45 protein-coding genes, 2 tRNA genes and 2 riboswitches (1 of these 49 running past the window's edge) are annotated in these 57,671 nt (G+C 30.7%); of the genes, 11 read left to right on the forward strand and 36 right to left on the reverse strand.

Features of this window, described 5'->3' with window-relative positions:
* Window positions 1–470, forward strand: a 470-nt coding sequence (locus Q0731_RS00005) for an IS982 family transposase (RefSeq protein ID WP_299058454.1), incomplete at its 5' end; no start/stop codon positions are given.
* Between the two features lie 327 nt (window positions 471–797).
* Here the strand turns inward: Q0731_RS00005 and Q0731_RS00010 are convergent.
* From Q0731_RS00010 to Q0731_RS00120, 23 genes are all read right to left on the reverse strand, one after another.
* A complete protein-coding gene (locus Q0731_RS00010; RefSeq protein ID WP_299058456.1) occupies window positions 798–3,395 on the reverse strand; it encodes a T9SS type A sorting domain-containing protein in 2,598 nt (865 codons plus the stop codon).
* A 422-nt stretch (window positions 3,396–3,817) separates the two neighbouring features.
* Window positions 3,818–3,891 (reverse strand) — tRNA-Asp (locus tag Q0731_RS00015).
* A 65-nt stretch (window positions 3,892–3,956) separates the two neighbouring features.
* Complete coding sequence (locus Q0731_RS00020) at window positions 3,957–4,877, reverse strand: DUF58 domain-containing protein (RefSeq protein WP_299058458.1); 921 nt, start codon at window positions 4,875–4,877, stop codon at window positions 3,957–3,959.
* A 329-nt stretch (window positions 4,878–5,206) separates the two neighbouring features.
* Window positions 5,207–5,524: a thioredoxin gene (trxA, locus tag Q0731_RS00025; RefSeq protein ID WP_299058459.1), complete on the reverse strand. Its 318-nt coding sequence runs from the start codon at window positions 5,522–5,524 to the stop codon at window positions 5,207–5,209.
* A 271-nt stretch (window positions 5,525–5,795) separates the two neighbouring features.
* Window positions 5,796–6,752 carry a methylenetetrahydrofolate reductase [NAD(P)H] gene (metF, locus tag Q0731_RS00030; protein ID WP_299058460.1) on the reverse strand — a complete coding sequence of 319 codons (957 nt, stop codon included), beginning with the start codon at window positions 6,750–6,752 and terminating at the stop codon, window positions 5,796–5,798.
* 129 nt (window positions 6,753–6,881) lie between these two features.
* Window positions 6,882–7,124 (reverse strand): hypothetical protein, encoded by a 243-nt coding sequence (locus Q0731_RS00035; protein ID WP_299058461.1) that lies wholly within the window; start codon window positions 7,122–7,124, stop codon window positions 6,882–6,884.
* Window positions 7,125–7,127: 3 nt separating this feature from the next.
* On the reverse strand, window positions 7,128–9,803 hold the full coding sequence (gene metH / locus Q0731_RS00040; RefSeq protein ID WP_299058463.1) for a methionine synthase: 2,676 nt from the start codon (window positions 9,801–9,803) through the stop codon (window positions 7,128–7,130).
* A 123-nt stretch (window positions 9,804–9,926) separates the two neighbouring features.
* Complete coding sequence (locus Q0731_RS00045; RefSeq protein ID WP_299058465.1) at window positions 9,927–10,922, reverse strand: homocysteine S-methyltransferase family protein; 996 nt, start codon at window positions 10,920–10,922, stop codon at window positions 9,927–9,929.
* A 47-nt stretch (window positions 10,923–10,969) separates the two neighbouring features.
* A riboswitch (SAM riboswitch) is annotated at window positions 10,970–11,098 on the reverse strand.
* Window positions 11,099–11,162: 64 nt separating this feature from the next.
* Complete coding sequence (cysM, locus tag Q0731_RS00050; protein WP_299058467.1) at window positions 11,163–12,050, reverse strand: cysteine synthase CysM; 888 nt, start codon at window positions 12,048–12,050, stop codon at window positions 11,163–11,165.
* Between the two features lie 4 nt (window positions 12,051–12,054).
* On the reverse strand, window positions 12,055–12,810 hold the full coding sequence (gene epsC / locus Q0731_RS00055; protein ID WP_299058469.1) for a serine O-acetyltransferase EpsC: 756 nt from the start codon (window positions 12,808–12,810) through the stop codon (window positions 12,055–12,057).
* Window positions 12,811–12,817: 7 nt separating this feature from the next.
* Window positions 12,818–13,147 carry a 2Fe-2S iron-sulfur cluster-binding protein gene (locus tag Q0731_RS00060; protein WP_299058471.1) on the reverse strand — a complete coding sequence of 110 codons (330 nt, stop codon included), beginning with the start codon at window positions 13,145–13,147 and terminating at the stop codon, window positions 12,818–12,820.
* Between the two features lie 130 nt (window positions 13,148–13,277).
* Window positions 13,278–14,333, reverse strand: coding sequence for an NAD(P)/FAD-dependent oxidoreductase (locus Q0731_RS00065; RefSeq protein WP_299058473.1), 1,056 nt, complete (start codon window positions 14,331–14,333; stop codon window positions 13,278–13,280).
* A gap of 80 nt (window positions 14,334–14,413) precedes the next feature.
* Window positions 14,414–14,989 (reverse strand): bifunctional precorrin-2 dehydrogenase/sirohydrochlorin ferrochelatase, encoded by a 576-nt coding sequence (locus Q0731_RS00070; protein WP_299058475.1) that lies wholly within the window; start codon window positions 14,987–14,989, stop codon window positions 14,414–14,416.
* A 68-nt stretch (window positions 14,990–15,057) separates the two neighbouring features.
* Window positions 15,058–15,828, reverse strand: a complete 771-nt coding sequence (gene cobA / locus Q0731_RS00075; protein ID WP_299058477.1) for a uroporphyrinogen-III C-methyltransferase — start codon at window positions 15,826–15,828, stop codon at window positions 15,058–15,060.
* Window positions 15,829–15,838: 10 nt separating this feature from the next.
* Window positions 15,839–17,932 (reverse strand): HEPN domain-containing protein, encoded by a 2,094-nt coding sequence (locus tag Q0731_RS00080; protein ID WP_299058479.1) that lies wholly within the window; start codon window positions 17,930–17,932, stop codon window positions 15,839–15,841.
* Window positions 17,933–17,958: 26 nt separating this feature from the next.
* A complete protein-coding gene (locus tag Q0731_RS00085; RefSeq protein WP_299058481.1) occupies window positions 17,959–19,206 on the reverse strand; it encodes a GTP-binding protein in 1,248 nt (415 codons plus the stop codon).
* Between the two features lie 100 nt (window positions 19,207–19,306).
* Window positions 19,307–20,212 carry a sulfate adenylyltransferase subunit CysD gene (gene cysD / locus Q0731_RS00090; RefSeq protein WP_299058483.1) on the reverse strand — a complete coding sequence of 302 codons (906 nt, stop codon included), beginning with the start codon at window positions 20,210–20,212 and terminating at the stop codon, window positions 19,307–19,309.
* Window positions 20,213–20,221: 9 nt separating this feature from the next.
* On the reverse strand, window positions 20,222–20,836 hold the full coding sequence (locus tag Q0731_RS00095; RefSeq protein WP_299058485.1) for a phosphoadenosine phosphosulfate reductase family protein: 615 nt from the start codon (window positions 20,834–20,836) through the stop codon (window positions 20,222–20,224).
* Entirely contained in the window at window positions 20,836–21,099 is a 264-nt protein-coding gene (locus Q0731_RS00100) for a DUF2061 domain-containing protein (protein ID WP_299058487.1), read from the reverse strand. Before Q0731_RS00100 ends, Q0731_RS00095 begins: the two co-directional genes overlap by 1 nt.
* A gap of 253 nt (window positions 21,100–21,352) precedes the next feature.
* Window positions 21,353–21,766, reverse strand: coding sequence for an Rrf2 family transcriptional regulator (locus tag Q0731_RS00105; protein ID WP_299058489.1), 414 nt, complete (start codon window positions 21,764–21,766; stop codon window positions 21,353–21,355).
* Between the two features lie 100 nt (window positions 21,767–21,866).
* Window positions 21,867–23,039: an aminotransferase class I/II-fold pyridoxal phosphate-dependent enzyme gene (locus Q0731_RS00110; RefSeq protein ID WP_299058491.1), complete on the reverse strand. Its 1,173-nt coding sequence runs from the start codon at window positions 23,037–23,039 to the stop codon at window positions 21,867–21,869.
* Window positions 23,040–23,263: 224 nt separating this feature from the next.
* Window positions 23,264–26,665 carry a bifunctional aspartate kinase/homoserine dehydrogenase I gene (thrA, locus tag Q0731_RS00115; protein WP_299058493.1) on the reverse strand — a complete coding sequence of 1,134 codons (3,402 nt, stop codon included), beginning with the start codon at window positions 26,663–26,665 and terminating at the stop codon, window positions 23,264–23,266.
* Between the two features lie 70 nt (window positions 26,666–26,735).
* Window positions 26,736–28,010, reverse strand: coding sequence for an O-acetylhomoserine aminocarboxypropyltransferase/cysteine synthase family protein (locus Q0731_RS00120; protein WP_299058495.1), 1,275 nt, complete (start codon window positions 28,008–28,010; stop codon window positions 26,736–26,738).
* Between the two features lie 131 nt (window positions 28,011–28,141).
* A riboswitch (SAM riboswitch) is annotated at window positions 28,142–28,265 on the reverse strand.
* A gap of 382 nt (window positions 28,266–28,647) precedes the next feature.
* Here Q0731_RS00120 and metK point away from each other — a divergent pair.
* Complete coding sequence (metK, locus tag Q0731_RS00125) at window positions 28,648–29,904, forward strand: methionine adenosyltransferase (RefSeq protein WP_299058497.1); 1,257 nt, start codon at window positions 28,648–28,650, stop codon at window positions 29,902–29,904.
* 333 nt (window positions 29,905–30,237) lie between these two features.
* Here the strand turns inward: metK and Q0731_RS00130 are convergent, their stop codons facing one another.
* Complete coding sequence (locus tag Q0731_RS00130; RefSeq protein WP_299058499.1) at window positions 30,238–30,810, reverse strand: sigma-70 family RNA polymerase sigma factor; 573 nt, start codon at window positions 30,808–30,810, stop codon at window positions 30,238–30,240.
* 202 nt (window positions 30,811–31,012) lie between these two features.
* On the opposite strand from Q0731_RS00130, the gene Q0731_RS00135 reads away from it, so the two are divergent.
* The 5 genes from Q0731_RS00135 to Q0731_RS00155 all read left to right on the forward strand — a co-directional run bounded on the left by Q0731_RS00135 (window position 31,013) and on the right by Q0731_RS00155 (window position 42,038).
* On the forward strand, window positions 31,013–31,876 hold the full coding sequence (locus tag Q0731_RS00135; RefSeq protein WP_018942691.1) for an RNA polymerase sigma factor RpoD/SigA: 864 nt from the start codon (window positions 31,013–31,015) through the stop codon (window positions 31,874–31,876).
* A gap of 254 nt (window positions 31,877–32,130) precedes the next feature.
* Window positions 32,131–32,787 carry a ribulose-phosphate 3-epimerase gene (gene rpe, locus Q0731_RS00140; RefSeq protein ID WP_299058501.1) on the forward strand — a complete coding sequence of 219 codons (657 nt, stop codon included), beginning with the start codon at window positions 32,131–32,133 and terminating at the stop codon, window positions 32,785–32,787.
* On the forward strand, window positions 32,788–34,173 hold the full coding sequence (locus Q0731_RS00145; RefSeq protein ID WP_299058503.1) for an exonuclease domain-containing protein: 1,386 nt from the start codon (window positions 32,788–32,790) through the stop codon (window positions 34,171–34,173). It abuts the gene before it with no gap.
* Entirely contained in the window at window positions 34,154–35,434 is a 1,281-nt protein-coding gene (locus tag Q0731_RS00150; RefSeq protein WP_299058504.1) for an FAD-dependent oxidoreductase, read from the forward strand. The genes Q0731_RS00145 and Q0731_RS00150 overlap by 20 nt, the downstream gene beginning before the upstream one ends.
* A gap of 355 nt (window positions 35,435–35,789) precedes the next feature.
* Complete coding sequence (locus tag Q0731_RS00155) at window positions 35,790–42,038, forward strand: T9SS type A sorting domain-containing protein (protein WP_299058506.1); 6,249 nt, start codon at window positions 35,790–35,792, stop codon at window positions 42,036–42,038.
* A 129-nt stretch (window positions 42,039–42,167) separates the two neighbouring features.
* On the opposite strand, the gene Q0731_RS00160 is transcribed toward Q0731_RS00155, so the two are convergent.
* The 4 genes from Q0731_RS00160 to Q0731_RS00175 all read right to left on the reverse strand — a co-directional run bounded on the left by Q0731_RS00160 (window position 42,168) and on the right by Q0731_RS00175 (window position 43,874).
* A tRNA-Arg gene (locus tag Q0731_RS00160) sits at window positions 42,168–42,241 on the reverse strand.
* Between the two features lie 21 nt (window positions 42,242–42,262).
* The gene (locus tag Q0731_RS00165) at window positions 42,263–42,712 is read right to left on the reverse strand and encodes a GatB/YqeY domain-containing protein (protein ID WP_299058508.1); all 450 of its coding nucleotides are present in this window, start codon (window positions 42,710–42,712) and stop codon (window positions 42,263–42,265) included.
* Between the two features lie 69 nt (window positions 42,713–42,781).
* Window positions 42,782–43,225, reverse strand: coding sequence for a retropepsin-like aspartic protease (locus tag Q0731_RS00170; protein WP_299058510.1), 444 nt, complete (start codon window positions 43,223–43,225; stop codon window positions 42,782–42,784).
* Between the two features lie 43 nt (window positions 43,226–43,268).
* Window positions 43,269–43,874, reverse strand: coding sequence for an alpha/beta hydrolase (locus tag Q0731_RS00175; protein WP_299058511.1), 606 nt, complete (start codon window positions 43,872–43,874; stop codon window positions 43,269–43,271).
* 315 nt (window positions 43,875–44,189) lie between these two features.
* Between Q0731_RS00175 and Q0731_RS00180 the strand changes: the two genes are divergently transcribed.
* Complete coding sequence (locus Q0731_RS00180) at window positions 44,190–44,651, forward strand: Na(+)-translocating NADH-quinone reductase subunit F (RefSeq protein ID WP_299058513.1); 462 nt, start codon at window positions 44,190–44,192, stop codon at window positions 44,649–44,651.
* Between the two features lie 208 nt (window positions 44,652–44,859).
* Here Q0731_RS00180 and nqrF read toward each other — a convergent pair whose 3' ends face one another.
* The 6 genes from nqrF to Q0731_RS00210 form a co-directional block, all read right to left on the reverse strand.
* Window positions 44,860–46,170: an NADH:ubiquinone reductase (Na(+)-transporting) subunit F gene (nqrF, locus tag Q0731_RS00185; protein ID WP_299058514.1), complete on the reverse strand. Its 1,311-nt coding sequence runs from the start codon at window positions 46,168–46,170 to the stop codon at window positions 44,860–44,862.
* Between the two features lie 5 nt (window positions 46,171–46,175).
* Window positions 46,176–46,904, reverse strand: coding sequence for an NADH:ubiquinone reductase (Na(+)-transporting) subunit E (nqrE, locus tag Q0731_RS00190; protein ID WP_299058515.1), 729 nt, complete (start codon window positions 46,902–46,904; stop codon window positions 46,176–46,178).
* 77 nt (window positions 46,905–46,981) lie between these two features.
* Entirely contained in the window at window positions 46,982–47,629 is a 648-nt protein-coding gene (locus tag Q0731_RS00195; protein ID WP_299058516.1) for an NADH:ubiquinone reductase (Na(+)-transporting) subunit D, read from the reverse strand.
* Between the two features lie 3 nt (window positions 47,630–47,632).
* Window positions 47,633–48,379: a Na(+)-translocating NADH-quinone reductase subunit C gene (locus Q0731_RS00200; RefSeq protein ID WP_299058518.1), complete on the reverse strand. Its 747-nt coding sequence runs from the start codon at window positions 48,377–48,379 to the stop codon at window positions 47,633–47,635.
* A 2-nt stretch (window positions 48,380–48,381) separates the two neighbouring features.
* The gene (locus Q0731_RS00205; RefSeq protein ID WP_299058520.1) at window positions 48,382–49,581 is read right to left on the reverse strand and encodes an NADH:ubiquinone reductase (Na(+)-transporting) subunit B; all 1,200 of its coding nucleotides are present in this window, start codon (window positions 49,579–49,581) and stop codon (window positions 48,382–48,384) included.
* Window positions 49,582–49,585: 4 nt separating this feature from the next.
* Window positions 49,586–50,935, reverse strand: a complete 1,350-nt coding sequence (locus Q0731_RS00210; RefSeq protein WP_299058522.1) for a Na(+)-translocating NADH-quinone reductase subunit A — start codon at window positions 50,933–50,935, stop codon at window positions 49,586–49,588.
* Window positions 50,936–51,116: 181 nt separating this feature from the next.
* Between Q0731_RS00210 and Q0731_RS00215 the strand changes: the two genes are divergently transcribed.
* Both Q0731_RS00215 and apaG read left to right on the forward strand, forming a co-directional pair.
* Window positions 51,117–52,355, forward strand: a complete 1,239-nt coding sequence (locus tag Q0731_RS00215; RefSeq protein WP_299058524.1) for a DUF5103 domain-containing protein — start codon at window positions 51,117–51,119, stop codon at window positions 52,353–52,355.
* A 73-nt stretch (window positions 52,356–52,428) separates the two neighbouring features.
* Window positions 52,429–52,815 (forward strand): Co2+/Mg2+ efflux protein ApaG, encoded by a 387-nt coding sequence (apaG, locus tag Q0731_RS00220; protein ID WP_299058525.1) that lies wholly within the window; start codon window positions 52,429–52,431, stop codon window positions 52,813–52,815.
* A 22-nt stretch (window positions 52,816–52,837) separates the two neighbouring features.
* Here the strand turns inward: apaG and Q0731_RS00225 are convergent, their stop codons facing one another.
* Both Q0731_RS00225 and Q0731_RS00230 read right to left on the reverse strand, forming a co-directional pair.
* Window positions 52,838–53,524: an NRDE family protein gene (locus Q0731_RS00225; RefSeq protein WP_299058526.1), complete on the reverse strand. Its 687-nt coding sequence runs from the start codon at window positions 53,522–53,524 to the stop codon at window positions 52,838–52,840.
* Window positions 53,525–53,632: 108 nt separating this feature from the next.
* Window positions 53,633–56,716, reverse strand: coding sequence for a reprolysin-like metallopeptidase (locus Q0731_RS00230; RefSeq protein ID WP_299058528.1), 3,084 nt, complete (start codon window positions 56,714–56,716; stop codon window positions 53,633–53,635).
* Between the two features lie 290 nt (window positions 56,717–57,006).
* On the opposite strand from Q0731_RS00230, the gene lipB reads away from it, so the two are divergent.
* On the forward strand, window positions 57,007–57,671 hold the 5' portion of the coding sequence (gene lipB / locus Q0731_RS00235) for a lipoyl(octanoyl) transferase LipB (RefSeq protein ID WP_299058530.1). The gene runs 46 nt beyond the window's last position; only the first 665 of its 711 coding nucleotides appear in the window; its start codon is at window positions 57,007–57,009; the stop codon falls past the right edge of the window.

Consider the following 57,671-nt stretch of genomic DNA (forward strand, 5'->3'; position numbering starts at 1 on the left):
ACGGAACTTTAGGTTGGTTTTATGGCTTTAAATTACATCTTGTATGCAATGATAAAGGAGAAATAGTTGAGTTTATGCTTACTCCAGGCAATGTAGATGATAGAAAACCACTTCGAAATAAATCTTTTAATGATAAAATATTTGGTAAAATTTACGGAGATAAGGGGTATCTTGGAAAAGATTTATTCGATAAATTATTTGTAGATGGTATTCACCTTATAACAAAGGTTAGAAAAAATATGAAGAAAAAAGCTATGGATTTTATGGATCGTATTTACTTGCGAAAAAGAGCTATCATAGAATCTGTAAACGATGTCTTAAAAAATGTATGTTATATTGAACATACTAGACATAGGTCAGTTGATAATTTTATTTCAAATTTAATCTCTGGTTTAATTGCATATTCTTTTTTACCTAAGAAACCTTCTATAAAAATTGATAATATGTTACCTAATAAAAGTATAAGTTAAGTCGAACTCACGTAAGTTTAATAAAAATGTTCTTTATTTATCTGTAAAATTTTTATGAATAAAGACAACAAGCTATTAAAGAGAATAATTAATAGAGCTTTTTTGAAACCATATTTGAAATGTAAAAATAGAGTTTATAGATTATTTTCCTTTAAAAGCCTAGTTAGTTTTAGTTAAGCCTTTCTTTACAAAGATTGTTTATACCTAGTTTTATATTAAAAAAAACGCATAAAAGTTATAGCTACAAGTTTTATGCGTTTTTTTTAAACACTATACATTTTTTTTTCGCAAACATAAATCTGTTTGAAATAAGATCGATTTTATAGCTTATTTTTTTACTATTTTAATCATTAATGGTTTTTCTAAAAATATTTTGGTAATATAAATACCAGCGTTCTCATTTTCTAAACTTAAATTAATTTTACCATTTTTAACCTTATGTTTTTTATTAGAAATAAGCTTACCTGTTATGGAATATATATGAACCAATACATCAACCTTAGAACTTGATATCTTAATTTCAAATTGATCACTAGTTGGGTTAGGAAAGGCTTTGATACTATTTAGGCTTTGTAATAAATTGTCATTAATAGAAAGTGATTCATTATTAATAGTAAAATCTAAAATACCACTACCATAAGTTGAAAACCTTACAATATCTTTAGACTTAATATATTGAGCATCTGTAAAAGCAGTAAGACTAGGCACGTCATCTCCATCCATTTTATACCATCGATCTTCTTCAGCAGAGTACACCCAAGCTCCACTAAAATTACAGGCAGCAAAAATATATTTACCAGTTGGATCTACAGTAAAGTCCATAATTCCACTTACATTAAGTCCTGTATTATGATTTGTAAATGTTATACCACCATCATTAGAAATTAAAAAATTATTTCCTCTTCCTGCATAGTAAACTACATTTTCATCTTTCGGGCTTGCCACGATAACTTGCCTTTGTTTGGTATGCCTATCAAGTTGCCCTGGCATAGTTCCTGAATAACTTGTTTGAGTAAAAGTAGCCCCTCCATCTGTAGAGTAAAAGAATTCTCCAGTTTTTAATCCTACATACCATCTACTTTTATTAAAGGATGAATAATTAAAACTTACAACACTACCTGGAAAAGTATATGGATGAATTGTTCTTAGTAATGTACTACCAGTGTAAGTAATTTTTTCTAATCGATTTTGACCTGTAGGAATATAAATTGCATCTTCAGTTTCGTCAGGTGAAGGAATCATACTTGTTGCCCACCAACTATCATAAAAATCTTTTCTAGTTACTGTACCGTAATTACCACCATTTGTTGTACTTGCTCTACCAATAGTACCAAACCAATACCAAAACCAAACTGACGATTCATTTTTAGAGAAGGCAACTCTAAAAACATCTGTATTAGCCTCTCTATCTGCATTATAATAGCCATTTACAGAAGGGGTGTCTAAAAAACTTTGTGATCCTCTGTCTTGATTTGCAGTATATATTCTGTCATGAACTTCACTTGTAATAGCATCATAAGCAAGAATATTAGGACTTCCTCTATTAACACTTTTCCAAGAACTCCAATCAGCTGGATCTGATGTGTAATAGCTCCCAAAATGCATCCCTGCAAAAGTAAAACTACCTCCACCTTCTTTATCTGATATTCTTAAATGTTCTAAATCCCAAACATAAGTAGTTGGACTTAATCGATGGCGATTTGCTGCAAAAGTAGCCCCAAAATCTTGAGACATAAATAAGTCTACAAATCCTTTAAAAACAATATTTGGTCTTGTAGGGTGAACACCTACTATATTCCTATCATTATTCGTATTGGTATGTTGCCAGGTTTCTCCTTCATCATTTGAGTAATAAATATTTCTATTCCCATCACTAACATAAAAATAAAAACGTCCACCAACTAAGGTTCCATGCAAAGTATCTAAGCCAGGGAAGGTTTGTGTTGGTTGTTTTATTAAAGAAAAATCTGTGTCATCTGCACCTAATTTAAAAATAAATATTTTAGAGTCGCTAATTCTTCTTACAAAGGCATAAATACTATTGTCATTATGAGGCTTGGTTGTATTTACCTCAAAAGAACTTCTAGCAAATTTAAAACTAGACTCTCTATAATTTAAACCATAATCATCTGAAATGAAGAGTTTATCAAAACCAGCACCCCCTTCAAGGTTTCCACCATGAGCAACCACTCTTCTTCCTGTTGGTGTTTTTACAACATGAGTTTTAAAGTTTAAAGAACTTTGAAACAAAGCCCCATTTGCTGTTGTCCAAGTTCTTCCCTCATCATCAGAAAATTCCATACCTCCATCTGGCTGCTGAAATACAAGACGAAAACTATTGTCTGGTAAATTAACACCGTTTAAAACTAAGCCTCTAAAATTTAAACTCGTACTTCCTAAAAAATTACGTTTATGATTTCTAAGTGACCATTTTATGCTTTTTGATTCATCAATTTTATAAATATGACCTGGTCTAGACAATATAAACATTTCATCGTTTACAGGATCATAAACGGAACCTAGAGCATCAGAACCTCCTTCATTGTATCCTGGCCCATTAGCAGAAGTCATGTGTACATATTTCTGACTCCAACTTCCAGTAACTCTATTATTGGCATAAGAATAACTTGGTAAATCAGAAAAATATTCTACTTTTCTATTTGGTTGTTTTGTACTATAGTCTGTAAACTGATAACCTGAAGCTTCTATATCTGATCTCCACTTTGTGTAATCAATTAATTCTTTTTCTTCTAATTTAGAAGGATCAAAAGGAGCTGGCTCAGGATTTTTAATTTTAGGTCTTCCTTTCTTTTCTTTAAATTCATCTCCTACTTTTTTAGGAATTTCGTTTTGAAAGAAACTGTAGTAGACAAAAGAGGCTATTAAAATTGATAAAATAGCTAGAAGTAAGTTGCTTTTTTTCATAATATACTATTTAAAAGATATAACTTATCAGGTATCTAATAATAAAGTTACACATCAAAATTAAAGCTTAGATTTTATAATACCATAGACGTTAAAACTTTAAAAATAGATAATATCACTTAAGTAGATTAAAGTGCTCTTAAAACACACTTTTAGATTAAGTAAAAACTGAGAATTTTATAAAATTTATTATAAATATTGATCCTCCATAGTATTTTTAGACTTTATCCACTTGATGCATAAAAACGTTTAGAGTACAATTTAGAGGTGTAAGAAATATTGAGTTTTTCCTTTTTATACTAACGAATATTTATGCGTAAAATGTGAATCTCACAACTTTTGGACTTGATCCTCTTAATTCCTAAATTTTCTAAAAAGTGTATAAAACAAAAAAGCATCTCAAAAAAATGAGATGCTTTTTGCGGTCTGGACGGGACTCGAACCCGCGACCCCCTGCGTGACAGGCAGGTATTCTAACCAGCTGAACTACCAGACCGTTGCTTTTAGCGGTTGCAAATATACAATGTATTTTTATATCTGCAAACATAAAATGAAAAAAAATTATTTATTTTTTTTTCTACTGATTAAATAAGCTGTCAAAATTTTATTGTACCCTTTTTGGATGTCTACTTGCACATAATCAATTTTATATTGTAAACACTTACTTTTCAGTTCTTTAAAATAATTATTTACAAATTGGGTATATTTTTCTTGAATATTTTCTGCATATACATTTATTTCTTCTCCTGTTTCTAAATCTACAAATTTTTTGGGAGCATTGTCAAAATTGAAATTAAATTCTGTTTCTGAGTCATAAGTATGAAATAAAACAACCTCATGTTTATTGTATTTTAAATGCCTTAAAGCTGCAAACAAGGCTTCGTTATCTTTAGATGGCTGAAACATATCTGTAAATAAAAAAATTAAAGAACGTCTATGAATTTTATCCGCAATTTCATGCAAATATTTATAGGTTTCTGTTTTAGCTGTTGAATTAGAAACTAATAACTTTTCTAATTGCCCTAATAACATACTTCTATGACGATTACTTCCCTTTTCTGGTGCATAATATTCATAAGTATCTGAATAAATACTTAAACCAACAGCATCACTTTGGCGTTTTAAAATTTCCATTAAAGAAGCAGCTGCAACAGATGAAAAACCCACTTTATTTAGATTGTTTAAAGTTTGTGTTTTTACCACAGGATAATGCATGGAGGCAGAATTATCTATAATAATATGACATCGTAAATTGGTTTCTTCTTCATACTTTTTAGTGTATAATTTTTCTGTTTTTGCAAACAATTTCCAATCTATATGACGTGTACTCTCTCCTTTATTATATAATTTATGCTCAGAAAACTCTACAGAAAACCCATGAAAGGGACTTTTATGCATACCTGTTATAAAGCCTTCTACTACTTGTTTTGCAAGTATGCCTAAGTTTTTTATTTCTGCTGATTTTACTTCGGATAAGTTCATACTATTTTTAAAGCTTTGTTTTGTTCTTATATTTTTAAAACTACAACTAAAAACTAAAGGTTATTCTAATAAAATACAAAAAAAAACTCTGACACCAAGCTTTTAGAGTGATTTGTTCAATTTATAATTTTTAATATGTTGCTTTACAACCTTATATTAACACCTAAAAATTTTAGAATAAATAATTTGAGATCACACTAAATAGCGTGGTTAGTTCAACTTACAGTTTTTAATGTGTTGCTTTGCAACTTTTAAAAATTGAGTTTCACTAAAATAAAAAAAGGTTTGACGTTAGCCAAACCTTTTGAATATAATAAAAAATAAATGTACTATATAGCTGCATCTATTTTACCTGTATATACGTTTTTAGGTGCAACACCTACTTGTTTATCTACAACTTCACCGTTTTTAAATATCAAAACAGTTGGTATATTTCTAACACCATATTTAGCTGCAAACTCTTGATTAGCATCAACATCTATTTTACCAACTACTGCTTTGCCATCATATTCTGTATGAATTTCGTCTACAATTGGTCCTACCATTCTACAAGGTCCACACCAAGCTGCCCAAAAATCTACCAATACTGGTTTGTCTGATTTTAATACTAATTCGTCAAAATTTGCGTCTGTGATTTCTAATGCCATCTTATATTTTTTTTAAAATTGTTGTTGTTGTTTACAATTTCAAAAGTAAACATTTTTTTTAGTTCTTTATTTTTAAAAAATTGCTTTTTACTATTTGTGTATCAATTGTTTTTATTAGCAAAATTTAATATTACTTTTTTAGTTGTTACTAAAATTAGTTTTAAATGTAATTAATTGCGTTAGGGATTGAAGCATTTGTTTGAGCTCTCACGCTTTTTAGCGTGAAGCGAGTGCGAAAAGCCCGCCCTTTTTAGGAACGCCCAAAAAAAAATTAAAACAATTCTTTTGCAATTGCCTTTATATTATCACTCTTACCCATAGAATAATAATGTAAAAACGGCACACCAGCCTCTTTTAGTTCTTTAGATTGTTGTATAGCAAACTCAATACCAACTTGTCTTACAGCCTTATTATCTTTACAAGATTCTACTGCTTCAATTAAATTTTCTGGTAGATCAATTTTAAAAACTTGTGGTAAAACCTGTAAATGTCTTTTTACTGCTATTGGTTTAATTCCTGGAATAATTGGCACTGTAATACCTATTGCTCTTGCTTTTTTAACAAAATCGAAATATTTTTTATTATCAAAAAACATTTGCGTTACCACATAATCTGCACCAGCATCAACCTTTTGTTTTAAACGTTTTAAATCGGTATTTAAAGATGGAGATTCCATGTGTTTTTCTGGATAGCCTGCAACACCTACACAAAAATCGTAATTATGCTCTACTTTTATATCATCATGCAGATACTTTCCGCTGTTTAAATCAGAAATTTGTTGCACCAAATCACTTGCAAAAGCATTACCTCCTTCTGTAGCTTTAAAATAAGATTCATCTTTTCTAGCATCTCCTCTTAACGCAACCACATTATCTAAACCTAAATAATGGCAATCTACCAAAACATATTCTGTTTCTTCTTTTGTAAAACCTCCACATAATAAATGTGGAATTGCATCTACTTGATATTTGTGCATAATAGAGGCACAAATACCCACAGTTCCTGGACGCATTCTGGTAATTCTCTTGTTTAAAAGTCCGTTTCCTTTATCTACATAAACATACTCTTCTCTAGAGGTTGTAACGTCTATAAAAGGTGGATTAAACTCCATTAAAGGATCTATATTATTGTATAAATCTTGAATATTTTTTCCTTTTTGTGGTGGTATTACTTCAAAAGAAAATAACGTTTTACCGTTGGCGTTTTTTATATGATCTGTAACTTTCATTAGCCTCCCTTAATCCCTCCAAAGGAGGGAAAATGTTGCGGGTTATTTTATGTTAATATTTTATACTTTTTAAATCTATTTCTTTTAACTAATAGTTTTCAATCGAGTTTTCCTTCCCTTTGGGGAAGGTTAGGATGGGTTTTTTAGTAACTTTTTTACGTCTTCAAAGTCTTCTTTGTATTCCCAGTAAATCCATCTTCCATCTACATAATCTGTTAAAACATATTTTTCACTTAAAGATTTAATTCTTGAAACTGCTATTAATTTCTTTCCAAATTTATCTGCAGGAATTTGTACAATGATTTCTTTATTATTTTGATCATAACCATGAGAAATTACATAACTGCCTAGTGTTAATTCTATAAACTCCATATTTTATTCTTCTGCTAAAGCAGGATGTAACCACTTTTCTGCTTTTTGTTTTGTAATTCCTTTTCTTGTAGCATAATCTGTTACTTGATCATCTGTAATTTTACCCAAACCAAAATATTTTGCTTCTTTATTGGCAAAATAATATCCAGAAACTGCTGCTGCAGGCCACATTGCCATGCTTTCTGTTAGTTGGACTCCTATTTGGTTTTCTACATCTAATAATTCCCAAATGGTTTCTTTTTCTAAATGATCTGGACACGCAGGATAACCAGGAGCAGGACGAATACCTTTATAGGTTTCTTTTATTAAATCATCATTAGACAAGGTTTCATTTGCTGCATAGCCCCAATGTTTTGTTCTAATTTGTTTGTGTAAATATTCTGCAAAAGCTTCTGCAAATCTATCTGCAATTGCTTGTGCCATAATACCATTATAATCGTCTTCTTGAGCCCTGTAGCTATCTGCTAATTCTTGAGCACCAAAAATACCTACACAAAAAGCCCCCATATAATCTGTAAGACCAGAATCTTTTGGAGCAATAAAATCTGCCAAAGCATGATTGGGTATTCCTTCTCTTTTCTGTAATTGTTGTCTTAAAGTTCTAAAAACAGCAACTTCTTCTCCTTTCTTATGAACAGAAATATCATCTTCGTTGACTGTATTTGCTTCAAACAACCCAAAAATTGCTTTTGGTTTTAACAGTTGCTTTGCTATAATTTCATCAATCATAACTTTTGCTTCTTCATACATTATAGTAGCCTGCTCACCAACTACTTTGTCTGTTAAAATATCTGGAAATTTACCATGTAAATCCCAACTTCTAAAAAACGGACTCCAATCTATAAAAGGGACTAATTCTTTTAAACTCAATTGTTCTAAAGTTTGTATCCCCAGTTCTTTAGGTTTTACAATTTCAGAAGTTTTCCAATCAATTTTATATTTACGTTTGCGAGCTTCATTAATAGAAATATAACTTTTTTCTTTACCACGCTTTAAAAACTTGGTTCTAAATTCGTCGTAATTTTTCTTTAAATCAGCTACATATTTGTGAGACGTTTTCTTGTTTAATAAATCACCTACAACAGTTACTGCTCTTGAAGCATCATTTACATGAACCACAGCGTTTTTGTATTGTGTATCAATTTTAACTGCAGTATGTGCTTTTGAGGTTGTTGCACCACCAATTAATAAAGGAACTTCAAAATTTTGACGTTGCATTTCTTTGGCTAAATACACCATTTCGTCTAATGAAGGTGTAATTAAACCTGATAAACCAATTGCATCTACACGTTCATTAATTGCAGCTTCTATAATTTTTTCTGGAGGAACCATTACTCCTAAATCTACAATTTCGTAGTTATTACAAGCTAAAACAACACTTACAATATTTTTACCAATATCATGCACATCGCCTTTTACAGTTGCCATTAATATTTTACCTACAGGTTCTTGTTTGTCACCTTTTTCGGCTTCAATAAATGGGTTTAAGTAACCTACTGCTTTTTTCATTACACGGGCAGATTTTACTACTTGTGGTAAAAACATTTTTCCTGCTCCAAACAAATCTCCAACTACATTCATACCCATCATTAAATGCCCTTCTATTACCTCTATTGGCGCTACGGCTTCTTGCCTTGCCTGCTCAACATCTTCTATAATAAAAGCATCAATACCTTTTACTAAAGCGTGGGTAATTCTTTCTTGCAGGGAGTTTTCTCTCCAAGTTAAATCGACTCCTTTTTCTTTTTTAGAACCTTTTACAGTTTCTGCAAAATCTAATAAACGTTCTGTAGCGTCTTCTCTTCTATCTAAAATAACATCTTCTACATGCTCTAATAAATCTTTAGGAATATCATCATAAACCTCTAACAAAGCAGGGTTTACAATTCCCATATTCATTCCATTTTGAATGGCATAATATAAAAACACAGAGTGCATTGCTTCTCTAACACCATTGTTTCCTCTAAATGAAAAAGACACATTACTTACACCACCACTTACAGAAACATTTTCTAAATTTTCTCTAACCCATTTTGTTGCTTCTATAAAATCAACAGCATTTCTTCTATGCTCATCCATTCCTGTAGCAACAGGAAATATATTTAAATCGAAAATAATATCTTCTGATGGAAAACCTACTTTGTTTACTAAAACATCATAAGAACGTTTTGCAATTTCTATTCTGCGTTCGTAGTTATCTGCTTGCCCAACTTCATCAAAAGCCATTACAATTACAGCTGCTCCATAACGTTTAATTTGGGTTGCTTCCCAAATAAATTTTTCTTCTCCTTCTTTTAATGAAATAGAATTTACAACACATTTACCTTGTACAACTTGTAAACCAGCTTCTATAATTTCCCATTTAGAGCTATCAATCATCATTGGTACTCTACAAATATCTGGCTCTGCTGCAATTAAGTTTAAAAAACGAACCATTGATTCTTTTCCGTCAATTAAACCATCATCCATATTAATGTCGATAATTTGTGCACCTCCATCTACTTGATGTCTTGCAACATCTAAGGCTTCATCAAATTTTTCTTCTTTGATTAAGCGTAGAAATTTTTTAGAACCAGCTACGTTTGTGCGTTCTCCAACATTTATAAAATTACTGTTTTCGTTTAGAACTAGTGGTTCTAAACCAGACAATTGCATGTATTTTGTTTGTTTTATCTTCATTATTTATAATGTTCTACAATTGGAAAAGGTTTATAAACTTTATTTAGTTTATAGTTATTGAGTTGACGCTTTAATGAATATCTTTTATTTTTTTATGTTGATGAAAACCACCAACTAAAACTATTAACCAACAACTACTCTTGGTTTATATTTAGCAGCAATATCTGCAATTACCTTAATATGTTCTGGACTTGTACCACAACAACCACCAATAATATTGATTAAATCTTTCTTAAGATACTCTTCAATTTGCTCTCCCATTTCTTCTGGAGTTTCATCATACTCACCAAATGCATTTGGCAAACCTGCATTTGGGTGTGCAGAAACGCCAAAATTAGTTTTATTTGCAATCGCCTCTAAGTGAGGTTGCAATAAATTGGCTCCTAAAGCACAATTAAAACCTACTGTTAATAATGGAATATGAGAAACAGAGATTAAAAAAGCTTCTGCAGTTTGGCCAGATAAAGTTCTACCAGAAGCATCTGTAATTGTACCACTTAACATGGTAGGTATTTCAATATTTCTTTCGTCTTTTACTTCTTCAATAGCAAATAAAGCTGCTTTTGCATTTAAGGTATCAAACACCGTTTCTACTAAAAGTAAATCTACACCACCATCAATTAAAGCTTCTATTTGTTGTTTGTAAGCAATACGCAAATCATCAAAAGTAACAGCTCTGTAACCAGGATCGTTAACATCTGGAGACATGCTTGCTGTTCTGTTTGTTGGTCCTATTGATCCTGCAACAAAACGAGGCTTGTGTGGTTCTTTCTCTGTGAACTCTACAGCAACTTCTTTGGCAATTTTTGCCGATTGATAATTTAGTTCATAGACTAAATCTTCCATCTGATAATCTGCCATGGCAATGGTAGTTCCAGAAAAAGTATTGGTTTCTATAATATCTGCTCCAGCTTCAAAATATTTACCATGAATGGTTTTTATAGCTTCTGGTTGTGTTATTGAAAGCAAATCATTATTCCCTTGTAAAGGAGTTGGGTAGTCTTTAAAACGTTCTCCTCTAAAATCTTCTTCCGTAAATTTATAAGCTTGTAGCATAGTACCCATTGCACCATCTAAAACTAAAATTCGTTCTTGTAAAGCTTTGTAAATATTTGACATTTTTTGATGTTTTTATCAATATGTCATCAGGAAAAGTGAAGTTTTCGCTGTTATCTGTCTTTTTTAGTTCAAATAAATTTGATATAAAAAGTAGAATGTAGCACCTTTCTTAGAAAAAAAACAAGAGGTTGCCAAGGTTTCAACGGGTCTAATCCCTCAACCTTTCATGATAACATATCAATAAGTTTATGAACTTAAATTCGGTACAAAAGTAACGAACTTTTTTTTGTATTTTACAATTTAATCGTAAATATCTGATGATAAATAACGGTCTCCTCTATCACAAATAATAGCAACGACTACCCCTTTATCTATTGAGTTGGCAACTTTTATGGCAGTAGCAACAGAGCCACCACTACTCATTCCAGAAAAAATTCCTTCTTCCCTTGCCAAACGTATTGTCATTGCTTTGGCTTCATCTTCTCCAACTTCAAATACTTGGTCTATTTTATTCGGTTTAAAAATGGCTGGCATATATTCATCAGACCATTTTCTAATCCCTGGTATTTTTGCCCCATCTTTTGGTTGTGCACCAACAATAATAATGTCTTTATTTTTACCTTTTAAATAATCTGAAACACCTGTTATTGTACCTGTTGTTCCCATTGCAGAAACAAAGTGCGTAACTTCCCCTTCAGTATCTCTCCAAATTTCTGGTCCTGTAGTATTAAAATGTGCTTTGGGGTTGTCTAAATTATCAAACTGATTTAAACGAAAATAACCTTTTTTATACTTTAATTTTAATGCATGATCAATTGCACCTTCCATCCCTTTTTCTGCAGATGTTAAGATTACTTCTGCACCATAAGCACGCATTGTTTTTACTCTTTCTATGGTTGAATTTTCTGGCATTGTAAGCACCATATTTACACCTAAAACCTTTGCCATTAAAGCTAAAGCAATACCTGTGTTACCACTTGTTGCTTCTACTAAAGTATCTCCTTTTCTTATATTTTTTCTTTTGATAGCCTCAGAAATCATATAATAAGCAGCTCTATCTTTTACGCTTCCTCCAGGATTATTACCTTCTAACTTTAAAAGTAATGTTACTCCTTCCTTTTTAAATATATGCTGCGCTTCTACTAGAGGTGTATTTCCTACAAAATCTATGATACTTTTAGTCTTCATCTTATTATTTTTTTTGAAAAATATTATTTTCTGCTTGAACAGTTACAACAGAATTTTCTGGAACAGATTCTGTAATACAAACATTGGCTCCAATTACAGAATTTTTTCCGATTACAACATCCCCTCCTAAAATAGTAGCATTCGCATAAATTACAACGCCACTCTCTATAGTTGGGTGTCTTTTTGTAGATGCTAAACTCTTTTTAACTTTAATACCTCCTAAAGTAACACCTTGAAAAATTTGTACCTCATCTTTAATAATAGCAGATTCTCCTATAACAATTCCTGTTCCATGATCTATATGAAATGACGCTCCTATTTCTGCTCCTGGATGAATTTCTACACCTGTTACACCATGTGCAAATTCACTAATCATTCTAGGTAAAATAGGGATTTCTTGTTTTAATAATTGATGACTTAGACGATACACAGCAATTGCATAAAAACCTGGATATGCTAAATAAATTTCTTCTAAACTTTTAGCTGCTGGATCATTTTTTTCTGCTGCAATAGCATCTAAATCTAATTTACCTCTAATAGTTATAAAAGATGCTTCAAAAACATTCCATAAATCCTCTCCATTTTCAACGGATAATCTTTCTAAGATCTTTAAAAATTTAGCTTTTGTTTCTTGACCACTTTCTGTACAATGATTTACATCAAACAAATTATTAATTAATTGTTTTGTAAAATCACCTACAGCATCTCTTAAGCACATGCTGTAATTTTTAAAACCTATTATTCGTGTTGTTTCTTTCATTTTAGCCCTAAGATTCTGGTGCTAATGTTACTTCTAAACCTTCCATTGCTGGTGTCATTTGTATTTGACACCCCAATCTACTATTATCTTCTACATCAAATGCTTCTGCTAACATTGCATCTTCATCATCTGACATTTCTGGTAACTCATTATCTGAATTCACATAACATTGACAAGAAGCACACATTGCCATTCCTCCACAAATACCAATAGTACCTTCTTCAGCTAACTCGTAAGAACGAACAACTTCCATTAAGTTCATTGCCATATCTGTTGGTGCAACTACATCATGCGTTACTCCGTTTCTGTCTGTAATTTTTATATTGATGTCTTGCATCTTTATTTCTTTTATTCTGTATGTCTGCAAATTTACACAAACCTAACAATTATATTATCAACTAAGGTATAAAAAAAATCCTGCAAAGACTATAAAGTCCTCACAGGATATTATAACCAAATTTCTTAAATTAATCTATCGCTTTTACAACTGCTTTTGGTGCTTCTTTCTTAGTTCCATCAAAACCTTCTACACCACCAACTGTTGTGTATTTCATCACATATTTTTTATCTGGAAAAATTCTTTTATAAGCACTCTGACACATTAATGTTGCTTCGTGAAATCCACATAAAATCAATTTTAATTTACCAGGATATGTATTTACATCACCTATTGCATAAATTCCTGGTATATTTGTTTGGTAATCTAAAGCATTGTTTACTTTAATGGCATTTTTTTCAATTTCTAAGCCCCAATTTGCAATAGGTCCTAATTTAGGTGATAACCCAAATAAAGGAATAAAATGATCTGTTTCTAATGTAAAAGGTTCTTCTCCTTTTTTCTCTACAACAACACCTGTAACTTTATCCTCACCAACAATCCCTTTTACTTCTGCAGGAGTTATCATTGTAATTTTACCTAAATTTTTTAATTCTTGTACTTTTTCAACAGAATCTAAAGCTCCTCTAAATTCATTTCTTCTATGAATTAATGTTACTTCAGACGCTACATCAGATAAAAATATTGCCCAATCTAAGGCAGAATCTCCACCACCAGAAATTACTACTTTTTTATCTCTGTAAAATTCGGGTTCTTTAATAATGTATTCTACTCCATTATCTTCAAACTTTTCTAAACTTTCAATTTTTGGTTTTCTTGGCTCAAAAGATCCTAATCCACCAGCAATTGCTACAATTTTAGCATGGTGTTTTGTACCTTTATTTGTTGTAACAATAAAAGTACCATCGTCTTGCTTATCAATTGTTTCTGCTCTTTCTCCTAAAGTAAAACCAGGCTCAAACTGTTTTGTTTGCTCAATTAACTTATCTGTTAAATCACCTGCTAAAATTTCTGGATACGCAGGAATATCATAAATTGGTTTCTTCGGATAAATCTCTGAACATTGTCCTCCTGGTTGTGGCAAAGCATCAATTAAATGACATTTTAATTTTAATAAACCTGCTTCAAAAATTGTAAATAACCCTGTTGGCCCTGCACCAATAATTAAGATATCTGTTGTAATCATTTTTTAATATTTGCTTTTAGCTATTTGCTTTTAGCCGTTCGCTAATTGCTAACTGCAAAAAGCTAAAGGCTAATAACCTTTTATTTTTCTACTAAACTCTTTGTAAATTCGTTTAGCTGTTCTACTTTTTCCTCAAAGTTACCTTTGATGGTCTTTCTATACTCGTTTAAATTTTTTACTAAATCATCTACATTTTCTGGAATAACATCTTCAAAAAACTGACGTAATCTCTTAGCTGTTGTTGGCGATTTTCCATTAGTAGAAATGGCTACTTTTACATTTCCTTTGGTAACAATACCACCCATATAAAAATCACAATAAGGAGGATTATCTGCAACATTTACCAATTTTGCTTGTGCTCTACAATCTTTCCAAACTTGCACATTTACTTCTGGAAACTCAGTGGTAGCAACTACCATATGTCTTCCTTGTAAATATTTTTGTTGATACACATCTTTTACCAAAGTAACACAGCCTTTTTTTGCAAGCTCAATTGTTCCTTCTCTAAACATTGGTGAAACCATTAAAACTTTAGCATCTGGACTCGATTTTAACAAGAAAGTTAATTTTTCTTCAGCCACATTTCCTCCTCCAACAATGAGTACATTTAAACTTTTTGCTTTTAAAAAAATAGGATATAAATTATTTCTTTCCATTATTACGTTCTCAAAATGATATCTATTTAGACTTTTTATGTTTTAAAATATAAATTGACTAAAATTTATTACTTTTTTAATTCTACTAAATATTGTTGCTGAATATTTAAAATTGCTTGACGATGTTTTACAACTTCTCCTAAAACAATAATGGCTGGGTTTTTCAACTCCTTTTCTGCAACAATTTTCTCTATGGTATCAACTGTACCAATGCCTATTTTTTCATTATTTCTTGTTCCATTTTGAATAATTGCAACTGGTAAATTATTTTTACCTTCTGCTTGAAACAACTGTACTATTTGAGGCAATTTACTCATCCCCATTAAAACAACAACAGTAGCATTAGATTTTGCTGCTAACTCAATATCATTTGATATTTTGTGCTCTTTTGTAGTTCCTGTAATTACCCAAAAACTTTCTGCAAACCCACGTTTTGTAACCGGTATATTTTGACTTGCAGCAACTGCCATTGATGATGAAATACCTGGAACCATTGCTACTTCTAATCCAAATTTTGCAGCATATTCCATTTCTTCTGTACCTCTACCAAAAATAAATGGATCTCCACCTTTTAAACGAACTACATGTCCGTTTGACTTTGCCTTTACAACAATTAACTCGTTAATTTGCTCTTGTTGATATTTATAACAACCTCTTCGTTTTCCTACAAAAATTTGTTCTGCTTCTGGTTTTATATAATCTAACAATTCTTCGTTTACCAAAGCATCAAACAAAACAACATCCGCAGTTTTTAAAGCTTTAATAGCTTTTATAGTTATTAAATCTACATCTCCAGGACCCGCTCCTACAACTGTTAACTTTGGTGTTTTTAAGCTCATTTATTTTATACTAATTTGATTTTACAACCTCAGATTCTCTATAAGCTCTTACTTTTTGTAAAAACGTATTTGCATCTTTTATATATTTTTCTGCAAATTCTTTTGTTGGTGCAAATTTATTAATTTGATAGATTAAATCTGCAAAAGAAGACCCTAAATCTATTTTTTCTGATACAATAAATAACTCATCAAACTGAGAAATAATACCAGCATGTGTATTTGTTTTCTTATTTTCTGCCAATAAGGATGCTTTTGCCGAATTTACAATAGATTGATATGCATAATAAATAGCTCCAGAATACACTCTGTTTTCTAAAGCTTCATTTGCATTATCAATTTTTTCATCACTTTCTAAAAATAGTGTAGCTATTAAATCGATAACAACACCTGCACATTCTCCAATCCCTATTTCTTTAACGTATTTATCTTCTTCTCCCCAATCAATAAAATCTTCTTGAGTTAAATTAGTTACGTCTTGTAAATCGTTTAATAAATCGTAAAAATAACGATCACCAGTAACTTTATAATATTCTACAAAAGATTTTCCTTTGGCGTTTGCTTCAAAATCATTTAAAATTCTTCTTAAAGCTTCAGGACCTCTTTTACTTGGTACTTTAACTACTTTATCTGCAAAAAGAGCATTCCCGTTTCCTAAATTACCACCACCTAACAAAACTTGTAATGCTGGTGCTACTAATTTATCTGGCGTTCTTACCGTCATTCCTTGAAAACCAATGTTTGCCATGTTGTGTTGTCCACAAGCATTCATACAACCACTAATTTTAATTACTAAATCTTCATTTTTTAAATACTGAGGATATTCTGCTGCAATTACTTTTTCTAATTCTACAGAAATACCTGTACTACTTGCAATACCTAAATTACAAGTATCTGTTCCAGGACACGCTGTAATATCTACTGCTTTGTTGTAACCTGCTTCTACAAAACCTAATTTTTCTAATTCTTGATAAAAGAAAGGCACTAAATCTTCTTTTACAAAAGGAATTACAATATTCTGACGCAATGTTAAACGAATTTCTCCTGCACCATAAGCATCAACTAAATCTGCTAATAAACGAGCTTTGTCTGTATAAAAATCTCCTAATAAAACTTTAATTCCGATTGCAACAAAACCTGTTTGTTTTTGCGGAATGATGTTTGTCGATTTCCATAAATCAAAAGCTGCTTGGTCTTTTATTTCTACTTTTGGCGCATCTACAGAAACTGGAGTTGAAGCCACATAAGCATCAGCATCAATTGCCACTGTTTTTAATTCGATCGCATTTTGCTCTTCTTCAATTAATTTTTTAAAAGCATCTAAACCAATGTCTTTTAATAAGAATTTCATACGTGCTTTGGCTCTACTTTTACGTTCACCATAACGATCAAAAACTCTTAAAACTCCTTCCATTACTGGAATAATTTTATCTGTAGGTAAAAACTCATATAAAGTTTCTGCATGTCTTGGTTGAGAACCTAAACCTCCTGCAACCATCACTTTAAAGCCTCTAACACCATCTTGAATTTTAGCAATATATCCTAAATCATGCAGATAAGACAAGCCAGTATCTTCATCCGTAGAAGAAAAAGAAACTTTAAATTTACGTCCCATTTCTTGACAGATTGGGTTTCGTAAAAAGAATTTATACAGTGCATCTGCATAAGGAGAAACATCAAAAGGTTCATCTACATCAATCCCTGCTGTTTCTGATGCAGTTACATTTCTAACCACGTTTCCACAAGCTTCTCTTAAGGTAACATCATCACGTTCTAATTCTGCCCACAATTCTGGTGTTCTCTGTAAATCTACATAGTGAATTTGAATATCTTGACGTGTTGTAATATGTAATCTACCTCTAGAATATTCATCTGAAACTGCTGCAATTCTACGTAATTGGTTTGTTTTTACTTTACCATAAGGTATTTTGATACGAATCATTTGTACGCCTTCTTGACGCTGACCATAAACTCCTCTTGCTAAACGTAAACTTCTAAATTTTTCTTCATCTATTTGTAGATTATTAAATGCAGCAATTTTATCTGCTAACTCAATAATATCTCTTTCTACAACTGGATTTTCTATTTCTGTTTCAAAACTTTTCATTCTATTCTTATTTTAATTAAATAGGTTTATTTTATAAAACCTACACCAACTGTACTATTTGTTTTTGAATCAATTAAAATAAAGGATCCGTTAGATTTATTGTCACTATATGAATCTACCAATAATGGTTTGCTCAATTTTAATTGTATGTCTCCTATTTGATTCAATACTAATTCTGATGGATTTTCTTCTATCCCAGAAAAATCAGTATTAATAATGCTAGACAATTTTGTTATTTTAGCTTGGGCATCATTTACACCATGCTTAATGTAATATTTTTGTGATGCTTTTAAAGGCTCTTTATCCATCCAACAGATAGTTGCATCTAATTGCTTTGCAATGGTTGGTTCTTCATTTACCTTTACTAACATATCTCCTCTGCTTACATTTACATTATCTTCTAAAGTAATTGTCACAGAACTTCCTCTTTTTGCAGTTTCAAACTCTTTATCAAAGAAATTAATCGTTTTAATTTTAGATTTTGTTTGGGATGGTAATACAGCAACTTCATCTCCTACAGATAAATCTCCTCCATAAATTTTACCAGCATATCCTCTAAAATCATGATACTGCTCAGTTTTAGGTCTGATTACTGTTTGTACAGGGAAACGAGCTTGTGAAATTTCGGAAATGTCTTCTGGCTCTAATTTCTCTAAGTGATGCATTAACGTTTCTCCTTTATACCAAGGTGTATTTTCAGATTTATGTACAACATTATCTCCTTGTAAAGCAGACATTGGTATAAATGTTAAATTCTGACCTCTATACCCACTCTTACTTGCTATAAATTCAATTTCCTTTTTGATTGCATTGAATTTTTCTTCAGAAAAATCTACCAAATCCATTTTATTTACAGCGATAACTACATCTTTTATTCTTAATAAATTATTGATAAAAAAGTGTCTGTATGTTTGTTCTATCACTCCGTTTCTTGCATCAATTAATACGATTGAAGCTTGAGCTGTAGAAGCACCTGTTACCATATTTCTTGTATACTCTATATGACCTGGAGTATCTGCAATAATGAAACTTTTACTTGGTGTAGAAAAATATATGTGTGCTACATCAATTGTAATACCTTGTTCTCGTTCTGCAACTAAACCATCGGTTGCTAAAGAAAAATCTAAATAGTCAAAACCACGTTGCCTACTTTTTTCTTCTATTGCTTCTAACTTATCATCAGTTAGTGATTTTGTATCGTATAAAATACGACCAATTAAGGTACTTTTACCATCATCTACACTACCTGCTGTTGCTATTTTTAATACTTTCATTTTTATAAGCTGTTCGCTATTAGCCATTGGCTTTTAGCTGTATTTGTATTCTGTTTAAATTTTTGCTAAAGACTAAAAGCCAATAGCTAAAGGCAAATTTTTAAAAATACCCTTGTTGTTTTCTTTTTTCCATTGCTGCTTCAGAACGTTTATCATCTATTCTTGCACCTCTTTCTGATATGGAAGAATCTCTAATTTCTTCAACCACTTTTGCAATGTCTACTGCATCAGACAATACAGCTGCTGTACAACTCATATCTCCTACAGTTCTAAAACGAACCATTTTTTCTAAGACTTCTTCTTCTTTATCTCTAAAAACAACTTCATCATCTGCAGACCAAATCATTCCATCTCTTACAAATACTTTTCTTTTATGTGCAAAATAGATAGATGGAATTTCAATATCTTCTTGTTCTATATAAGACCAAACGTCTAATTCAGTCCAATTTGAAATTGGAAAAACACGTACATTCTGACCTAAATCTATCTTACCATTTAACATATCAAAAACTTCTGGACGTTGGTTTTTTTCATCCCATTGACCAAAATCGTCTCTTACAGAAAAGATACGTTCTTTAGCTCTTGCTTTTTCCTCATCTCTTCTTGCTCCACCAATACAAGCATCAAAGCCAAACTCTTCAATAGCATCTAACAAGGTTTCTGTTTGCAACATATTTCTACTTGCATATCTACCTGTTTCTTCTTTTACGCGTCCAGAATCGATATTATCTTGTACATTTCTAACAATTAATTCAACACCTAATTCTTTTGCTAAACGATCTCTAAATTCAATTGTTTCAGGGAAATTATGCCCTGTATCAATATGCATTAAAGGAAAAGGAATTTTTGCAGGATAAAATGCTTTTTGTGCCAAACGCACTAAAGTGATGCTATCTTTTCCTCCAGAAAAAAGTAAAACAGGTTTTTCAAACTGTGCTACTACTTCTCTAAAAATGTAAATTGCTTCACTTTCTAAGGCATCTACTTGTATTGTTTTATTACTCATAATTCTGTTTTAGATGTGTAAACCACATTCTCTATTACTTTCTACTTTTGTTGGATCGAAATATGTAAACTCATTTGGCAAATTCTTTTCTGCTAAGTAAGCGTCTAATTGTTTATCTGTGCTATTGTAAAAAGGACTCACTTTTATAATACCGTCTTTGCTTACAGAAACAATATCAATACTATCTCTAAATGCTGTTTGTCCTTTTCTTAAATTTGTAAACCAAACATCTGGCTGATGCTCTTTCATTGCCCTTGCAAAAGGCTCTAACTTAACCTGCTCTGTGAAAAGAACGTGTTTTGGATCATCTACAGAAGGAACTCCTAAAACAACATTTCTATGAGCAGCTGTTTGTTTAGGTGTATATAAATGAATATTTAAATTCAATCTTTTGATAATATCTTCTGCATGTTTATAGGTTTGCACAGTATTGTAACCTGTGTCACACCAAATCACTTTAATATCTTTTTTAACCTCTGTTACTGCATTTAAAATTGCAACTTCATAAGGTCTAAAGTTGGTTGTAATTACCGCATTTTTAGCAGAAGAAATAGCCCAAGCTATAATTTCTTTAGGACTTTTATCCTTTAATTCGTTATTTATTTTATCTATATCTAGACTCATTATTTACCCCATTTTATTTTGTTCCAAATTCTTTCATGAAAAAAGTACAAAATTAGTTTTGTTAAAAAATCTACGGATGCAATTGAGGCTGCTAATTCAATTTTACCAGTAACCATATAAGATACCAATAAAGTATCTAATGTACCAACAACTCTCCAACTTATTGCTTTTACAATACTCCTTACTGGCTTTTCTGAAGCAACATCATCTTCATAACGTTGTTTTGCTATTTTTTTACTAAAAATCATTTGATCTACAATCATAATAATTTGACAATTTTAATACCCTATTTACTTGGTAGGGTATGCAAACATACTTTAATTCTTTCTATTATGTCGAAAAAAAATACTAATAATTTCACAAACCCTACAAAATTAGTAGATTAATAAGAAAAGTATGGAAAATTTGCGAATATGCTATTCATAAACAAGTTTGTTTCATGTAAAAATTTGCAAAAAAACTTGAAATTACTGCCTTTTTTAAAGGTTGATGTAAATAGCTAATGTTTAAAAAAACTTAACACTTACACAAGTCAGATAAAGTTGTATTTCTAAAAATCTTTAAGGTGTTATCCCTAACTTGTTCCATTAAGTTATGAACAGCACAAGCATTTTCATCAGGACAATCTTTACATTTCTCGTAAAAATTTAAACTAACACAAGGAATCATTGAAATAGGTCCTTCTAAAACCCTCATAACAGCAGTCATTTGAATTTCACTAGGTTCTTTCAGCAGATAATAACCACCACCTTTTCCTTTTTTAGAAGCTAAAATTTCATTTTTACGAAGTGTTAGAAGAATACTTTCTAAAAATTTTAAAGAGATATTTTCACTTTTAGAAATCGTAGCAATAGCAACTGGTGTTTTATTCTCTTGTCTTGCCAAATAGGTAAGTGCTTTAATTCCGTATTTTGTCTTTTTAGATAACATACTACAAAATTACACAATTTAATGCAATTACCATACTAAAACAGTAGGATAAACTTGTAATCTATAATTTTGGAATTTATAAATGATTTTTTTAGTAGAATTATTTGCTATTATTTAAGGCTTGTTTTACATCTACAATAATATCATTGGCATTTTCTAAGCCAACAGATATTCTTACCAAACCATCTGTAATACCAACTTGCAAACGATCTTCTGCAGACAACCTACCATGAGTTGTAGATGAAGGATGAGTTACAATTGTTCTTGTATCTCCTAAATTTGCAGATAAAGAACACATTTTTATAGCATCTAAAAATCTTCGTCCTGCATTAATTCCTCCCTTGATTTCAAAAGCAACAATATTACCTCCTAAACTCATTTGTTTTTTTGCAATTTCATACTGAGGATGTGATTTTAAAAACGGATATTTTACAAATTCTACATTTTCGTTCTCTTCTAAAAACTCAGCTACTTTTAAAGCGTTTTCACAATGTTTTTCTACTCTAATAGATAAAGTTTCTAGACTTTTAGATAAAACCCAAGCGTTAAAAGGCGACATTGCTGGCCCAGTATTTCTTGCAAATAAATAAATTTCTCGCATTAAATCTGCTCTACCAACTGTTACTCCGCCTAAAACACGACCTTGACCATCAATTAATTTTGTGGCAGAATGGATAACCAAATCTGCACCAAATTTTATAGGTTGCTGAATGTAAGGTGTTGCAAAACAATTATCTACAATATAAATTAAATTATGTTTTTTACAGATCTTACCAATCAACTCTAGGTCTAAGATATCAACCCCAGGATTTGTAGGTGTTTCTATGTACAAAACCTTTGTGTTAGGCTGAATTAAACGCTCTATTAAATCTACTTCATCAACTTTAAAATAAGAAGTTTCTATGTTCCATTTTGGTAAATATTTGGTAAACATACTATGTGTTGAGCCAAAGACAGAACGACAAGAAACAATATGATCTCCAGCATTTAATAAAGCTGCAAATGATGAAAAAATAGCAGACATACCTGTTGCAAAAGCATAACCAGCTTCTGCACCTTCCATTTGCACAATTTTATCTACAAATTCTGTGGTATTAGGGTTTGTAAAACGGCTGTATAAGTTGCGTTCTTTTTCTTCTGCGAAGGATGCACGCATGTCTTCTGCATCATCAAATACAAAACTAGATGTTAAATATAAAGGCGTAGAATGTTCAGAAAATTGTGTTCTTTCTGTTTGGTTTCTTATTGCCTCTGTTTCGAAATGCTTACTCATTATTATATTCTATATTTATTCTGCAAGGTCTTTTTTTTGACTTTGTAGGTATTTGTAAATTTGTAATATTTTTTAATATTTACAACATTAATGTAAATTTGCAATTTGCGTTAGGGATTGAAACGGCATCCTTTTTTTGTTTTTCTCAAAAAAAGATATAGTGGAAAGCCCGTTAAAACGCCCAAAATATTTTTAAAATATTACAGGAAAAACCTAGTTGCTTTTTAATTATTATGTTTTGCCAATCTTAAAATATCTCCAAAAACACCTCTTGCAGTTACACTTGCTCCTGCTCCTGCACCTTGAATTACAATAGGTTGTTGCCCATAAGATTCTGTGTAAATTTCAAAAATTGCATCAGAACCTTTTAAAGAACCTAAAGGTGTACTTTTTTCTGTGGAAACTAATTTAACTTCTAGTTTTCCTTTATTTTGCGATAAATCACCACTTAATTCGCCAATATAACGCAAAACATGATTTGGTTCCTGGGCTTCTTTTAAGGTTTGATATTCATCGTTTAACAACTCTAAATTACTTAAGAAATCATCTACAGAACCATCTCTTAAATTTTCTGGAATTAAATTTTTAATTTCAACTTCATCAAATTCATTTTCTAGTTCTAATTCTCTTGCTAAAATGAGTAATTTTCTGGCAACATCATTTCCACCTAAATCTTCTCTTGGATCTGGCTCTGTAAATCCTTTATCAATCGCTTCTTTTAATATTTCTGAGAAAGAAACATCTTTCGCCGAAAAATTATTGAATAAATAACTTAAACTTCCTGAAAAAACACCTCTAATTTTGGTGATATTTTCTCCAGATTCATGTAATAAACGAAGTGTATCAATTAAAGGCAAACCTGCACCAACATTAGTTTCGTACAAATATTGTTTTTTATATTTTTTTAAATTAGCTCTTACTTCTTTGTAAAAATCAAACGATAAAGTATTTGCAATTTTATTACAAGAAACCAAATCGAAGCCTGCTTCTATTAAAGGAATATAATTTGCAACAAAATTTACACTCGCTGTATTATCTACCGCTATTAAATTTTCGAAATGATTTTCTTTTGCAAAGGCAATTATGTCATTTACAGAAGTATTTGTATCTCCATTTTCTAATAAATTTTTCTTCCAATTTTTAGAAACACCATCTTTATTTAACAACACTTTTTTAGAGTTGGCAACTGCAAAAACATTTAGTTGTAATTTCCTTCTCTCTAAAACAGATTGTGTATTTTCAATAATTTGGTCTATTAAAGTACCTCCAACCAATCCTTTGCCAAAAACGGCTATATTTATTTTTTTATTGATTCCAAAAACTTGACCATGAATTACATTGACCGCCTTAAAAAGTTGTTCTTTTTTTACAACCAAACTCACGTTTCTACCTGTAATTGTATTATTAAATAATAATGGAACAATCTGATTTTTAATTAATGCGTTAAAAGGATTGTGAAATTCACTTAAATCTTGACCCACAATTGAAATTACAGAAACATCATTAAAAACTTCAATTCGATTGACATCTTGTGCCTGAAAATCGTTTTCAAATTCTTGCTCTAATGCTTTTACAGCATTTTCTGTGTTTTCTGCTTTAAAAACCAATCCAACTCCACGTTCAGAAGAACCTTGTGCAATAATATTTACACTAATATTAGCTTTACTCAACGCATTAAAAATACGAGCATCTACACCAACTTTACCCAGTAATCCTCTACCCTCAAAGTTAATCATTGCCATATTTTCTATGGTAGATATCGTTTTAATTCCTTTAGATTTAGAAGTTGCTGAAATTAAAGTTCCTTTATCTTGAAGATTAAAGGTGTTTAAAATTCGTAAATTAATATTCTTTTCAATTAAAGGAATAATTGTTTTAGCATGCAACAAGTTTGTACCAAATGTAGCCAACTCATTTGCTTCATTAAAAGATAGTTGATCTATTTTTTTTGCATCTGCAACTAACTTTGGATCTGCAGTAAAAATACCACTTACATGTGTGTAATTTTGCAACTCATCTGCATCTAAATAATTAGCTAACAAAGCAGCACTGTAATTACTTCCATTTCTACCTAAAGTAGTGGTTTCTCCTTTTTTGGTGGATGCAATAAAACCAGTAACTACATTTATTGGCTGACTATTTTGTTTGAAATAAGAAACAACATTTTCTTTAGAAATAGCAGTAATAGGTTGTGCATTTCCAAAATTATCATCGGTAATAATTAAAGATCTAGCATCAACAGCGTTGGCAAAAACACCTTCCTTTTCTAATAAGCTTGCTAGTAGTTTTACAGACAATAATTCTCCTTGTGCTAAAACTTCGTCTTTTATTTTTTGGCTGTAATCTCCTAATAAAGATACACCCTCAAAAATGGTTTCTAACTTTAAAAATTCTTCAGAAAAATCAATACCAACATTTGGTTCTTGTTGATATTCTTTAAATTTTTCAAACTTAGTTTTATAGTCTTTTTTTGATTTTGCTTTTTCTAAAATAGATTCTAAATCATTGGTTGCATTTCCTCTTGCAGAAGCAACGATTGTAATTTTTTCTCCGTCTTTATATTTATTTTTAATAATTTCAACAGCATTTTCTAACCCTTTCCCATTTGCCAAAGATTTTCCACCAAATTTTAAAACTTTAAGCTTTTTTTCTTTAAAATTTTCATCAAAAATAGGTGCAATAATTTTATGCAATTGGTCATATTCCATCAAAAAAGCATCATGACCATGCACAGAATTTATTTCATTATACGTAACATTATCTTTTGTTAAAGCTAATTTTTTATGGGTTTCTCTGTTTTCTTCCGCAGTAAAAAACAAATCTGAATTTACACCAATAATATGAATATTGGCATCTATCTTATCTAAAATTTCAACATCTTTTTCTCCTCCTACAGTTACATCAATGGTTTTTAAAAGTTGATTCATTAGTTTGTAAGAAGATAATTGATAGCGTTCTTGCAACGATTTTCCATGATGCAACAACCAACTTTCTACATCAAAAATATCGGAATCATTTTTTTTAGATCGATGAAAACGTTCTTTAAAACTTTCTGGTGTTCTATAACACAACATTGCATGCATTCTAGCATCATGCACAGGATTGCTAGAATTTACCAAAAACTGTTCTTGAATTTGACAATTGGCAATTAACCAATCTGTAGATTTCCAATCAGTTGCAATAGGTAAAAAACGTTGGGTAATTTGGGTGTTTAAAACAACCATTTCCCAAGCAATACCACCTCCTAAAGAACCACCAATTAATGCAAATAAGCGATCTATTTTTAAAATGGATAAACCTTCTAAAAATATTCTAGCAACATCTCTTGCTATAAAATCTTTGTAATTGTCTATTAAAAATCCATCAAAACCATTTCCTGGAATGTTGAAAGATAAAATAGTGTAAACTGCTGTATTTATAGCTTTTTGAACTCCAACAATATCTTGCCACCAACCATTTTTGCCAGCAACCTCAGAGTTACCAGTCAATGCATGGTTTACTAAAATTATAGGTGCAGTACCTAAATCTTGACCAAAAACTTGGTAACTTAAATTCAATTCTGAAATTAAAGCACCCAATTCTGTGGTAAAATTATTTATTTTGATATGTTGTAGTTTGTTTTTCATGATAAAACAAGGGGTTAAACCCCTTGTATTTTGCTATTTTAAACAAGGGACTGAAGTCCCTTGAATATATTTATATTTTTGAAAAAGCTGCTGTTAAATCTGCTTTTAAATCTTCTAAATCTTCAATACCAACAGACAATCTAATTAAATCTTGACTTACACCAGCACTTGCTTGTTCTGCCTCATCTAATTGTTGATGTGTTGTACTTGCAGGGTGAATAATTAATGATTTTGTGTCACCAATATTTGCCAATAAAGAAAATAATTTTGTAGTATCTGCAATTACTTTTGCTGCTTCATACCCTTTTTTAGCTCCAAAAGTAACAATACCACTTTGACCATTTGGCAAGTATTTATCTGACAAAGCTTTGTATTTACTACTTTCTAAACCAGGATAATTTACCCATGCAACTTCATCTTGCTCCTCTAACCATTTTGCCAATGCCAATGCATTTTCTGAGTGTTGTTTGATACGAACTGGTAAAGTTTCTAAACCTTGAATAATATTAAATGCGTTTGTAGGACTTAAAGCACCACCAAAATCTCTTAGACCTTCTAAAATTAATTTAAAGATAAAAGACGCTGCACCTAAAGTTTCATAATATTTTAAACCATGATAACCAGCAGAAGGTTCTGTAAATTCTGGGAATTTTCCATTTGCCCAGTTAAAAGTACCTGCATCTATAATTGCTCCTCCTAAAGAGGTTCCTTGACCACTAATGTATTTTGTTAAAGAGTGAATTACTAAATCTGCTCCATGTTTTATAGGGTTTAATAAAGATGGTGTAGCTACAGTGTTATCAACAATAAAAGGAATTTCTGCTTTTTTAGCTTGTGCAGAAATTGCTTCTAAATCTAACACATCTAATTTAGGGTTTCCTAAAGATTCTATAAAAATTGCTCTTGTATTTTCTTTTACTGCTTTTCCAAAATTTTCTGGATCAGATGCATCAACAAAAGTTGTTGTAATACCAAATCTTGGTAACGTTACACTTAATAAGTTGTATGTTCCACCATATAAACTACTAGAAGCTACAATATGGTCTCCTGCTTTTAAAAGTGTCATTAAACCTGTTGCAATTGCTGCTGTTCCAGAAGCAAAAACTACAGCTCCTATCCCTCCTTCTACAGCCGTTAAACGATCTTGTAAAATTTGGTTTGTAGGGTTGTTTAAACGTGTGTAAATAAACCCTAATTCTTTTAGTGAAAAAAGGTTTGCTGCATGTTCTGAATTGTTAAAAACATACGCTGTAGATTGGTAAATAGGCACAGCTCTTGTTCCTCCATTTGCTGCTACATCATGCCCTGCATGTAATGCGTTTGTTGCTAATTTTAATGTACTCATTTTTCTGTTTTTTTGTTAACAAAAGATTATCTTCCCTTGCTGGGAAATACTATTCCATTGTTGGGTTTAAACTTTACTAACTAGAAAAATGTTATTAAGAAAACTATAAATACAAAGAGATGTATTTTTTAAGGTTATCTATCCAATTTCTGATAAATGAATCACAAATTAAGTAGAATTTAGCACCTTCTTTTCCTCGTGAAAAGGGTTGCTAAGGCTTCATTGGGTCTATCCCTCTGCCTTTCTTGATAACATTTCAATAAGTTATTGAACTTTCTGTATGCAAATATATGGTTAGAAAAATTTAATATCCAAATAAAAAGCATTTTATTTTTCTAAAAGTGTTCATTTTAAATTTTAAAAAATACTGTTTTTATGATTCCGTAAAAATCTGATTTTTAAAATACTTAAAATTGTTTTACTTATAATTACATCATAAATAATTATTACAAAAAACTTTGCAGTTTCATATAATCATGTAAATTTGTAAATAATTAAGAGGAAAAATTTGAACTGATTGCAACCTCTGAAGCTAATTTATTAGCCGAAACAAAAAATGCTAAAGCAGTAATTCCATACTACTTTTAGCGAACTTGCAATCTAATTTTATTTTAAATAGTAATAAAACAAGATTTATATGTCGTATTTATTTACCTCAGAAAGTGTTTCTGAAGGACACCCAGATAAAGTTGCAGATCAAATTTCTGATGCTTTAATTGATAATTTCTTAGCGTTTGATAAAAATAGTAAAGTAGCTTGTGAAACAATGGTTACAACTGGTCAAGTATTTTTAGCCGGAGAAGTAAAATCTAAAACCTATTTAGATGTTCAAAAAATTGCAAGAGATGTAATTAATAAAATTGGCTATACTAAAGGAGCTTATATGTTTGACGGAAACTCTTGTGGAGTTTTGTCTGCAATTCATGAACAGTCTCCAGACATTAACCAAGGTGTTGATAGAAAAACACCAGAAGAACAAGGAGCTGGTGACCAAGGAATGATGTTTGGTTATGCTACTGATGAAACTGAGAACTACATGCCTTTGGCTTTAGAATTATCTCATAGATTATTGATAGAATTAGCAGCTTTACGTAGAGAAAACAAAGACATTCCCTACTTAAGACCTGATGCAAAGAGCCAAGTTACCATTGAGTATTCTGATGATAACGTACCACAAAGAATCGATGCCATTGTAATTTCTACACAGCATGATGATTTTGACAAGTCTGATGAAGTAATGCTAGCAAAAATTAAAAAAGATATTGTTGAAATTTTAATTCCAAGAGTGGTTGCTAAATTACCTGCTCATATTCAAAAATTATTTACAGATAATATTACTTATCACATAAACCCAACAGGTGTTTTTGTTATTGGTGGACCTCATGGAGATACTGGTTTAACTGGTAGAAAAATTATTGTAGATACTTATGGAGGTAAAGGAGCTCATGGAGGTGGTGCTTTTTCTGGGAAAGACCCAAGTAAAGTAGATAGATCTGGAGCGTATGCAACAAGGCATATTGCTAAAAATTTAGTTGCAGCAGGACTTTGTAAAGAAGTTTTAGTACAAGTTTCTTATGCAATTGGGGTTGCAAAACCTACAAGTATTAATGTTGAAACGTATGGAACTGCTACTATTAATTTAACCGATGGAGAAATTAGTAAAAAGGTAGAAGAAATTTTTGATATGCGTCCATATTTTATAGAAAAACGTTTAAAATTAAGAACACCTATTTACTCTGAAACTGCTGCTTATGGTCACATGGGAAGAACTCCAGAAATAAAAACAGTAACTTTTACAAATCCAATGGGTGAAAAAACTTCTGAAGAAGTAGAAACGTTTACTTGGGAAAAATTAGATTATGTTGATGCTATAAAGGATGCTTTTAAGTTGTAAAATACTTAATCATATTTTGTGAAAATTAATAAAAAAAGGGAGCAATCATTTACGATTACTCCTTTTTTTATCCTCAAATTTAATTACTTAAATTTAATTTACATCTTTTTTTAATGCATTGTCCCCCAACAATTTATTAAAGTTAAAGATGTTTATTATTTATTTTTTCTTGCTGTATAAAAAAATCTGAAAGTGTATTTGGATATTTCATCAAAAATAAATCTGAAATATAAAAAGTACGTCTTATCATTTTAATATCATCAAAAATTTTATTCTTAAGATTCTCTGGAACCTCATGTTTTGTAAGAATTTTCTTAAATGAGTTTTTCATAATTATGAAAGTGCATAGTACATTTTTACAACTTTATTTTTTGCCCTTTTAAGCCTCATTTTAACAGCACTCTCACCAATTTGTAATGCATTCATAATTTCTTTAATAGTCATATCATCTTGATATTTCATTAATAAAATCATTTTTTCTGCAGGTTCAATTAAGGTTAAAACCTTTACTAATTTATCTGATTTTAATTGAAACAAAGCATCGTCAACATCTTCATCAAAAATAGTTTCATCTTTTATTTGATCTGTTACAACCGTAATTTTTTCTTTTTTCTTGTAACTATTTCTTTGAACATAATTAACACAAAAATTATAAGTAAAAGAATACAACCATGTAGAAAATTTAGAATTTCCTTTAAAAGTTCTTAGTTTTACAAATAACTTTATAAAAATATCATGTGTTAAATCTTGTGCCTCTTCTTTACTTTTAGAAAAACCATAACATTTATTATAAACAGTATTTGAAAACCGATCATACAATTCAGCAAATAATTGCGAACTATTTGTTTCTATAATTTTAAATACTAATTCTTCGTCAGTTACTCTATTTACTACAAGTGTTTTCAATTTATTTCTATTTTTATGACACGAATTTACAAATCAAGTCACACGTTAAATAAATAAAAAGTTAAGTGGTTATTTTTTATCGATAAGTGGTGAAAAATCAACTTTAATTAAAAAAAAACTTTTTTTTGTAACATTTAATTGAGTTGTTACGTATAATAAAATGTAGCAATACATTAATCCTTTAAAAGAAATAGAGAATTAGATGAGACAACTAAAAATTACCAAGCAGGTTACTAACAGAGAAACTGCATCGCTAGATAAATATTTACAAGAAATAGGTAAAGTAGACCTAATTACTGCTGATGAGGAAGTAGAATTGGCACAGCTTATTAAAGCTGGTGATCAAAGAGCATTAGAAAAACTAACCAAAGCCAATTTACGTTTTGTGGTATCTGTTGCAAAACAATACCAAAACCAAGGTTTAACCTTACCAGATTTAATTAATGAAGGTAATTTAGGATTAATTAAAGCTGCAAAACGTTTTGATGAAACACGTGGTTTTAAATTTATATCTTATGCTGTTTGGTGGATTCGTCAATCTATTTTACAAGCCTTAGCAGAACAATCTAGAATTGTACGTTTGCCGTTAAATAAAATTGGTTCTATCAATAAAATTAACAAAATGTACGCTTTCTTAGAACAAGAAAACGAACGACCTCCTTCTGCAGAAGAAATTGCTAAGAAATTAGACATGACTGTCAATGACGTAAAAGAATCTATGAAAAATTCTGGACGTCATGTATCTATGGATGCACCTTTAATTGAAGGAGAAGATTCTAATTTATACGATGTATTAAACTCTGGTGAATCTCCAAACCCAGATAGAGTTTTATTACACGAATCTTTACGTATAGAAATCAACAGAGCACTAGAAACGCTTACGCCAAGAGAAGCAGATGTTGTAAAATTATACTTTGGTTTGGGTGAGCACCAACCAATGACTTTAGAAGAAATTGGAGAAACTTTCGATTTAACTCGTGAGCGTGTTCGTCAAATTAAAGAAAAAGCAATTAGAAGATTAAAACATACTTCTAGATCTAAAATTTTAATGACTTATCTTGGATAATCATTAACTTATATAAAACTTAAAACTCTCAAATTCATTTTTTGGGAGTTTTTTTTGAAGCTATTTCCAGCTTTCACTACTCGCTTTTTTTACCTGAAAAAGGTAAAAAAGAGCTCAAACAATTAGCCTACCTTGAGCGAAATCGAAAGGTTCAATCTGGGCAAAGCTTGTCTATAAAATATATTACTTCTTCCAATTCATTCTAACTCACTAATTAATTACCTTTGCAAAATAAAAAACACAACAATAAATAAATGAGTAACTTAATTGCACCTTCAGTTTTAGCGGCAGATTTTGCCAATTTACAAAGAGACATCGAAATGGTAAACAACAGTGAAGCAGATTGGTTTCATATTGACATTATGGATGGCGTTTTTGTACCAAATATTTCTTTTGGTATGCCAGTTTTAAAAGCAATTGCAAAACACGCTAAAAAAACAATTGATGTCCATTTAATGATTGTAAATCCAGATCAATACATACAAACTTTTGCAGATTTAGGTGCAGATGTTTTAACTGTACATTATGAAGCTTGTACACATTTACACAGAACAATACAGGCAATAAAAGCAGCAGGAATGAAAGCTGGGGTTGCTTTAAACCCTCATACACCAATTGCAGTTTTAGAAGATATAATTACAGAATTAGATGTAGTTTGTATTATGAGCGTAAATCCTGGTTTTGGCGGACAATCATTTATAGAAAACACCTATAAAAAAGTAAGTCAATTAAAACATTTAATAGATTTTACAGAGTCTAATTGCCAAATAGAAATTGATGGTGGTGTAACCAATTTAAATGCAAATAAATTAATAGAAGCTGGTGCAAATGTATTAGTTGCTGGTAGTTATGTTTTTGGTGCAGAAAACCCAACAGAAACAATTGCCGATTTAAAAAATATAATTGCATAATTGTATGCAGTTGTAGACATAGAAACCACAGGAAATGGGCATAAAGGTCAGAAAATAACAGAAATTTCTGTACTAGTTTTTGATGGAAAGAACATTGTAAATGAATTTACATCTTTAGTAAATCCAGAACAAAACATCCCTCCATTTATTACCAATCTAACTGGTATAACAAATGCAATGGTAAGGAATGCTCCTAAATTTCATGAAATTGCTAAAAAAGTAGAAGAAATTACTAGTAATTTAATTTTTGTAGCTCATAATGTAAATTTCGATTATAATATTATTAGAGACGAGTTTAAAAGTTTGGGGTTCGATTGGAAACGTAAAAAATTATGTACCGTTCGTTTAACAAGAAAAATAGTTCCTGGTTTGCCTTCTTATAGTTTGGGCAATATTTGCTCTGGCGAAAATATTGCTATCAATGGCAGACACAGAGCAAAAGGAGATGCAGAAGCAACTGTAGAATTATTGAGAAGATTAATAGAAAGAGATACAAACTTTACCATCAATTCTTTTTTAAATCCAAAATCTAGACAAGCCACTTTACCACCACTTTTAGAAAAAAAAACCATAGAAGCATTGCCTGAAACTTTTGGAGTTTATTATTTTAAAAACGCAAAAAAAGAGGTTATTTATGTGGGTAAAGCCAATAATATCAAACAAAGAGTAATTAGTCATTTTTATGATAAAAAGAAAAAGGAGCAACAAATGTGTTTGGAAACTGCTTATATTTCTCATACAAAAACAGGTAGTGAACTTTTAGCGTTGCTGTTAGAATCATCAGAAATAAAAAAAATATACCCCAAATATAATCAAGCACAAAAAAACAAAAGAGAAGCGATTGGGTTGTTCTCTTATGAAGACCAAAAAGGAATTATTCATTTGGCTTTTAATCAATTAAAGCTAGTACCTAACCCATTAATAAGTTTCTTTTCTAATACAGCTTGTAGAAAATTTGTAGAAACACTTTGTGAAGAGTTTACACTTTGCCCTAAATATTGTCACTTACAAACCAATGTTACCAGATGTTTTCATCATCAATTAAAAACCTGTAAAGGTGTTTGTTGTAATCAAGAAACACCAGAAAACTATAATACAAGAGTAAAAAAAGCAATTGCTTCTATTGGTGTTGGGGCAGAAAATTTAGTCATTAAAGAAACAGGTAGAACCAAAAACGAATTTGGTTTTGCACTCGTTTTAGAAGGTACCTATAAAGGTTTTGGTTATATTGATGTTACTCAAGATAAAAACTTAGAAAACCCAGAAGATTATCAATTTTTTGTGGAGCCAAAAAGAGATAACAGAGACATTCAAAAAATATTGGGTGCTTATTTAAGGAAAAAGAAAGCATTAAAAGAAGAGAAAAATGGAAAAATCAGCATATAAAATTCATATTATTGGTGCAGGAATTAGTGGTTTAATTGCTGCTCAAATCTTAGAAAATCATGGGTATTACCCAACTGTTATTGAGGCTTCTGATTCTTTTGGTGGTCGTGTAAAATCTGATATTGTTGAGGGCTATACTTTAGATCATGGATTTCAAGTTTTATTAACTTCATATCCTGCTGCAAAAAAGTATTTAAATTATAATGCTTTAGAATTGCAAGAATTTCTACCTGGAGCAACTATTTTTAAAAATAGCAAACAACAAACTATTGGAGATCCTTTAAGAAAAATGTCACTGCTTTTACCAACCCTACTTTCTTCCATTGGCAACTTTTCTGATAAAATAAAAATTTTAAAACTAAATTCACTTTTAAAGAAAAAGAAAATTGCTGCTATTTTTAAATCCGAAGAAAAAACAACACTTCAATATTTAAGTGATTTTGGTTTTTCATCAGAAATAATTAATGATTTTTTCAAACCATTTTTTAGTGGTATTTTCTTAGAAACCAAATTAGAAACGTCTAGCAGAATGTTTGAGTTTGTCTATAAAATGTTTGGCGATGGTTTGGCTGTTTTACCGAAAAACGGAATTCAAGAAATACCAAATCAGCTAAAATCTAACTTAAAAAACACCACTTTTAAGTTTAACAGCAGCGTTAAAGAAGTTAAAGACAAAAGCATCATTCTAGAAAATAACAGTGAACTGCAAAGTCATATTACTATTATTGCTACAGATGCCAGTCCTTTAATTTCTAACTTAAAAAACCAGGAAACAGATTGGAAAAGCTGTGATACTTTATATTTTAAAACCAATACAAGAGCTATAAAAAAACCTTTAATTGGTTTAATTGCAGATGAAGATGCATTGGTAAATAATATTTTTTATCATACAAGTGTTGCAACATCAACTTTAAATACTAAAGAATTATTATCTGTAACAATAGTTAAAGACCATCATTTTAATGAGTTAGAATTGATTGAAAAAGTTAAGGAAGATTTAAGTACTAAGTGTAATATTTCTGATATCACTTTCTTAAAAAGATATCAAATTAAAAAAGCCTTACCTAAATTAACCAACCTTCAATATGAGATTTCGAGCACAGAAACTAAGCTAAAAGCTACTATATTTTTAGCTGGAGACCAATTACTAAATGGTTCTTTAAATGCTGCTATGATTTCTGGAGAAAGAGCTGCAATGGGTGTTATTCAAACCTTAGAAGATGGTTTAATTGTTGATGAACTTACTTCTGAGTATCAATAAAAAACTGATTATCATAAGATACATTATATAATTAATTATTACAAAAACTTGTTTAAAGGAATTATGGTAAAAATAAGATGTTATAAGGAAATTTTATTCTCTGTTACATGAGAATAATTACCATTTTTACATCAATCTAATTTATCATAATCATCTCAAAAACAGCATCATTTCTGCACCTAAGTAATACTTTTGAGTTTGATAAAATTTTAGTTAAAAGTATTTTTTTATATAAAGGCAAGTAACTATTGTTAATAATAACAATAATGTTGATACTATGTTATTTACAAAAGCGATATTAAAATTATAATTCTCTATTATTATTGTTATATTTGTTACTTAATACCCCTATAAAATGATAAATAAGCTATTTCGTTTAGTCCGTTCTTTATTCTCTATTTTTTTTTTACTTTTCATATTAAATAGTACCGCCCAAACACCTGGTGTGATATTTGAAGGCCTACCTAATAGTGTTTTAGACCCAAATGGAGATGGGTATGTATCCTTACCACCATCAGAAACACCTAGCCAATATGTAAATACCGGTTTTCCTGCAAACGTGAATGCTACCGATAATTTTGATGTTTTATATAGTGAAATAAACTATGTAGGAATTACAGAGGTAATTCCTGAACCTACAGGAGATTTAACCAAAGGGCCAGATTGTGGTTTCACAGACTTAGTACAAGATGCAGATAGTAGGTCTACTTATTATTATACTGATGGTACAAATATGCTATTTAGATTTAGATTAGGGGATGCCAAATCAAACTCTAAAGGATACAGTATACTTATAGATACCGATGAGAAATTTGGTTTTAGCGGCCCTAATGCAGACCCTAATGCTGTAGTAGGAAACCCAGGTTTTGAAATAGAAATAGTATTAAGAACTAATTTTGAGGTGAATGCCTTTAATATAGATGGAACGACAGAACCAGGAACTGCTATAGCAACAAGGCCTTATGCAACACACGCTATTAAATCTTTAGCTTTAACTACAGTTTGTAATGATCCAGATTATTTTTATGACTTTTACCTTCCTTTTACAGACATAGCAGGCATAGATAGTACCACTAAATTAAGAATGGTTAGTATGACTTCTATTGCTCCTAAATCTGCAACAGGAACTAATGGAGTTTCAGATATTGCAGGAATCGATGATTCTACAGGAACCATTGATTCTTTAGTTGAAGAAATAATAGCTATTCAAACCCCAACAAATGGTGCTCCTATAGAAAGAACAGATTGCCCATTAATTACAGGTGGTAACTCTTTGGGTTTTATATTAGATGGGGATACTCAGGTAACTGGTACGTTAACTGGTGAGGCAGTTGGAAGTATCATACAAGTTTTTATTAATGGAATTGCTCATGGTTCTACTACAGTAACTTTAACAGGTGGTGCTTGGACACAAACTGGGTTAACTTTAAGTGATACCGATGTTATTACTGCAACTGCTACCGCAACTGAAAAAGGTACGTCAGAAGGTAATTGCGATACAGAAATTGTTGTACTTAGTGCATGTATACCATTAGCAACACCTTCATTTGCTTCTTTTGATAACGGAGGTAAAACATTAAGTCTTACCTATGCAGCAGGAACTCCTGCTGGAACAAATTTTATTGTTAATTTTTATGATGCATCTACTGGTTCTCAAATTACAACAATACAGGGTGTAAATGTTATAGATTATGCAACTACGTCAGCAACTGCAATTGGCTTAGGAGGAGGTAATAAATTTACAAATGAAACCCTAAATTTTATTGTAACCATAGATACGAATCCAAGTACTTGTGAGTCTTTATCAAGTGAACCTATAAGTACGTGTACAACTGGTTCAGCATCTGTAACACCTTTTTTAGATCCTATTGAAACTGGAGACACAAGCATTACTGGAAATTTTGGAGGAATTCCACCAACAGATGCAACATTAAGATTAATTATTAATGGAAGTTCTACAAGTTTAACAACATCAACTACAGGTAGTTCAAATTTATTTTCATTTGACATTACAAATTTAACCATAGCAGATACAGATGTAATTACCGTTTCAAATAGAGATTTTGGTACTGCTTGTATTAGTACACTTTCTGCAGCAGCAATAATATTGTCACCAACATTAAAACCCTCATTAAATGGAGATTATTGTGCAGATGGTAACTTAACTAGTGTTTCTGGTGTTTCTAGTGAAATAGGAGGCTCTATTAGATTGTATACTAACGTAAGTACTGGTGTCAATGCTATTCCTGGTAATTTAGAAACACCCACAGCAATAGTCTCTGCAAATGGAAACTGGACAATTACAGGTCTTAACATAGCTCCAGATACATTTATGGTGGCAACTGCACAAGGTATTGGAAAAACAGAGAGTGTAATCTCTGATGAAGTGCAAATAACTGCTAAAACTACTGGCATAACTTTAGCTATTACCTCAGACCCAATTAGAGAGGGAGACTTAAGTATTACTGGTACCAGTACTGGATTACCTACCGGTTCAACCATACAACTATATTTAGATAATGCTATTATTGATGGATATACAGCTACTACAGATGCCTCTGGAAATTGGACAATTACTGGTTTAGATACGCCTTTTAATATTCTTTATACAGATGCTGTAGTAACAGTAACTGGTACAGAAACACTAAAATGTGAAAGTGATCAATCTGCTTCAAAAGTAGTTGCATGTTTACCTCCTGCAACACCAAGCATAACTGCTTCTACCTTAAATCTATGTGAAAAAAGTACCTTTATAGTTACAATTGATACTGCATTACCTGGAGTTGCTTATCAATTATATGATCAAAATAACAATATAGTAGGTCCTACAATTATTGGCCCTTCTGTGGCTGCATCTGTAGATATAGAAACAGATCCTATTGTATTTGGTACTACTTCTGTAACAGTAAAAGCCTTTAAATTTGGTGTTAATTGTACAGTAGTTGAATCTAATTCTATTGCCCTTACTGTAGATCAAACACCAACTATTACTTTTGATACAAACCCATCTGCAACATTTAGCGTTGGTGCACAAACAGCAAATTTATCCTATTCTGCTACTACAAATTCTCCAGATCAATACAAAATAGACTTTGATGATGTTAGTTTTACAGACATCCCTTTTACTTCACTGCCTGCATCTCCAATAATCATAGATATTCCAGCTGGTTTAGCTGTTGGTGTATATACAGCTACTGTTACAATACAAGAGCCAGTAATAGATTGTCAAAACAGCTACCCAATTACCATTACTATCGTAGACGCAACTACGCCTACTATTACATTTACAAACACTAATGATAATCTTTGTGCGGGCACAACCAGTGCTAATTTTATATATTCCGCCACTACAAATTCGCCAACACTTTACAGTATAAACTTTAATGATACTGCAAATTTACAAGGTTTCACAGATATAGTAAATGCAACTTTACCAGCCTCTCCAATAACAATTACTGTGCCTACGAACCCAAATGGAGATATTTATAATGGTGTCATTAGTATTTCAGATGGTACAAAAGTAAGCGTAGAATATCCAATCACAATAAACATTAGAAAACCAAATCCAGGCATAATTTCAGGAAACCAAGTAGTTAATTCAGGTATCGATGTTGCAGCATTTATATCTGTTGAAGATGGCACAGAAAATCTGGCAACAATTACTTATCAATGGCAAAGTAGTACAACAAGTGCTACAACAGGTTTTTCTGATATTTTGGGTGCTACAAGCTCAACTTACGATGAAGGAACTTTAACACAAACTACTTATTATAAAAGAATAGTAAATAGCGATATTGCTGGAGATATTTGTTCATCAGAAAGTGAAGTTATAACTGTAAATGTAACGAATTTAGGTGGTATACCTATGATTACTCAAATATATCAAGTTGGTACTGAAAAATGGATTGAAATTACGAATATTAGTAGTACTACTGCAATTAGTCCTAACCTTATAAATATTCAGTTATACACAGATAAAACAGTTTTAGACCAAACAGATGTATTACCAGATGAGACATATACAGTCACATCAGCTCTTGCTGCTGGTCAATCAATATTAATAAGAAATACTGCTAATAATATTACCAACTTTGATAATTCAATACCAGCTAACGTTATTGATAATGATGCACTTACTTCATTTAATGGTGGTAATGATATTATTACTTTATCAACAACTACGGATATTACTTCTTGGGCTAATAGATATGACGTAATTACATCAATAGAAAACAATTCTTCTTACGTAAGAAAAGATGAAATTTTAACTTCAAACACAACATACACTCCAAGTGAATGGGTTATTTTTATTGATAATAGTTTGTCTACAGAATTTAATAATTTTGCACGTCATCCACATGCACCTTTAATTTCTGAAATTGCTAACTCCAATACAAATTCAAATACGAAATTAGGATTACATAATATTGGATCCACCAAAACAACAGGCATTAATACTTGGGGTAATGGTTTTCCTGATAGATCTAGGTACGCTATTGTAGATCAAAACTACACGCATGAAAACGTAAGATTAAGTGCTCGTAAATTAGAAGTTCAAGGCACTAGTATTTTATCCTTAGATAGCCAATTATTAGTGGTTACAAACAATGTAAATATTGCAGATAATGCAGAAATTCGTTTACTTGGCTCAAGCCAGTTGATGCAATCACATACAGGAACTGCAGATATAAGTGGCAATGGTAAAATTTATATTGATCAAGATTCTGATATAGCAAGTGTTTATAGATATAACTATATCAGTTCTCCTGTAACAACAGTAGGGACTAGTACATACACTATTGGTAGCATTTTTAAAGACGGTACAACTCCTATAACTTCAAATGGTATTGTTGGTCAAAATGCTGGAAATATAGCTAAGAACATAAACTTTATTACTGGCTTAGACGGTAGTGTAGGCACACCTCTAAACATATCTACACGTTGGCTTTACACGTTTGCAAGTAATGACGGTATAAACTCTAGTTGGATTAAACAAGGAGAAAACACTCCAATTCCTACTACAGATGGTTTTATTTTTAAAGGTCCAGGAGTAGCACAAAATTATACTTTTGTAGGAAATCCTAATGATGGTCAATTTACTACAACTATTGGAGCTAATGATGCTTACTTAGTAGGGAATCCCTTTCCATCCGCTCTGAATGCCTTAAAGTTTATTAACGATAATTTAGCATCTATTGATGGTACCCTCTATTTTTGGGATCATGTTAATGAAGAAGATACTACTAGTATTACTTCTGGTCATAATTATGCTGGCTATATAGGAGGTTATGCTACCATTAATCTTTCTATGGGAGTTGCTGCTTTAAAACCAGTACCTAATGGTGCATATAGTATAACTTCTCAAGCTGAAAACAGTACTACTAATGGAACACAATTAAATGACGATGGTATTCTTGCTATTGAACTCAATCAAATTGGAGAATTTATAGAATTTGATCCACTATCTGAACCTTCAGATATTATTACAATTAGATATAGATCATCAGCTGTAAATTCTTTACTATTAAAAAAAGATGGAAATATTATTGGAACTTACCAGCTACCAGCTACTGGAATTAGTTATAATAATTTTGTAGTAAATGAATGTTTTGAAAATGGTGAAGTTGTAAGATTAGAAACCACAGGTTCCGCAACTATTTTTATTGACAATATAAACATTTCAGATAATGATGGAAACGTTAGTTGTTCTCCTGGTGCAGGAATAGGAGAGTCTTATAAAACTCCAGGAACTCATGTTCCTGTTGGACAAGGTTTCTTTATAAGTGGTTCTGAAACTGGTGGAAGCATCATATTTAACAATAGCCAAAGAGAATTTATTACTAAAGGAGTAAATTCTGTTTTCTTTAAAACAAATAAAGCTAAATCAACTAAAGCTAAATCAGATAATAAACCTTTACTTAAATTAGGAATGACTTATCTAAACAATAATGACGGAGTTAATTATAATAGACAAATTGGAATTTCATTTAGTGATGCATATTCATTCAAATTCGACAAAGGGTTTGATAGCAAAATAAATGATCTTTCGGAAACAGATATTTATTGGAAATTTCCTAATAACGAATCTCTTTATGTAATTTCTGCAATACAAGCCATTACAGATGATTTAGAGGTGCCTTTAGAAATTACGATGGGGCATTCTGGAGATATTGGTATTAAAATAGACGAAATAAAAAATATTACTAGAAACGTTTTTATTACAGACAAATTAACAGGTATTTCTTATGATATCATAAATGAGTCAGCAATTTTAACTTTAGACCAGGGATTATATACCGATAGATTTGTATTAACCTTTAAACCAAAGGTATCATTATCTTTAGAAAATGAGATTTCCAAAGGATTTACGAATATATATGTTGATAATAAAAACAAAGAATTGGTAATTTCTAAAGAACCAGAAATTACAATTAACGAAATTCAACTCTTTTCTATATTAGGAACAAAAGTGGAAACTTGGAAAATTAAAGATCAAAAGGATAAACTAGGACTTACTATAGATAGTAAAATTAATACTGGCTTTTATATTGTAAAATTAAATTCTAATAAAGGAGTAATTACTAAAAAAGTAATTATAGAATAACAATTATTAAGTATCTAATTTTAAACAAAGAAACAAAAGTTTAAAATTAATACAGAATTAAAATTAAAGAATCCTAATTTAAAACTTTTATTGTGATAAAGGTTTTAAATTAGGACTCTTTTTTCATTGTGACCCTAGCAGGATTCGAACCTGCAACCATCAGAGCCGAAATCTGATATTCTATCCAGTTGAACTATAGAGCCTTTTATAATTGCTGTTTCTAATTATATTAAATTCTTTTTTACCAAAGTAGCAATTAGTTTTCCATCTGCTTGTCCTGCTAATTGACTAGAAACAACACCCATCACTTTTCCCATATCTTTCATTCCTGAGGCTCCTAAATTTTGAATAGCTGCAACTACAACTTCTTCTACTTTTTCTTCAGACAACGCTTCTGGTAAAAATTGTTCTAACACAGCAAGTTCAGCCAATTCTGGATCTGCTAAATCTTGTCTGTTTTGTTTGATAAAAATAGCAGCACTATCTTTACGTTGTTTTACTTGCTTCTGAATAATTTTAGTCTCTTGTTCTTCCGTTAATTCAGCCTGAACACCCGCTTCTGTTTTTGCTAATAAAAATGCAGATTTCACTGCTCTTAAAGCCTGTAAAGCAACTGTATCTTTTGCCTTCATTGCTTCTTTCATTTTATCCATTACTTGTTTTTGCAAACTCATATTTTTAGTTTTTGGTTATTACTTCTTGTTTCTTATTTCTTATTTCAAAAAAAACTTATTAATTATTTCTTAGTTTTTTTTCAGATACAAAACGTGTTTATTGTAATCTATAAATGCTTTCCCTTTTTGTAAAATATCAGCACCTATAATTCCATGTACTTCTTTTGCATTGTGTTGTGTTAAAGCAGAATTTACATGTTCTAAATTAAAAAGCACTAGATTACTTTTCTTAGTGTGCCAACCTCCTATTTTTAAAGAATTGTTTTCAGATTTTTTTGTTTCCATATCAGTTGCACCTGCTCCTGCTGCTTTGGTTTCACTTTCTTGTGCATCTAAATTAAAATAGGCTATTAAATCTAATCCTACACAAGAGTTTGATGCACCAGTATCTAAAATAAAACGACCTTTTATACCATTGATTTTTGCTTTTAATTCTAAATGATTCGTAGCAATTTTCTTTAGTTTAATTTTGATATATTTTTCTTTCTTTAAAATTTTATCTAAACGTTTCATGCAATAATTATTTCCAAATATCAAAAATACAATTTATAACAACTCAAATAGAAGAACGCTCTAAAATTTGTTTTAAAGTTTCTTTATATATCGAAAATTCCTTGAGGTTATGATGTGATCCTTTATCAATTTCTATAAACTTATTTTTAGTTGATGTGTTTAGTGTTAACAACTTTTTAGAGTCCTTAAAAAGAGTTGTTTTATCTTCATTTCCATGAAAAATTGTAATTGGTGCAGTAACTTTAGTAATATCTCTATCTGTTCTAAATTGATACTTCAACAAAAAAGTTGGAGTCCATATTGATTTGTATTGTGCTGCTTTTTTAAAATTGTAAAAAGGTGCTTCTAAAATTAATTCTTTTGGTTTATTTTTAGAAGCTATTCTTGTTGCAAACGTTGCTCCTAAAGAAAATCCATAGACAACAATATTTTGTTCTTTAAACCCCCTTTTTAAATATTTGTAGACAGACACTGCATCATTATACATATTTTCTTCATGAAAAACACCTGTACTTTTTCCATAATTACGATAATCAAAAACCAAAACCTCATAATTGTATTCTAAAAAGTACGCAACTCTATCGCCCCAGTTAGATAAATTCCCTTTATTACCGTGACAAAATAAAACAATTCCTTTAGGGTTTTTCAACTTAAAATGAAGGGCATTTATTACGCTATTACAATCAGTTTTAATAAATAATTCTTCAAATTTATTTGAAAAATTAAATTGATTATTTTTGGGTATTTGCTCTCCATTTAAAAAAATAATTCTTTCTTGGAAAAAATATAAGATGACAAAAATAATTGCTGTAATTGAAATTAAAAAAAATATGAAATACATCATTTTACAAATTAATTCACAAAATTACTCTTTTCTAAAGATTCTAAATTAGAACTTTAACATTATTACACTTGACTTTTTTTGAAATAGTTCTTATTTTTAAAGATATTAATAAATAATACTATGCAAACAAAGAAAAGATTAGAAAATGCATTGGTAAAACTGTATAATGCTTTTCATAATAATAGGTTAAATCCAGAGGACTGTTGTGCTTGTGCTGTTGGAAACATTTTAGACAATCATGATAGTTGGAAGCATCTTTCTGATTCACATGGTTCTTTAAAACTAAGTTATGTTGGTAGGGTTCATCAAAATTTAGGTAGAAAATTTAATGGTTACTCACCATTAGAAATACTAAAAATTGAGAAATTATTTTTAGAAACTTGTGGTTTTAAGACTCCTTTATGTCACTACAACGCCAAACCACAGAACCCAAGAGATAAAGAAATATTATTTAATGGTTTGTGTAAGGTTGTTGCTTATTTATGCAAATTGGATAACGTAGAAAATGTGATGGATTATTCTAAAATCTTTGAATATGAAAATAATGATGCTGTTTATAAATTAGAGAGTATTTTAGTTTAAATTGACTAAATCCTTACTAATAAATAATCTAGGTTTCTTTTGTTATAACAAATTCAATCTGTTTTATATAATTATATATTACGTCTTATAAAATTTTACAAAAAGTTTTATTTCCTTTTTCAACTTATAATATATCTTATTACATAGTAAAATTAAACAAAAAAACCGACTCATTACTGAATCGGTTTCTTAATTTATAAACTAAAGGCTATCCTCCAAAATCATCAAAACGGATGTTTTCATCAGCAAGACCAAAATCTTCTCCCATTTTTTGAACAGCATTGTTCATTAATGGAGGCCCACAGAAATACAACTCTAAATCTTCTGGTGACTCATGGTCATTTAAATAGTTTTCAATTACACAATTGTGTATAAAACCTACGAAACCATCTCCTTCTTGGTCATTAATATCTTTTTTCTTTTTCCAATTATCTTCCTCTGTAGGATCTGATAAAGCAATGTAAAATTTAAAGTTCGGAAAATCTTTTTCTAAAGCTCTAAAGTGATCTATATAAAATAATTCAGCTTTAGAACGTCCTCCATACCAATATGTTACTTTTCTACCTGTTTTTAAAGTTCTGAATAAATGATATAAATGAGAACGCATTGGTGCCATACCTGCACCACCACCAACATATAACATTTCTGCATCAGATTCGTTGATAAAAAATTCTCCATAAGGTCCAGAAATAACACATTTATCTCCTTTTTTTAAGTTAAATATATAAGAAGATGCAATCCCTGGGTTTACGTCCATCCATCCACCTTTTGCTCTATCAAAAGGAGGTGTGGCAATACGTACATTTAACATAATTTCTCTTCCTTCTGCTGGGTAAGAAGCCATAGAATATGCTCTTTCTATAGTTTCAGTATTTTTCATTACCAATGGTCTTAAGTTAAACTTATCCCATTCTGCCTCAAACTTATCTGCAACATCGTGTTCTTCTGGATGTGCTGTAATATCCATATCAGCATAATTTACCTCACAAGCAGGAATTTCAATCTGTATATATCCTCCTGCTTTATATCCCATATCTTCAGGAATTTCAACAACAAACTCTTTAATAAAAGTTGCTACATTGTAATTTCTTACAACAACTGCATCCCATTTCTTGATTCCAAAAATTTCTTCAGGAATAGAAATATCCATATCTTGTTTTACTTTTACTTGACAAGCTAAACGAACTCCGTGTTTAAGTTCTTTTCTAGTAAAATGAGGTGTTTCTGTTGGTAAAGCTTCGCCTCCACCAGAATTAACATGGCATTCACATTGTACACATGAACCTCCACCACCACAAGCAGAAGGTAAAAATATTTTTTCGTTTCCTAATGTTGTTAAAAGTGTGCTACCAGATGCAACTTCAATTTTTCTTTCTCCATTAATGGTTAATGTTACTGGACCAGAAGGAGATAATTTCTGTTTTACAAACAACAATAAAGTAACTAATAATAAGGTTACTAATAAAAAAGCCGCTACTGTTGCAATTACGGTTCCTGATGTACCTGCTGCTAATATCATATTTTCTATTGGTTTATATTTGTGTTATCTGCTATAATTTCTTTAGCAGTTTCTACATTTAATTCTTTTTTATCAAGTTTTGCTTCTACTGTTGGTTGTTCTTTCTTTTCTTCATCACCACCTGTTAACATTCCACCAAAACTCATAAAACCAATTGCCATTAAACCTGTAATAATAAAAGTAATACCTAATCCTCTTAAAGCAGGAGGCACACTTGAGTATCTAATTTTTTCACGAATTGCTGCAATGGCTAAAATTGCTAAAAACCATCCAATACCAGAACCAACTCCATAAGTTAATGATAAACCTAGTGTTGGAATTTCACGAGATTGCATGAATAAACTTCCTCCTAAAATAGCACAGTTTACTGCAATTAATGGCAAGAAAATACCTAATGAGTTGTATAGTGAAGGAGAAAATTTTTCAACAATTATTTCTACCAATTGTACCATGGTTGCAATAGTTGCAATGAACATGATGAAAGATAAGAAACTTAAATCATATTCTGCATATTCTTCTCCTAACCAAACTAATGCTCCATCTTTTAAAATATACTGATCTAACAACCAGTTTAAAGGCACAGTTACTGCTAATACAAAGATTACTGCAGCTCCTAAACCTACAGCAGTTGCTACTTTTTTAGATACAGCAAGGTAAGAACACATTCCTAAGAATGTGGCAAACACCATGTTATCTATAAATATCGATTTGAAAAATAATTCTAAATGTTCCATTTTTTTTAGTATAAAGTGTGCAGTTTTCAGTTTGAGCATTTACTGCCAACTGAGTACTGATGTACTGCCAACTATTTTTAATTCTCTTCTATTAATGCTGTATTCTTTGTACGTTGTATCCAAATAATAATACCAACTACTATTAATGCCATTGGTGATAATAACATAAATCCGTTATTTTCATATCCTATAGCATACAAACCTGTTTTTTCAATAGGATCTCCCAAAACTTTAAATCCTAGTAAAGTACCAGAACCTAATAATTCTCTAAAGAAACCTACTGCAATTAAAATAACACCATAACCAACAGCGTTACCAATTCCATCTAGAAAAGAACGCCAAGGGCCATTACCTAAAGCAAAGGCTTCAAAACGTCCCATAATAATACAGTTTGTGATAATTAAGCCAACAAATACAGAAAGTGTTTTACTTAGTTCATAAGCAAATGCTTTTAAAACTAAATCAACAATAATTACTAAAGTTGCTACTACAATTAGCTGAACAATAATTCTAATTTTTGAAGGTATAATGTTTCTCATTAAAGAGATGACAACGTTTCCTAAACCTAGAACAAACATTACAGAAATAGCCATTACAATGGAAGCTTTTAATTCTGCTGTAATTGCTAAAGCAGAACAAATACCTAATACTTGAATAGTAATTGGGTTATTATCTGCTAATGGGTCTGTAAGTAGTAGTGTGTCTTTTTTTGATAAAAGTCCCATAAATTATTTTTTTAATGAATTAAAATAAGGTACATAAAGTGCTAAATCTTTTTTAATCATGGCAGAAACTCCATCACCAGTAATTGTTGCACCAGCAATTGCGTCTACTTCATAATCTGTTTTCTCGTCGTTTTTAGGATCATTATTTCCTTTCGCGACTGTAATTCCTTTGAAAACTCCATTTTCTGTCATTAAATGTTCTCCAATAAAATCATCCATAAAATAACGTTGTTTGATGTTGGCACCCAAACCAGGAGTTTCTCCTTTATGATCAAAATAAGCTCCTTGTACAACCATATTTTCATCCATAGAAATATACCCCCAAATAGCATCCCAAAGTCCTTTTCCTCTAATTGGAGCAACATAAAATGTTTTCCCGTCTTTTTCACCAACAAATAAAGGTAACTTTCTTACTTTACCAGCTTTGGCGTTTGCTTGTTGTTTTTTTACATCAATTAAATATGCATCTTCGCTTTCAGAAATTTTATCTCCTTCTAAAACCAACTGTTTTTTAACATATTTTTTAAACTCTTGTCCTGCAATGCTAGTAGAAACAAAGTTTGCACTAGACTCATCATTCTCATTGATACCCATTGCATACAGAATATTCTGTTGTTTTTCTATCCTTTCATTTTCTTTGATTGATGGCTTTAAAGACGATGCTAAAAAGGCTAACAAAGAACCAACAATTAATACCATTACGATGGCAAAAATCATTGTATAACCATTACTATCTGTTCTCTTACTCATAATTAGGCAGTTTTAACTTTAGCTCGTTTTAATCTTTTTTGTACATTACCCTGTACTACATAATGATCTATTGTTGGAGCAAAAACATTCATCAATAAAATTGCTAAAAATACTCCTTCTGGATATGCAGGATTAAATACACGTATCATAATAGATATAAAACCAATTAAGAAACCATAAATCCATTTTCCTTTATTGGTTTGTGAACCAGTAACAGGATCTGTTGCCATAAATACAGCTCCAAATGCCAAACCACCAATTGTTAAGTGTTCCCACCAAACTGTGTTCATTAATCCATAAAACTTGCTTGATTCTGTAATAATGTCTGCTGCAACAACTTGATTAAAGATGATTCCCATAACTGCTGCTCCTACAAATGCTGATAGTATAATTCTCCAACTACCAATCTTTGTAAAAATTAAGATTGCAGCTCCTATCAATATTAAAAAAGTAGATGTTTCTCCAACTGAACCTGGAATGAATCCCATAAATTTATCAAATGTAGAATACACTACTTCTTGGTTTTGAGCATAGCTTCCTAAAATGGTTTCTCCAGAAATAGCATCTGGTGTTCCTGTTCTATTAACAGCATCATACACCCAAACTTTGTCTCCAGACATCCAAGTTGGATATGCAAAAAACAAGAATGCTCTAATGGTTAAAGCAGGATTTAGAATATTCATTCCAGTACCTCCAAAAACTTCTTTACCAATTACAACTCCAAAAATAACTGCAACTGCTAACATCCATAAAGGAGTATCAATTGGTACAATTAAAGGAACTAGCATACCTGTAACTAAATAACCCTCTTCTACTTCATGCCCTTTAATTACTGCAAAAATAAATTCAACAATAAGACCAACTCCGTAAGAAACAATTACTAGTGGTAATACTTTAATAATTCCTATCCAAAAGTTATCAAACGTAAAAAAATTAGCCAACACATCTGCTCTTAAAGAGCTATCTATAGCTGCATAATGTTGATAACCTGCATTAAACATTCCAAACAACAAACAAGGCACCATTGCTAAAATAACAATATTCATAGTACGTTTTAAATCATCTGCTGCTTTTACATGAGTACCTCCATGAGTTACTTCATTTGGTAAATATAAAAAGGTATGGATTGCATTAAATGCAGGAGCCATTTTTGTGCCTTTATACTTTTCTTTTAAATTATGTAAATTTTGTTTTAAGCTCATAATCTTATCCTAATTCTTCTCTCATTAAATCTAAACCTTCACGAATTATTTTTTGGTGTGGCTGTTTAGATACACAAATAAATTCTGTTAGTGCAAAATCTTCTGGTGCTATTTCATAACCACCCAAAGCTTCCATTTCATCTAAATCTTTGTACATAAATGCTTTTAACAATTGCATTGGATACATATCTAAAGGAAATACTTCTTCATAAGAACCTGTAACTACAAAGGCTCTATGCTCACCATTTGTATTGGTATTTAAATCGTATTTTTTCTTTGGTGTTAACCAAGAAAAAGTCAATGCTCTAGAAGTAGATATTTTATTGAAAATTGGCTTATTCCATCCAAAAAACTCATAATCATTACCTTCTGGGATTGCTGTAATTTGATTGTCGTAAAAACCTAAAAAACCAGATTCTTTTACTTGTTTTCCAGAAAGCACGTTTCCACTAATAATTCTTGTATTATCAGTGTTTAAGTTATCTTTGGTAAGATCGCTAACACTTGCACCTGCTATTGCAGTTACATAATGTGGTTTGCTAAATTGAGAACCTGTTAAAGCAACGGTTCTTGTAGCGTTAAACTTACCAGTTAACAACAACTCACCAATAATTACCAAATCTTGTGGTGTAATTACCCAAACAACTTCACCTTTATTAATAGGATTTATTTGTGCAATTTGTGTACTTACGTTTCCTGAAGGATGAGGACCTGAAACCTTGTGCAATTCAACCCCATTTAATTTAGATAATGGAGAGTTAGAATTTGCACCAACAGAAACATGAACTTTACCTTCTGTAAGCTTAGAAATAGCTGTAATTGCTGATTGTAATTCTGGTTCTTTACCAGCTAGAGTATAATCTAAATCTGCTGCTAAAGGTGCACTTGCATAGGCAGAAACAAATATTGCTTTGGGTGCTTGATTTGGATTTGCAACAACATCAAACGGACGCTGTTTTACAAATGGCCAACAACCTGATGCAAATAAATGATTTTTAACCTCTTCTGCAGACATATTGCTAGCATCTTTAGTTCCAAAATCTTTGTATTCCTGAGTTGCAGTTGCAGCTATATTTATTGCTATAACCTTTCTTCTTGATCCACGAATTACCTCTACCACTTTACCAGAAACAGGACTTGGAAATAAAATGCGTTCGTCACTTTTTGAATAAAAAAGTACTTCCCCTGCTTTTACTTCTGCCCCTTCTTTTGCAACAAGTTTTGGTATAATTCCGTGAAAATCTTCTGGCTTTATTGCATAAATAGCACTTCTTTTAACCTCTGAAATGTTTTTTTCTGCAACGCCAACAAGCTTAATGTCTAAGCCTTTTTTAATACGAATGTCTTTTGACATAGTAAATTGGAATGTTTAGTTATCTAAAATAATTGGTGCAAATTTAGTTATTTTGGCATTTATGAATCTTATAATTGTGAGTTAATATTTGTTAAATAATCTTATTTATAATTATTCTAAATAAATAATCAAAGCAATCATTATTCAAAATTTTTGGCTTAAATTTTGATAAATATGTTGAATGAACACTATTTTTGTAACTATGCACATAAAATATATAATTCCTTTTTTCGTCTTTTTTTGTTTCAATCTATTTTCACAAAATATTAAATCAATCCAATTAAGGCCACTTCAAGAAAACAACTTTTCGTCAATTGTTCCTTTAGGCACAACATTAGAATTATCTTTTGATGATTTAGATGCCGATAGTAAAGATTATCAATATAAAATAGAACACATGACTCATAATTGGGAGTCTAGTAGATTATCATCTAGCCAATACATAGATGGTTTTGATCAAAACACAATTATAGATGTAACCAATTCTTTTAATACATTGCAGAGTTATACACATTATGCTGTTCAAATTCCAAATGTAAATACTATAATTACCAAGACTGGAAACTATCTTTTATCAATATTAGATGATGAGGATGAAGTTGTTTTTACAAGACGTTTTGTGTTGTACCAAAATGAAACAATAATAGGTGTAAATGTAGAAAGAAGTAGAAATACTAAAACTCTTAATACGCAACAAACTGTAGAGTTTTCTATAAATCATCCTAATTTGGTTATAAACAACCCTAATCAAGAAATAAATGTAGTTATCATAAAGAATAATAATTGGAACGAAAAAATAACCGATTTACAACCCACTTTTTTTAAACCCAATCAATTATTATATACCTACACTAATAAAACTAATTTTTGGGGAGGAAATGAGTATTTTAACTTTGATAGTAAAATAATTAGAGCAACTAGCTTAAATGTAGTAAAAGTAACAAGAAGTACTTTTTTTCACAATTATTTATATCCTTATGAATACAACCCTTTTAAAAAGTATTCCTACAATCCAGACATAAATGGTCAATTTATTATAAGAACACTTGAAGGTAATGACCCTGCAACTGAGGCTGACTATGCTATGATGCATTTCTCTGTTTTAAAAGACGAACCATTTAGCGACAAAGACGTATATATTTATGGTGCTTTTAATGATTTTGAAATTTCTGAGACTACCAAAATGCAGTATAATTCTGAAAAAAAAGAGTATCAATCAAACTTTATGTTAAAACAAGGATTTTACAATTACACTTATGCCACTTTAGACAAAAAAGGAAATGTAAACGCAAATGACCTTAATGGATCTCACTTTGAAACAGAAAATGAATACACAGTAATTGTATATTTTAAACCTTTTGGCGATTTTTACGAACGTGTAATTGGTGTTGGTACTGGCTTTTTTGATTTAGACAGATAACTATTTCTTTACACATTAAATCAAATAAAAAAATATTTGTGTTTTTTACTCAAAAAAACTACTTTTACTAACCATGGTAAATCAAGTAACAAAAGGCATAAAAATATCTGTAAAAACAATCTATAAAGGTATTAACTACAGAAACAATAGACTGTTTTATGTTTTTGGATACGTAATTACTATTGAAAACAATTCTTCTGAAACCGTAAAACTTACAGATCGTTTTTGGAAAATTTACGACACACTTAACGCAACTGAAATTGTTAGTGGTGAAGGGGTTGTTGGGCAAACACCTACTTTAAAACCTAACGATACTTATACCTACAGCTCAGGATGTTTCTTAGAATCTTCTATTGGAGCAATGAAGGGTTTTTACACAATGATAAACTTAGATACTTTTGAACAGTTTAAAGTAGCCATACCAACGTTTCAGCTTATAACTAAAACAACTTTAAATTAGCAATAGTAACTCATCACAGTTCTTAAATTGGTTTTAAAAAATCGATATATTCCATTTTAACTGCTGTATCTTTTTTTATGATGGATGTAATACTTACAGTTTCTACTAAATTTCTTTTCATTTTTATGGATGTTTGTAAAGTTCCTAGGTTTTCATTTGTGTGAAATTTTAAAATATCCTCTTTATAAAAATTATTACTACCTTTTAACCAATCTACAAACCATTTTTTTCTTGATTGCTGCATTTCTTCTGTATACAAGGTAGAAGAAGACCAAATTACAGGTTCTTGTGGCAGTTTATTGAAGTGTTTTTTTTCTCCATCCCAAACCAACTCATAGGTTTCTATTTGATTTTTCCAATCAACTAAAACAATGGTAAAAGGCTCAATATCTGTAAAATCGAAATTTTTAATAAAAGTAACAGCATTATCAGCAGATAAAATATTTTTAACAATAATTCCCCTACTCATTTTGTAAACCTCTTTTCTTTTGTGATTTTTAAACCCTCCATTTAAAAGGCAAACTAAACGTTTTTTATCACTTAAACCAATCCAAGTTCCTCCCGCCAATTTATCTTTAGGGTACATCAATTCTGTACCATTTTCTATATATTTCTTTGGATGAATCGTTTTTCTTAAAGGCGTTTCATCTCTATTAGATGTTAAAATAAAATTATTATTTCCTAAAGGAAGATAGGTTACTGTACACATTAATAATGTATGCTATAAATTGTTATTATTGAAATCAAAAAAGCACTAAAAAAATAAAAAGCCTCATTAAAATAATTTAAAGAGACCTAATTTATTGTTGTAAAATTATTATTCTATAATTAGCTTTCTTGTGGTTTGTATATTACCATTGATTACTTTTAAAAGATACAAACCTGCAGATGCTTTGTTAAAAAATATTTTCTCTAAAAAGTTTTCATTGATATTAAAGTACTGTTTTTGATCAATCAATCTTCCCCTAAGGTCAAATAATTGAACTGATAAACTTTCTGTATTTACAACTTTCAGTTTTAAATTAAAAGCTCCTTTTGTTGGGTTTGGATACAAATTAAAATTCTCAAATGCAATATCTTTAATAGAAGCAACACTATCAATAACAATGGTATAATCTTCAGTTTCTCCAAATTCAGTTAAATGATCAGTATCACAAGCTCCTTCACCAAATCCATCACTTAAATCATCATACTCTATAACTACCCTCATCGTTGTACTACCTGTTTTAGCATCTTCAGGAATAAGAATTGGAAACTGCTTACTACCTAATGGACTATCATTAACTTCGTCGTAAAACACAGTCCCTAAATCATACCTTTCAGAAAATTTATCAAACATAAAATCTTGATTCCAATCTATAAACACATAAATATGATCTTGAAATCCTCCTGTATCTAAGCATACTGTTATCTCATGTGTATCACCTCTTACAACTGTTGTTTGTAACTCAGTAAAATCTTCATATCCGATACGAAATGGAGCATTTCCAGAAGTATTATCAATCGAATTAAAAATTACATTTGTAATATGTTCAGTACCTCCAAAATCGTCTGTAAAAGTAGAAGTACAATAGGGAGGAATTGTTGTTTTAAAATTAAAAACATTTGAAAAAACACCTTCCCCACAAGTATTTTTTGGTTGTACCCTCCAATAATATAACGTATTACCTGTAAGGTTACTTAAAGAATATTGGTTTGTTGTTACATTTTCTTCTAAAATAATTGTTGAAAAACTACTATCTGTTGCAACTTGTACATTATAATTTGTAGCATCTGCATTAGCATTCCATCTTAAAAAACTATCTAAACTAATATCTAAGGCATTATTAGTAGGACTTGTTAGAGTTAAATTTGATATTGTAGGATTAAGGATATCTAATTGTAACTCTGTGCTTTTATTTACACTGTTAGAATTTGCTACTAAATTTATAGAATATGATTTAGGTGTAACTCCATTTAAGTTAGAAATTGTCACTGCTACAGTTTCTTCAGATGAAATTGTTGATGGATTAAAAGCAACGGAAGATCCTAAAGGTTGACCTGTGGTTGAAAACGAAATAATTTCATTAAAGTTACTAGCAAAGCTTACGTCTAAAAAATAAGTAACCTCTTGATTAACAGAACCACATGCTTGTTGACTTGCACTAGTATTGGTTAATAAAAATTGATTAAAAATAGTAAAGTTTGATGGGTTTACATTATAAAAAATATTGTCTGAAGCCTCTACCATAATTCTTGCTTGGTTAGAAGTATTGTTTGGAATTACAATCACTTCTGTACCATCATTTGGTGTATTTTCTTTTAAAATAATTGGAAAAGTAAGCCCACCATCTAAAGATAATTTGATATTTACATTCAAACAATTTATAGGAGCAACATCAGTAGTACCTTTTACCCAGGTTACAGTTTGTGTGGTTCCTACTCCCCAAGAAAGTTCAGAATTTATGGCTAAAACTGTAAAAGGCTCTGCATCTTCTACAGATACTTTCATTTCATCTTTTGCAGTACTTCCACCTCCAAAATGGTTATCCCTTACCAAAAAAGAAAAATTTAAATCTCTTTCTACAGATGGCACCACTTCCCAAGTAGAAGAGGTATTACCAGCAATAACTGTTGCTAATTCTGGCATATATCTAATTGGTTCTGATTTGGATGCTAAAGATCTAAACATTGGCCCCCTAACACTTGAAGATATTGGTGGCATTAATGCAAGTTGATTATCTATTTGCTCCCAATTATAAGTTAAAGTAGCAACTCCATCAACGTCAGATGCAGTGCCTTTTAAAATAAAAGGGGTAGACTTTGGTATGCTAAAATCTGGCCCTGCATTTGCTATTGGTGCTGTATTACCTGTACTAACTATACTACCACAAGTAGCAGAACTTTGAATGACACCCCACATTTCTGCAATACTTATTGCATGAAAATAATCATTACTTTGGCCTTGTACGTTTGGAGAACAAATACCTGCATACCCCATTATAGTAGAACCACTTCCTGGCTCTACAGCTGTACTATTATTTCTGTTACAATTATTATTTTGTGTATGATTTGCTCCAAATTGATGACCTAATTCATGCACCACAAAATCAATATCATAAGCATCTCCAATGGGCTCACTTCTACCTGTAACTCCTTTTGCTTTCTGACCAGTTATACACACAATACCTCCCCCTGCAATTCCATCTCCTCCAGTGCTAAAAATATGTCCAATATCATAATTTAAATTCCCTATTTCTGTATCACAAATAGATTGTACCTCATTTAACATTATTTCTGGATCGCCATCTGTAATATTATCTGTTTCTGGGTCTAAAAAAACAACTTTATCATTATCATTAACAAGAACCATTTTTACTGATAAATCTCTTTCAAAAATACCATTAACCCTTGTTAATGTTGTGTTCATTGCTGATAAAACAGCCGCTTTTTTAACAACATCTGCTGCTGCTGTTGATATTCCTTGATTTGTTAAGTGAAACTGTGCATATTCTCCACTACAAACTACTGCCAAACGAAAAGTTCTTAACACTCCATCATTTGCAGTTTGAACACTCTTTGTTTTTGCTAAACTTTCTGTTGTAAATTCTTCTACTTTACAAGTAAAATTATCTTTATTAGGTTCTAAATCATTTCTGTTGTACACCATTAATGTTTCGTTACCTTTAGAATAAGGATCAATATATACTGTATTTTTAGTACCAGACAACACAACTGCATGAAAACCATCTGTACCAATACTTATTTTAGCAACAGCTGTTGGATCATCTAGTCCCTGAGCAGAATATGATTTTATCATTGGAAATTTTTCTGATAAATCTGCCTCAAAATTTGAAGTTTCATTAATTATAAATCTTGATAAAACACCTTCTGCATTTGGTAAATTTATAATGTTTTGCAAGTTTTTTGATTTCTTTTTTAACGAGGTATTAAATTCAGCCTCGTTAAATGAAACAAGTGTATACTTAGTTGGTAAACTTTTATTTTTATAGATTTCTTTCTGTTTTATTACAGCTTTATTTTTACTTATTTTTTTTATGAAATTTTGTGCTATAACTCCCTTAAATGAAAGTAATAAAAGTAGAAAAAAGAGAAATAGGGATAATTTACTTTTCATAAAATAGTTGTTTTTAAATAAAACTTCTTAAATGTTTCAAATATAATGAAATAATTATCTTTGTAGTCGAAATTATGAATAGAAACATACACCTTAAAGACTTATCTATAAAAGATTACAAAGAAACTTGGGACTACCAAACTGAACTTTTACAAGAAATTGTTGCTGTAAAAATTGATAATCGTAAAAAGCACCTCAAAAATGACACCAAAAACCATTTTTTGTTTGTAGAACATCCTCATGTGTACACTTTAGGTAAAAGTGGCGATTTTAGTAATTTGTTACTAAATGAAAAACAATTGACAGAAAAAGGAGCTACTTTTTATAAAATAAATCGTGGTGGAGATATTACCTATCATGGTCCAGGACAAATTGTTGGCTACCCAATTTTAGATTTGGAAAACTTTTTTACTGATATTCATAAATATTTGCGTTTTTTAGAAGAAGTTATTATTTTAACCATAGCAGAATATGGAATAAAAGCAACAAGAAGCGAAGGAGAAACTGGTGTTTGGCTTGATGTTGGAACACCCTTTGCTCGTAAAATTTGTGCCATGGGAATTCGTTCTTCACGTTGGGTAACTATGCATGGTTTTGCACTAAATGTAAATGTGAATTTGGGTTATTTTGACAATATTATTCCTTGTGGAATTAAAGGAAAAGCGGTTACTTCTATGGAGGCTGAATTAGGCAAAAAAGTTGATTTAGAAGAAGTAAAAACCAAGATTTTAAAACATTT

Source organism: uncultured Polaribacter sp. (assembly GCF_947497695.1).
Classification (GTDB): Bacteria; Bacteroidota; Bacteroidia; order Flavobacteriales; family Flavobacteriaceae; genus Polaribacter.

Excerpts from the sequence above, each read along its gene's own strand:
- Q0731_RS00225 (WP_299058526.1), bottom strand. The coding sequence starts at position 53,524 with ATGTGTACAGTAACCTATCTTCCTTTAGGAAATAATAATTTTATTTTA.
- Q0731_RS00180 (WP_299058513.1), top strand. The coding sequence starts at position 44,190 with ATGCAAACAAAGAAAAGATTAGAAAATGCATTGGTAAAACTGTATAAT.
- Q0731_RS00155 (WP_299058506.1), top strand. The coding sequence starts at position 35,790 with ATGATAAATAAGCTATTTCGTTTAGTCCGTTCTTTATTCTCTATTTTT.
- Q0731_RS00045 (WP_299058465.1), bottom strand. The coding sequence starts at position 10,922 with ATGTCAAATATTTACAAAGCTTTACAAGAACGAATTTTAGTTTTAGAT.
- Q0731_RS00135 (WP_018942691.1), top strand. The coding sequence starts at position 31,013 with ATGAGACAACTAAAAATTACCAAGCAGGTTACTAACAGAGAAACTGCA.
- Q0731_RS00195 (WP_299058516.1), bottom strand. The coding sequence starts at position 47,629 with ATGGGACTTTTATCAAAAAAAGACACACTACTACTTACAGACCCATTA.
- Q0731_RS00035 (WP_299058461.1), bottom strand. The coding sequence starts at position 7,124 with ATGGAGTTTATAGAATTAACACTAGGCAGTTATGTAATTTCTCATGGT.
- apaG (WP_299058525.1), top strand. The coding sequence starts at position 52,429 with ATGGTAAATCAAGTAACAAAAGGCATAAAAATATCTGTAAAAACAATC.
- Q0731_RS00100 (WP_299058487.1), bottom strand. The coding sequence starts at position 21,099 with ATGATTGTAGATCAAATGATTTTTAGTAAAAAAATAGCAAAACAACGT.
- Q0731_RS00095 (WP_299058485.1), bottom strand. The coding sequence starts at position 20,836 with ATGAGTCTAGATATAGATAAAATAAATAACGAATTAAAGGATAAAAGT.
- Q0731_RS00200 (WP_299058518.1), bottom strand. The coding sequence starts at position 48,379 with ATGAGTAAGAGAACAGATAGTAATGGTTATACAATGATTTTTGCCATC.
- metF (WP_299058460.1), bottom strand. The coding sequence starts at position 6,752 with ATGAAAGTTACAGATCATATAAAAAACGCCAACGGTAAAACGTTATTT.
- Q0731_RS00210 (WP_299058522.1), bottom strand. The coding sequence starts at position 50,935 with ATGTCAAAAGACATTCGTATTAAAAAAGGCTTAGACATTAAGCTTGTT.
- Q0731_RS00080 (WP_299058479.1), bottom strand. The coding sequence starts at position 17,932 with ATGAAAAGTTTTGAAACAGAAATAGAAAATCCAGTTGTAGAAAGAGAT.
- rpe (WP_299058501.1), top strand. The coding sequence starts at position 32,131 with ATGAGTAACTTAATTGCACCTTCAGTTTTAGCGGCAGATTTTGCCAAT.
- cobA (WP_299058477.1), bottom strand. The coding sequence starts at position 15,828 with ATGAGCTTAAAAACACCAAAGTTAACAGTTGTAGGAGCGGGTCCTGGA.
- Q0731_RS00065 (WP_299058473.1), bottom strand. The coding sequence starts at position 14,333 with ATGATTACAACAGATATCTTAATTATTGGTGCAGGGCCAACAGGGTTA.
- Q0731_RS00010 (WP_299058456.1), bottom strand. The coding sequence starts at position 3,395 with ATGAAAAAAAGCAACTTACTTCTAGCTATTTTATCAATTTTAATAGCC.
- cysM (WP_299058467.1), bottom strand. The coding sequence starts at position 12,050 with ATGAAGACTAAAAGTATCATAGATTTTGTAGGAAATACACCTCTAGTA.
- epsC (WP_299058469.1), bottom strand. The coding sequence starts at position 12,810 with ATGAAAGAAACAACACGAATAATAGGTTTTAAAAATTACAGCATGTGC.
- nqrE (WP_299058515.1), bottom strand. The coding sequence starts at position 46,904 with ATGGAACATTTAGAATTATTTTTCAAATCGATATTTATAGATAACATG.
- Q0731_RS00170 (WP_299058510.1), bottom strand. The coding sequence starts at position 43,225 with ATGAAACGTTTAGATAAAATTTTAAAGAAAGAAAAATATATCAAAATT.
- Q0731_RS00205 (WP_299058520.1), bottom strand. The coding sequence starts at position 49,581 with ATGAGCTTAAAACAAAATTTACATAATTTAAAAGAAAAGTATAAAGGC.
- Q0731_RS00060 (WP_299058471.1), bottom strand. The coding sequence starts at position 13,147 with ATGCAAGACATCAATATAAAAATTACAGACAGAAACGGAGTAACGCAT.
- Q0731_RS00165 (WP_299058508.1), bottom strand. The coding sequence starts at position 42,712 with ATGAGTTTGCAAAAACAAGTAATGGATAAAATGAAAGAAGCAATGAAG.
- metH (WP_299058463.1), bottom strand. The coding sequence starts at position 9,803 with ATGAAGATAAAACAAACAAAATACATGCAATTGTCTGGTTTAGAACCA.
- Q0731_RS00120 (WP_299058495.1), bottom strand. The coding sequence starts at position 28,010 with ATGAGTACATTAAAATTAGCAACAAACGCATTACATGCAGGGCATGAT.
- Q0731_RS00110 (WP_299058491.1), bottom strand. The coding sequence starts at position 23,039 with ATGAGTAAGCATTTCGAAACAGAGGCAATAAGAAACCAAACAGAAAGA.
- Q0731_RS00085 (WP_299058481.1), bottom strand. The coding sequence starts at position 19,206 with ATGAAAGTATTAAAAATAGCAACAGCAGGTAGTGTAGATGATGGTAAA.
- cysD (WP_299058483.1), bottom strand. The coding sequence starts at position 20,212 with ATGAGTAATAAAACAATACAAGTAGATGCCTTAGAAAGTGAAGCAATT.
- Q0731_RS00150 (WP_299058504.1), top strand. The coding sequence starts at position 34,154 with ATGGAAAAATCAGCATATAAAATTCATATTATTGGTGCAGGAATTAGT.
- Q0731_RS00070 (WP_299058475.1), bottom strand. The coding sequence starts at position 14,989 with ATGGAAAGAAATAATTTATATCCTATTTTTTTAAAAGCAAAAAGTTTA.
- thrA (WP_299058493.1), bottom strand. The coding sequence starts at position 26,665 with ATGAAAAACAAACTACAACATATCAAAATAAATAATTTTACCACAGAA.
- nqrF (WP_299058514.1), bottom strand. The coding sequence starts at position 46,170 with ATGATATTAGCAGCAGGTACATCAGGAACCGTAATTGCAACAGTAGCG.
- metK (WP_299058497.1), top strand. The coding sequence starts at position 28,648 with ATGTCGTATTTATTTACCTCAGAAAGTGTTTCTGAAGGACACCCAGAT.
- Q0731_RS00215 (WP_299058524.1), top strand. The coding sequence starts at position 51,117 with ATGAACACTATTTTTGTAACTATGCACATAAAATATATAATTCCTTTT.
- Q0731_RS00105 (WP_299058489.1), bottom strand. The coding sequence starts at position 21,766 with ATGTTATCTAAAAAGACAAAATACGGAATTAAAGCACTTACCTATTTG.
- trxA (WP_299058459.1), bottom strand. The coding sequence starts at position 5,524 with ATGGCATTAGAAATCACAGACGCAAATTTTGACGAATTAGTATTAAAA.
- Q0731_RS00020 (WP_299058458.1), bottom strand. The coding sequence starts at position 4,877 with ATGAACTTATCCGAAGTAAAATCAGCAGAAATAAAAAACTTAGGCATA.